Source organism: Janthinobacterium sp. Ant5-2-1 (assembly GCF_001445815.1).
Taxonomy (GTDB): Bacteria; Pseudomonadota; Gammaproteobacteria; order Burkholderiales; family Burkholderiaceae_D; genus Janthinobacterium; species Janthinobacterium lividum_E.
Genome location: NZ_LNCE01000178.1, coordinates 55,914 through 111,186 on the forward strand (window position 1 = coordinate 55,914; position 55,273 = coordinate 111,186).

Annotated in this window: 56 protein-coding genes, 1 tRNA gene and 1 pseudogene (2 of these 58 only partly in view); 44 read left to right on the forward strand and 14 right to left on the reverse strand. The window is 63.2% G+C overall.

What is annotated here, in order from left to right:
- On the forward strand, positions 1 to 89 hold the final stretch of the coding sequence (locus tag ASN89_RS27605; RefSeq protein ID WP_058051441.1) for an NCS2 family permease. It extends 1,210 nt beyond the left edge of the window; the window shows 89 of its 1,299 coding nt (coding positions 1,211-1,299); its start codon lies off the left edge, out of view; its stop codon occupies positions 87 to 89.
- A 75-nt stretch (positions 90 to 164) separates the two neighbouring features.
- On the opposite strand, the gene ASN89_RS27610 is transcribed toward ASN89_RS27605, so the two are convergent.
- Positions 165 to 872: a GntR family transcriptional regulator gene (locus ASN89_RS27610; protein ID WP_058051442.1), complete on the reverse strand. Its 708-nt coding sequence runs from the start codon at positions 870 to 872 to the stop codon at positions 165 to 167.
- Between the two features lie 259 nt (positions 873 to 1,131).
- Between ASN89_RS27610 and ASN89_RS27615 the strand changes: the two genes are divergently transcribed.
- Positions 1,132 to 1,207 (forward strand) — tRNA-Asn (locus ASN89_RS27615).
- A 120-nt stretch (positions 1,208 to 1,327) separates the two neighbouring features.
- On the opposite strand, the gene ASN89_RS27620 is transcribed toward ASN89_RS27615, so the two are convergent.
- A complete protein-coding gene (locus tag ASN89_RS27620) occupies positions 1,328 to 1,711 on the reverse strand; it encodes a hypothetical protein (protein ID WP_235432999.1) in 384 nt (127 codons plus the stop codon).
- 340 nt (positions 1,712 to 2,051) lie between these two features.
- Between ASN89_RS27620 and ASN89_RS27625 the strand changes: the two genes are divergently transcribed.
- Positions 2,052 to 2,843 carry an alpha/beta fold hydrolase gene (locus tag ASN89_RS27625; protein WP_058051443.1) on the forward strand — a complete coding sequence of 264 codons (792 nt, stop codon included), beginning with the start codon at positions 2,052 to 2,054 and terminating at the stop codon, positions 2,841 to 2,843.
- Positions 2,840 to 3,217 carry a VOC family protein gene (locus ASN89_RS27630; RefSeq protein WP_046685678.1) on the forward strand — a complete coding sequence of 126 codons (378 nt, stop codon included), beginning with the start codon at positions 2,840 to 2,842 and terminating at the stop codon, positions 3,215 to 3,217. Before ASN89_RS27625 ends, ASN89_RS27630 begins: the two co-directional genes overlap by 4 nt.
- A 15-nt stretch (positions 3,218 to 3,232) precedes the next feature.
- Here ASN89_RS27630 and ASN89_RS29230 read toward each other — a convergent pair whose 3' ends face one another.
- The gene (locus ASN89_RS29230) at positions 3,233 to 3,898 is read right to left on the reverse strand and encodes a hypothetical protein (RefSeq protein ID WP_058051444.1); all 666 of its coding nucleotides are present in this window, start codon (positions 3,896 to 3,898) and stop codon (positions 3,233 to 3,235) included.
- Between the two features lie 139 nt (positions 3,899 to 4,037).
- Here ASN89_RS29230 and ASN89_RS27640 point away from each other — a divergent pair, with 139 nt between their 5' ends.
- The 4 genes from ASN89_RS27640 (at position 4,038) to ASN89_RS27655 (ending at position 10,683) form a co-directional block, all read left to right on the forward strand.
- A complete protein-coding gene (locus tag ASN89_RS27640) occupies positions 4,038 to 4,877 on the forward strand; it encodes a M15 family metallopeptidase (RefSeq protein ID WP_058051445.1) in 840 nt (279 codons plus the stop codon).
- 215 nt (positions 4,878 to 5,092) lie between these two features.
- Complete coding sequence (gene tssM / locus ASN89_RS27645; RefSeq protein WP_152988722.1) at positions 5,093 to 8,914, forward strand: type VI secretion system membrane subunit TssM; 3,822 nt, start codon at positions 5,093 to 5,095, stop codon at positions 8,912 to 8,914.
- Complete coding sequence (gene tagF / locus ASN89_RS27650) at positions 8,911 to 9,891, forward strand: type VI secretion system-associated protein TagF (RefSeq protein WP_058051446.1); 981 nt, start codon at positions 8,911 to 8,913, stop codon at positions 9,889 to 9,891. Before tssM ends, tagF begins: the two co-directional genes overlap by 4 nt.
- A gap of 9 nt (positions 9,892 to 9,900) precedes the next feature.
- The gene (locus ASN89_RS27655) at positions 9,901 to 10,683 is read left to right on the forward strand and encodes an OmpA family protein (protein ID WP_058051447.1); all 783 of its coding nucleotides are present in this window, start codon (positions 9,901 to 9,903) and stop codon (positions 10,681 to 10,683) included.
- On the opposite strand, the gene icmH is transcribed toward ASN89_RS27655, so the two are convergent.
- From icmH to tssJ, 3 genes are read right to left on the reverse strand one after another with little or no spacing between them, the layout of a single operon-like run.
- The gene (gene icmH / locus ASN89_RS27660) at positions 10,684 to 11,469 is read right to left on the reverse strand and encodes a type IVB secretion system protein IcmH/DotU (protein WP_058051448.1); all 786 of its coding nucleotides are present in this window, start codon (positions 11,467 to 11,469) and stop codon (positions 10,684 to 10,686) included. It abuts the gene before it with no gap.
- Entirely contained in the window at positions 11,466 to 12,836 is a 1,371-nt protein-coding gene (tssK, locus tag ASN89_RS27665) for a type VI secretion system baseplate subunit TssK (RefSeq protein ID WP_058051449.1), read from the reverse strand. The genes icmH and tssK overlap by 4 nt, the downstream gene beginning before the upstream one ends.
- Positions 12,837 to 12,873: 37 nt before the next feature.
- Positions 12,874 to 13,461, reverse strand: coding sequence for a type VI secretion system lipoprotein TssJ (gene tssJ / locus ASN89_RS27670; RefSeq protein WP_046683819.1), 588 nt, complete (start codon positions 13,459 to 13,461; stop codon positions 12,874 to 12,876).
- A gap of 278 nt (positions 13,462 to 13,739) precedes the next feature.
- Between tssJ and ASN89_RS27675 the strand changes: the two genes are divergently transcribed.
- From ASN89_RS27675 to ASN89_RS27730, 12 genes and pseudogenes are all read left to right on the forward strand, one after another.
- Entirely contained in the window at positions 13,740 to 14,330 is a 591-nt protein-coding gene (locus tag ASN89_RS27675; RefSeq protein ID WP_058051450.1) for a hypothetical protein, read from the forward strand.
- A gap of 37 nt (positions 14,331 to 14,367) precedes the next feature.
- Positions 14,368 to 14,877: a type VI secretion system contractile sheath small subunit gene (tssB, locus tag ASN89_RS27680; protein ID WP_058051451.1), complete on the forward strand. Its 510-nt coding sequence runs from the start codon at positions 14,368 to 14,370 to the stop codon at positions 14,875 to 14,877.
- A gap of 1 nt (position 14,878) precedes the next feature.
- On the forward strand, positions 14,879 to 16,378 hold the full coding sequence (tssC, locus tag ASN89_RS27685) for a type VI secretion system contractile sheath large subunit (protein WP_058051452.1): 1,500 nt from the start codon (positions 14,879 to 14,881) through the stop codon (positions 16,376 to 16,378).
- A 31-nt stretch (positions 16,379 to 16,409) separates the two neighbouring features.
- Positions 16,410 to 16,901 carry an Hcp family type VI secretion system effector gene (locus tag ASN89_RS27690; RefSeq protein WP_034750126.1) on the forward strand — a complete coding sequence of 164 codons (492 nt, stop codon included), beginning with the start codon at positions 16,410 to 16,412 and terminating at the stop codon, positions 16,899 to 16,901.
- 66 nt (positions 16,902 to 16,967) lie between these two features.
- A pseudogene (gene tssE / locus ASN89_RS27695) lies at positions 16,968 to 17,444 on the forward strand (type VI secretion system baseplate subunit TssE).
- The gene (gene tssH, locus ASN89_RS27700) at positions 17,441 to 20,083 is read left to right on the forward strand and encodes a type VI secretion system ATPase TssH (protein ID WP_058051453.1); all 2,643 of its coding nucleotides are present in this window, start codon (positions 17,441 to 17,443) and stop codon (positions 20,081 to 20,083) included. Before tssE ends, tssH begins: the two are co-directional and overlap by 4 nt.
- Positions 20,084 to 20,103: 20 nt before the next feature.
- Complete coding sequence (gene tssA, locus ASN89_RS27705) at positions 20,104 to 21,135, forward strand: type VI secretion system protein TssA (RefSeq protein ID WP_058051454.1); 1,032 nt, start codon at positions 20,104 to 20,106, stop codon at positions 21,133 to 21,135.
- 42 nt (positions 21,136 to 21,177) lie between these two features.
- Positions 21,178 to 21,969 carry a substrate-binding periplasmic protein gene (locus tag ASN89_RS27710; RefSeq protein ID WP_235502109.1) on the forward strand — a complete coding sequence of 264 codons (792 nt, stop codon included), beginning with the start codon at positions 21,178 to 21,180 and terminating at the stop codon, positions 21,967 to 21,969.
- A gap of 49 nt (positions 21,970 to 22,018) precedes the next feature.
- Entirely contained in the window at positions 22,019 to 22,531 is a 513-nt protein-coding gene (locus tag ASN89_RS27715) for a lipocalin family protein (RefSeq protein WP_046684558.1), read from the forward strand.
- A 264-nt stretch (positions 22,532 to 22,795) separates the two neighbouring features.
- Positions 22,796 to 24,553: a methyl-accepting chemotaxis protein gene (locus tag ASN89_RS27720; protein ID WP_058051456.1), complete on the forward strand. Its 1,758-nt coding sequence runs from the start codon at positions 22,796 to 22,798 to the stop codon at positions 24,551 to 24,553.
- A 71-nt stretch (positions 24,554 to 24,624) separates the two neighbouring features.
- Positions 24,625 to 25,332, forward strand: a complete 708-nt coding sequence (locus tag ASN89_RS27725; protein WP_082654785.1) for a tRNA-uridine aminocarboxypropyltransferase — start codon at positions 24,625 to 24,627, stop codon at positions 25,330 to 25,332.
- An 80-nt stretch (positions 25,333 to 25,412) separates the two neighbouring features.
- Complete coding sequence (locus ASN89_RS27730; protein ID WP_409929603.1) at positions 25,413 to 26,603, forward strand: PA0069 family radical SAM protein; 1,191 nt, start codon at positions 25,413 to 25,415, stop codon at positions 26,601 to 26,603.
- A gap of 4 nt (positions 26,604 to 26,607) precedes the next feature.
- Here the strand turns inward: ASN89_RS27730 and ASN89_RS27735 are convergent, their stop codons facing one another.
- Together ASN89_RS27735 and ASN89_RS27740 are read right to left on the reverse strand one after the other, a co-directional pair.
- Positions 26,608 to 27,195, reverse strand: coding sequence for a gamma-glutamylcyclotransferase (locus tag ASN89_RS27735; RefSeq protein WP_138829171.1), 588 nt, complete (start codon positions 27,193 to 27,195; stop codon positions 26,608 to 26,610).
- A gap of 61 nt (positions 27,196 to 27,256) precedes the next feature.
- Positions 27,257 to 28,225: a LysR family transcriptional regulator gene (locus ASN89_RS27740; RefSeq protein WP_058051457.1), complete on the reverse strand. Its 969-nt coding sequence runs from the start codon at positions 28,223 to 28,225 to the stop codon at positions 27,257 to 27,259.
- Positions 28,226 to 28,351: 126 nt separating this feature from the next.
- Between ASN89_RS27740 and ASN89_RS27745 the strand changes: the two genes are divergently transcribed.
- The 3 genes from ASN89_RS27745 (at position 28,352) to maiA (ending at position 30,632) form a co-directional block, all read left to right on the forward strand.
- On the forward strand, positions 28,352 to 28,885 hold the full coding sequence (locus ASN89_RS27745) for a VOC family protein (RefSeq protein ID WP_046683828.1): 534 nt from the start codon (positions 28,352 to 28,354) through the stop codon (positions 28,883 to 28,885).
- Positions 28,886 to 28,947: 62 nt separating this feature from the next.
- Positions 28,948 to 29,970, forward strand: a complete 1,023-nt coding sequence (locus tag ASN89_RS27750; protein ID WP_058051458.1) for a fumarylacetoacetate hydrolase family protein — start codon at positions 28,948 to 28,950, stop codon at positions 29,968 to 29,970.
- A gap of 11 nt (positions 29,971 to 29,981) precedes the next feature.
- Positions 29,982 to 30,632 (forward strand): maleylacetoacetate isomerase, encoded by a 651-nt coding sequence (maiA, locus tag ASN89_RS27755; protein ID WP_058051459.1) that lies wholly within the window; start codon positions 29,982 to 29,984, stop codon positions 30,630 to 30,632.
- Positions 30,633 to 30,659: 27 nt separating this feature from the next.
- Here the strand turns inward: maiA and ASN89_RS27760 are convergent, their stop codons facing one another.
- Positions 30,660 to 32,399: a GGDEF domain-containing protein gene (locus tag ASN89_RS27760; RefSeq protein ID WP_235502110.1), complete on the reverse strand. Its 1,740-nt coding sequence runs from the start codon at positions 32,397 to 32,399 to the stop codon at positions 30,660 to 30,662.
- Positions 32,400 to 32,663: 264 nt separating this feature from the next.
- Between ASN89_RS27760 and ASN89_RS27765 the strand changes: the two genes are divergently transcribed.
- From ASN89_RS27765 to ASN89_RS27820, 12 genes are all read left to right on the forward strand, one after another.
- Entirely contained in the window at positions 32,664 to 33,443 is a 780-nt protein-coding gene (locus tag ASN89_RS27765; RefSeq protein ID WP_058051460.1) for a hypothetical protein, read from the forward strand.
- Between the two features lie 37 nt (positions 33,444 to 33,480).
- Entirely contained in the window at positions 33,481 to 34,032 is a 552-nt protein-coding gene (locus ASN89_RS27770) for an NADAR family protein (RefSeq protein WP_046683832.1), read from the forward strand.
- Between the two features lie 347 nt (positions 34,033 to 34,379).
- Positions 34,380 to 34,856 (forward strand): Fe-S cluster assembly transcriptional regulator IscR, encoded by a 477-nt coding sequence (iscR, locus tag ASN89_RS27775; RefSeq protein ID WP_034750086.1) that lies wholly within the window; start codon positions 34,380 to 34,382, stop codon positions 34,854 to 34,856.
- Positions 34,857 to 34,896: 40 nt separating this feature from the next.
- Entirely contained in the window at positions 34,897 to 36,153 is a 1,257-nt protein-coding gene (locus tag ASN89_RS27780) for an IscS subfamily cysteine desulfurase (protein ID WP_046683833.1), read from the forward strand.
- A gap of 55 nt (positions 36,154 to 36,208) precedes the next feature.
- A complete protein-coding gene (gene iscU, locus ASN89_RS27785; RefSeq protein WP_034750082.1) occupies positions 36,209 to 36,595 on the forward strand; it encodes a Fe-S cluster assembly scaffold IscU in 387 nt (128 codons plus the stop codon).
- Between the two features lie 158 nt (positions 36,596 to 36,753).
- The gene (iscA, locus tag ASN89_RS27790; protein WP_034750079.1) at positions 36,754 to 37,074 is read left to right on the forward strand and encodes an iron-sulfur cluster assembly protein IscA; all 321 of its coding nucleotides are present in this window, start codon (positions 36,754 to 36,756) and stop codon (positions 37,072 to 37,074) included.
- Positions 37,075 to 37,140: 66 nt separating this feature from the next.
- Positions 37,141 to 37,656 (forward strand): Fe-S protein assembly co-chaperone HscB, encoded by a 516-nt coding sequence (hscB, locus tag ASN89_RS27795; protein WP_035820574.1) that lies wholly within the window; start codon positions 37,141 to 37,143, stop codon positions 37,654 to 37,656.
- A gap of 107 nt (positions 37,657 to 37,763) precedes the next feature.
- The gene (hscA, locus tag ASN89_RS27800) at positions 37,764 to 39,650 is read left to right on the forward strand and encodes a Fe-S protein assembly chaperone HscA (RefSeq protein WP_058051461.1); all 1,887 of its coding nucleotides are present in this window, start codon (positions 37,764 to 37,766) and stop codon (positions 39,648 to 39,650) included.
- 71 nt (positions 39,651 to 39,721) lie between these two features.
- Positions 39,722 to 40,063, forward strand: coding sequence for an ISC system 2Fe-2S type ferredoxin (fdx, locus tag ASN89_RS27805; RefSeq protein ID WP_035820570.1), 342 nt, complete (start codon positions 39,722 to 39,724; stop codon positions 40,061 to 40,063).
- Between the two features lies 1 nt (position 40,064).
- A complete protein-coding gene (gene iscX / locus ASN89_RS27810; protein WP_034750067.1) occupies positions 40,065 to 40,259 on the forward strand; it encodes a Fe-S cluster assembly protein IscX in 195 nt (64 codons plus the stop codon).
- The gene (locus ASN89_RS27815; protein ID WP_046683835.1) at positions 40,246 to 41,163 is read left to right on the forward strand and encodes a class I SAM-dependent methyltransferase; all 918 of its coding nucleotides are present in this window, start codon (positions 40,246 to 40,248) and stop codon (positions 41,161 to 41,163) included. The genes iscX and ASN89_RS27815 overlap by 14 nt, the downstream gene beginning before the upstream one ends.
- Positions 41,164 to 41,398: 235 nt before the next feature.
- Positions 41,399 to 42,157 carry an rRNA pseudouridine synthase gene (locus ASN89_RS27820; RefSeq protein WP_058051462.1) on the forward strand — a complete coding sequence of 253 codons (759 nt, stop codon included), beginning with the start codon at positions 41,399 to 41,401 and terminating at the stop codon, positions 42,155 to 42,157.
- Here the strand turns inward: ASN89_RS27820 and ASN89_RS27825 are convergent.
- The 5 genes from ASN89_RS27825 to ASN89_RS27845 form a co-directional block, all read right to left on the reverse strand.
- The gene (locus ASN89_RS27825; RefSeq protein WP_046683837.1) at positions 42,154 to 42,582 is read right to left on the reverse strand and encodes a group III truncated hemoglobin; all 429 of its coding nucleotides are present in this window, start codon (positions 42,580 to 42,582) and stop codon (positions 42,154 to 42,156) included. The genes ASN89_RS27820 and ASN89_RS27825 overlap by 4 nt on opposite strands.
- 62 nt (positions 42,583 to 42,644) lie before the next feature.
- Positions 42,645 to 43,181 (reverse strand): RDD family protein, encoded by a 537-nt coding sequence (locus ASN89_RS27830; RefSeq protein WP_058051463.1) that lies wholly within the window; start codon positions 43,179 to 43,181, stop codon positions 42,645 to 42,647.
- Positions 43,171 to 43,932, reverse strand: coding sequence for a DUF3106 domain-containing protein (locus tag ASN89_RS27835; RefSeq protein WP_058051464.1), 762 nt, complete (start codon positions 43,930 to 43,932; stop codon positions 43,171 to 43,173). Before ASN89_RS27835 ends, ASN89_RS27830 begins: the two co-directional genes overlap by 11 nt.
- Positions 43,933 to 44,337, reverse strand: coding sequence for a DUF3619 family protein (locus ASN89_RS27840; protein ID WP_058051465.1), 405 nt, complete (start codon positions 44,335 to 44,337; stop codon positions 43,933 to 43,935). It lies immediately after the preceding gene.
- Positions 44,334 to 44,903 carry an RNA polymerase sigma factor gene (locus ASN89_RS27845; protein ID WP_034750048.1) on the reverse strand — a complete coding sequence of 190 codons (570 nt, stop codon included), beginning with the start codon at positions 44,901 to 44,903 and terminating at the stop codon, positions 44,334 to 44,336. Before ASN89_RS27845 ends, ASN89_RS27840 begins: the two co-directional genes overlap by 4 nt.
- Positions 44,904 to 45,399: 496 nt before the next feature.
- Here ASN89_RS27845 and ASN89_RS27850 point away from each other — a divergent pair, with 496 nt between their 5' ends.
- The 9 genes from ASN89_RS27850 to ASN89_RS27890 form a co-directional block, all read left to right on the forward strand.
- The gene (locus tag ASN89_RS27850) at positions 45,400 to 47,151 is read left to right on the forward strand and encodes an acetolactate synthase 3 catalytic subunit (RefSeq protein WP_082127698.1); all 1,752 of its coding nucleotides are present in this window, start codon (positions 45,400 to 45,402) and stop codon (positions 47,149 to 47,151) included.
- A gap of 2 nt (positions 47,152 to 47,153) precedes the next feature.
- A complete protein-coding gene (ilvN, locus tag ASN89_RS27855) occupies positions 47,154 to 47,645 on the forward strand; it encodes an acetolactate synthase small subunit (protein WP_010399754.1) in 492 nt (163 codons plus the stop codon).
- A gap of 80 nt (positions 47,646 to 47,725) precedes the next feature.
- The gene (gene ilvC, locus ASN89_RS27860) at positions 47,726 to 48,742 is read left to right on the forward strand and encodes a ketol-acid reductoisomerase (protein WP_034750044.1); all 1,017 of its coding nucleotides are present in this window, start codon (positions 47,726 to 47,728) and stop codon (positions 48,740 to 48,742) included.
- 149 nt (positions 48,743 to 48,891) lie between these two features.
- A complete protein-coding gene (locus tag ASN89_RS27865; RefSeq protein WP_058051466.1) occupies positions 48,892 to 49,302 on the forward strand; it encodes a hypothetical protein in 411 nt (136 codons plus the stop codon).
- Between the two features lie 191 nt (positions 49,303 to 49,493).
- Complete coding sequence (locus ASN89_RS27870; RefSeq protein ID WP_058051467.1) at positions 49,494 to 50,732, forward strand: MFS transporter; 1,239 nt, start codon at positions 49,494 to 49,496, stop codon at positions 50,730 to 50,732.
- Positions 50,733 to 51,099: 367 nt separating this feature from the next.
- On the forward strand, positions 51,100 to 51,855 hold the full coding sequence (locus ASN89_RS27875; RefSeq protein ID WP_034750034.1) for an SIMPL domain-containing protein: 756 nt from the start codon (positions 51,100 to 51,102) through the stop codon (positions 51,853 to 51,855).
- Positions 51,856 to 51,955: 100 nt separating this feature from the next.
- Positions 51,956 to 52,714, forward strand: a complete 759-nt coding sequence (locus tag ASN89_RS27880; protein ID WP_046683844.1) for an SIMPL domain-containing protein — start codon at positions 51,956 to 51,958, stop codon at positions 52,712 to 52,714.
- Positions 52,715 to 52,871: 157 nt separating this feature from the next.
- Complete coding sequence (gene pssA, locus ASN89_RS27885; RefSeq protein WP_046683845.1) at positions 52,872 to 53,723, forward strand: CDP-diacylglycerol--serine O-phosphatidyltransferase; 852 nt, start codon at positions 52,872 to 52,874, stop codon at positions 53,721 to 53,723.
- Between the two features lie 48 nt (positions 53,724 to 53,771).
- Positions 53,772 to 55,273, forward strand: the 5' portion of a protein-coding gene (locus ASN89_RS27890; protein WP_058051468.1) for a 2-isopropylmalate synthase. 43 nt of this gene lie beyond the right edge of the window; only the first 1,502 of its 1,545 coding nucleotides appear in the window; it begins with the start codon at positions 53,772 to 53,774; its stop codon lies beyond the right edge, outside the window.

The following is a 55,273-nucleotide window of genomic DNA, read 5'->3' on the forward strand; positions in this document are numbered from 1 at the left end:
TGTTGACGGGCAAGGGCAAGCAGGTGTCGGTGGTGGCCTACATCATTGCCGCCATCTTCCTGTTCAAGTTTATCTATCTGGGCGAATAGCGGTTTTTTCGTCGCATGTGACATGTAAAAGGCCTCCCGTGCATCCGCATCGGCGGCCTTTTTTGATGGCGCGGCTTACATCAGCAGGGCCGCCACCAGGTCTTTTTTTGCCTCGCCGGCGCTGCCGTCGAAGCGCAGGGCCGCTTCCACGTGCGCCAGGTGCTCGACCATCAGGCGCGCCGCCAGGTCCGCGTCGCCGCTGCGCGCCGCCTCGAGAAAGCGGCCGTGCTCGTCGCACGAGCAAGCGGCGGCGTGGCCCGACTGGTACAGCATGGTGATGAGCGAACTGCGGCCCACCAGTTCGCGCACGATATCGCCCAGCACGGCGTTGCCGGCGATATCGGCCAGCAAGACGTGGAAGTCGCCCAGCAGTTGCGAGCGCAGCGGCGTCGCTTGCGCCAGCGCCTGGCGTTCCGCTTTCAGATGCCGCTCCAGCATCCTGTAGTCGGCAGGCTTGGCCCGCGCGACGAATTCGCGCGCCAGGGCTGCTTCGATGATGCGCCGCGCGGCAAAGATGTCGCGCGCCTCCGCTTCAGTCGGCTGGCTGACGAAGGCGCCCTTGTCGGGCACCATGCGGATGAGTTTGCCTTTCGAGAGACTCAGCAGGGCGGCGCGGATCTTGGTGCGGCTGACGCCGTACAGCCGGCACAGCGCTTCTTCGCGCAGCCGCGTGCCGGGCGGCAATTGGCGCGCCATGATGGCGGCCGCGATATGCTCGGCAATTGCCGCCGAGCTGTCGCCGCTGCCGGCTTTGTCCACCAGGGTTGCGCTTGATTCTGTCATGTCGGGTGAGAGCAGTAAGCCAGGGGCAAGGCGAGCCTTGCAAGCGCATGTCCGCGCGGCGGCGTGGTTGACGCTCCGCTGACGGCATGCCGTTGTGCGCCTTGCGTGTCGGCAAGGCCTGGCTATTCTACTATCTTGCGTGGCGCCGCGCAGACGGGCGCAGCCAGCCGGCGAGGCTTGCTCCCTGGCAGCGTGTTTTGCTGACCATGCAGCAACAACTGGACATGGGAAATTTTGACGTATATAATTCGGCCTCCTTTCCCTGATAGCTCAGTTGGTAGAGCGACGGACTGTTAATCCGCAGGTCCCTGGTTCGAGTCCAGGTCGGGGAGCCAGAACAAGCAGCAGCAAAAGGCCACGTGGCAACACGTGGCCTTTTTTGTCATGCGCGCATGGTTTCCATCCACGCTTGTCATCCCGTCAGTGCATCGACGGCATGCGCAGTGTTTCCCGGATCAGGGATCGACAAACACGTCGAAACGCACCTTGAGCGGGCTGCCCCACGAGATATCGACCCAGGCGCGGAAACCGCCGTTATACGGCGCGATGTTGTACACGGCCATGCGGGCTGAGCCGATGAAACGGTCCTGCGGAGTCGCGCCATACTCGCTGATGTTGAGCAATACGCGCGAATTGGCTTTCACGTTGGCATTGGCGAAGTTGACCGAGGGATGCACGCCATTGGCCGTCCACGTGTAGTAGGTGGTGAAGGCGGCGGCGCTCAGGTTCAAGTCCTGTGCGGCCGCGCCTTTTGCGGCCTGGCCTTCCTGTTCCATCGGCGCATCGGTTTCTTCCAGTGCCAGGTTGCTGCCGGTGCGGTGTTCTACTTTCATTTCCATGATGTACTCCTGATCGATAGTTTGGACGCCGCGCCTGTCGTCGTGCGGCAAGACGCCCTATCTGTGTTGCCGTGACGGCCAGTGTCACGTCCTGGCTGATAAGGTAGCCGCCTGCTCCATGCTGTTGGAGTAATTCATTCTAGGCGTACACAGAGTGAGAAAGCGCGCCGGGCGGCCGGAAAAGCGGCGCTCGCTTGTGCTGGCGCAAACACCTTGCGGGCAAGGGGCAAGATCTTTTCCAGCAGGCTATTTTTACGGGGGCGCCACGCATGCCGCGCAGGACAATGGCACAATAGGCCCAGCCGACCTGCCGATACGGAACCCGTTGCGAGCCTAGCCCATGCCGATACTGAACCTGAGTGCCGAAACCGATATCTATTACGAATTGATCGAAGGCGACCCCGCCAAGCCCTGCCTGGTATTCCTGCACGAGGGACTCGGTTGCTGTGCGATGTGGAAAGATTTTCCCGCGCAGCTATGCCAGGCCACGGGCTGTCGCGGCTTGCTGTACGACCGTCACGGCTATGGGCAATCGTCGCCGCTGACGGCGCGCCGCCAGCTCCATTATTTGCACGACTACGCGTTGTGCGAGCTGCCGCAAGTGCTGGCGGCACTGCTGCCGGGACAGGATCATTTTCTCGTCGGCCACTCCGATGGTGGCAGCATCGCCCTGATCTATGCGGCGCAGCAGCCGCCGCGCTTGCGCGGCATCATCACCGAGGCGGCGCACGTGTTTGTCGAAAGCATCACGCTCGATGGCATCCGCGTGGCGGACGCGGCGTTTGGCGCGGGCAAGCTGCGTGCGCTGGCGAAATACCATGGCGACAAGACAGAGAGCATCTTCAAGGCCTGGTCGGACACTTGGCTCAGCTATGGCTTCCAGTTCTGGAACATCGAATACCTGCTGCCCTCCGTCGAATGCCCTGCGCTGGTGGTACAGGGCAGCGAAGACCAGTACGGCAGCGCGGCCCAGGTTGACACCATCGTGGCGCAGGCGCTCAACGCCATGCCCGCCATGGTGGAGCAGTGCGGCCATACGCCGCACCAGGAGCAGCCGCAAGCGTTGCTGGCGCTGATGGAAGGTTTTTTGCAAGGCCGTATGGACGCGGCTACTCACCCGAGAAACACATGATAGACCACCTCGATCACCTGGTATTGACGACCCGCGACAAGGCGGCCTGCATCGATTTTTATACGCGCGTGCTGGGCATGCAGATCGAAACGTTTGGCGCCGGCCGCCACGCCTTCAAGTTTGGCGCGCAAAAAATCAATCTGCATGAGGCCGGCAAGGAATTCCTGCCCAAGGCGGACTTGCCCACGCCCGGCTCGCTGGACCTGTGCTTCATCGCCGCCGTACCGCTGGACGTCTTCATCGCCCACCTGGCGGCGCTGGGGATTGCCATCGAGGAAGGGCCGGTGGCCCGCACGGGCGCCAATTGGCCCATCCGCTCCATCTATCTGCGCGACCCGGACCGCAACCTGATCGAAGTGTCCGAGCGCGCCTGACGTTCACCCAGGCATTCAATGGCAGGCGGGATCACTGTCCCAGCGGCCCGAACAGATGCGCGAACGGCACAGCATGCCTTCGATCAGGCCCAGCTGCTGACAGCGCTGCAACAGTTCCGCCGTTTCCTCTTCCTGTTTGCGCAGCACCACATCGCGTACGGGCTTTGCTGGGCCTTCCTGCCGGTGCGCATGGGCCACCATCGCCGTCAGCAAGGCAACGTCGCTGTCGCCAGGCGCGGCAGCCGGCCTCGTCCCCTGAGGACGCGCCGCCGCCTGGCGCACGGGTGGCGGCCTCTTGGGTGACACGCTCACGGCTGCCACCTCGGGCAAGGGCGGTCCTGCCGTATTGACGATGGTGGCGGCCTGCTCCGTGTGCGGCAGCAGCGTTGGCGCCGGCATTGCGGGCGGCGCCATGGCCTTGGCGGGTACCGGCGGCAGGGGCAAGACGTCCGTGTCGTAAGCGAGCACGGTCGTGAGCAGCACCGCCAGTCCCAGCGCGCCAGCGGCCCCGTGCCGCCAGCCGGGGCGCCAGCGCAGGGCCGGCTTGGCCGCAGGCGCGGCGACGCCGTGTTCGAGCTGCGACAGGATGCCTTGGCCATCGATGCACGCGCCAGCCGCGCCGGCCTTGCCCAGCAGGTCAGGACCGCGCGCCTGGCCATCCCCGGTTTTCAGTAAAGACAAAATATCACCTCCGCAGTGGATCAAACTCGACTGACCTTGATGTAAACCGCGCTCATGCGGGCCGCGGACGCCTACGATCTAGCGATACCGCCGAGCAATGGATTGCCCGGCCCCGCCGATTCCCGTCACGGAGCGCCCCATGTTCGTTGCCCTGGTCCTGATGTATTTCCTGCTGGCCTGTCTTGCCTGCTGGCTGCTGCTGTTTCCCGGCGGCCGCGCCATCGTGCTGCACACGCTCGTCAACCTGGGCTGGCGCATGCAGCGGCGCGCGCAAGGGCTGCAGCGGGGTGGCGGCGCGCAGTGGCAGCGCATGCAACGGCACACGGGCTCGGGCATGGCGCGCGCCTGGCAACTGCTGTGGCTGCATCGCTGGCTGAGCCTGGCAGGCAGCGTGCTGGTCATCGTGCCGCCGCTGCTGGCCTGGCTGTCCAGCGACCGCATCGCCCTGCGCGGCTATGCCGATCAGCAACACGTCATCAATGACCAGGTCAGCGACTTGCTGAAAGGCGAGCAGCTGGTGCCGCCTTTGACCCTGCCGCCGCTGCTGTTTTCCACGGCGGAAGTAACGCAGCTGCGCCCGCTGCTGGGCGGCGCCAGCCGCAACTGGCAATTGCTCGACCACGATTTCGCGCAGCGTTTGCTGCTGGTCTTCAAGATCATGAAAGACGTGCATGGCTACGACATGGTTTTGCTGGAAGGCTACCGCAGTCCCGCGCGCCAGGATCAATTGGCGGCGGCCGGCCCGAACGTGACGAACGCGAGGGCGTTTCAAAGCTATCACCAGTATGGCCTGGCGGCCGATTGCGCATTCATGCATGAAGGAAAGCTCATCATTTCTGAAAAAAATGCCTGGGCCATGCGCGGCTACCGTTTATATGGCGTGACGGCCGAATCGGTGGGCCTGCGCTGGGGCGGGCGCTGGACCATGATGGATTTCGGCCACACGGAATTGCCGCAACCGCGCGTGCTGGGCAAGTAAGCCGCGCCAGCCATTCTAGCGCCGGGCATCGGCCCGAATTTCACAGCTGCAAGTTTGCTTGCGTAGCATCAATGGCCTGCCGGGGCCTGCCGCACTGGCGCCCGGTACTTGTCGTATGTCAACAAAGGCGCGCCGCATTGCTGTCAGCATGGGCCGAATCCGCCTCGCTGCGCGGCGGCGTTCCTCCTGCTGTGCGACCTCACCCTGGGCTTATCATGCTGCGACGAATCTGGCATTTCCTCACCGACAGCCGCCAACTGACCATCTTCGGCTTCGTGGCGCTGGCCGTATTCCTGTACCTGGGCGCCGAGGTGCTGGAAGTGGCGCTGGTCTGGGCCCTGGCCTTGCTGCTGCTGGCCTTGGTCAGCTGGCTGGGCCTGTGGCTGTGGCGTCGGCGCCGCGCGCGGCGCGATGCGCAGGCGCTGGGCCAGGCCATCCTCAACGAGGCCGAGATCGCCGCCGCGCAGGCCGCTTCGTCGTCCACGCCCAGCAACACGCAGCAGGGCGAACTCGACGCCGTACGCTCGGGCATGTTGGCCGCCATCGAGACCATCAAGACGTCCAAGCTGGGCCTCAAATCGGGCGCCGCCGCCCTGTACGAATTGCCGTGGTACATGATTATCGGCAACCCAGCCGCCGGCAAGAGCAGCGCCATCCTGCATTCGGGCCTGCAATTTCCTTTCGCCGACGGCAAGGTCGTGCAAGGCGTGGGCGGCACGCGCAACTGCGACTGGTTTTTCACGACGGACGGCATCGTGCTCGACACGGCAGGGCGCTACTCCGTCGTCGACGAGCACCGCGGCGAATGGTTCGGCTTTCTCGACCTGCTGAAAAAATACCGGCGCAAGGCGCCCATCAACGGCATTCTCATCGCCGTCAGCATCGCCGAATTGAAAGGCGACCCTGACGTGGGCATGCAACTGGCGCGCAGCCTGCGCAAGCGCGTGCAGGACGTCATCGAACGCCTGGAAGTGTTCGCGCCCCTGTACATCGTGTTTACCAAGGCGGACTTGATCGCCGGCTTCACGGAGTTTTTCGCGGACGCCGAGCGCGGCGAGCGCGAGCGCGTCTGGGGCGCCACCATGCCTTACCAGCGCAAGCTGCCCACGGTCGACTTGCTGGCGTTTTTCGACCAGAGTTTTGATGAATTGCACGATGGCTTGACGGAGCTGAGCCTGGCCAACATGGCGCACCGGCAACGCAAGACGATGGCGCCCGGCATATTCACTTTTCCGCTGGAATTTGCCGCCATCAAGCCGGCCTTGCGCGCCTTCATCGCCACCCTGTTCGAGGAAAATCCGTTCCAATTCCAGCCCGTGTTCCGCGGCTTTTATTTCACCAGCGCGCTGCAGGAGGGCGAGCCCGTCAGCGCGTCTTCGCAGCAGGTGGCGCGCCGCTTCGACCTGGCCTTCGCGCCGGCCCCGGCCGTGGCGCCCTCAGGCGCGCGCCAGCATGGCTATTTCCTGCTGGAGCTGTTCCGCAAGGTGATTTTTGCCGACAAGCACCTAGTGGCCAACTATGCCAACCGCGCCAAGCTGCGCTTCAAATATGCCGTGTTCTTTGCCGCCACGGTGTCGCTGGGCGTCTGCCTGGGCGGCTGGAGCTGGTCCTACCTGGGCAACCGGCAACTGGTGGCCAACGTCGAGGCCGACCTCAATAAAGTGGTGAAACTGCAGGAGCGGCGTCTGGACCTGCAGTCGCGCCTCGAAGCGCTCGAGATTTTGCAGGACCGCATCGAGCAGCTGGAAGCGTACCGCACGCAACGGCCGTGGTCCTTGCGCCTGGGCCTGTACCAGGGCGAACTGCTCGAACGCAAGCTGCGCGAGGAATATTTTGCGGGCGCGCGCCAGGTCATGCTCACCCCAGTGGCGGGCGCGCTGGAAGCCTTGCTGTTCGAGATGAACGCCAGCGCTGACCAGCTGCAGCCCACGGCGCGCACGCCGCAGACGCCGGCCGCCGCGCCCGCAACGCCTTCCGCACCGCGCAGCGTGCAGTACCAGGCGGCCAGCGCGACGAATGTGGAAGATGCCTACAATGCGCTGAAAACCTATCTGATGCTGGCCGATAAAACGCATGCGGAAAGCAGCCACCTGAATGACCAGATGACGCGCTTCTGGCGCGGCTGGCTAGAGGGCAACCGGGGCGCCATGCCGCGCGAGCAGATGATACGCAGCGCCGAGCGGCTGCTGACGTTTTACCTGGCGCAGATGGGCGATCCGTCCTGGCCGCGCGTCGAACAGAAGCTGGCGCTGGTCGACCAGGCGCGCGAAAACCTGCGCCGCGTCGTGCGCGGCATGCCGGCGCGCGAACGCGTGTATGCCGACGTCAAGGCGCGCGCCTCGACGCGTTTTCCCGGCATGACGGTGGCGCGCATCGTCGGCGAGCAGGATCAGGCCCTGCTGGCGGGCAGTTATGCCGTCTCCGGCGCCTTTACGCGCCAGGCCTGGGAAAAGTTCGTCGAAGGCGCGTTTCGCGAGGCCGCCAACCGCGAGTTGCAAAGCGCCGACTGGGTGCTGAAAAGCGCCTCCACCGACGACCTGACACTGGAAGGCAGTCCGGAGCAGATTGAGAAAAACCTCGTGGCCATGTACAAGGCCGACTACGCGGGCGAGTGGCAAAAGTTCGTGCAGGGCGTGGCCGTCGCCGACCTGAAAGGCTTTGACGGCGCCGTGCAGGCGATGAACCGCCTGGGCGACCCACAGGCGTCGCCGATCGCCAAGCTGCTGACGACGATTTACGAGGAAACCTCGTGGGACAATCCGGCGCTGCAAAATGCGCAACTGCGCAAGGCCGAGCGGGGCATCATCGCCTGGTTCAAGGAAACCGTGCTGCGCCGCGCGCCATCGCAGCTGACGGCCAATCCCGGTCTCAATGCGCAGATCGACCCGGCCCGCCTGGACAAACCGATGGGTCCCGTGGGGCGCGAATTTGCGGGCGTGGGCAAGCTGGTGGCGGCCAGGGACAACAATGCCTCGCTGATGCGCGCCTACCTGGAAGCGCTGTCGAAACTGCGCAGCCGTTTGAACCAGTTGAAGAACCAGGGCGACGCGGGACCGGGCGCGCGCCAGTTCATGCAGCAGACCCTGGCGGGCAGCGGCTCCGAGCTGGCCGACGCCCTGAAGCTGGTCGACGAGCAGGTGCTCACGGGGATGAGCGACGCGCAAAAACAGGCGATACGCCCCATCCTCGTGCGCCCGCTGATGCAGACCTTTGCCGTCATCGTCGCGCCGGCCGAACTCGATATCAACAAGACCTGGGCGGCGCAGGTGTACGAACCGTTCCAGAAATCGCTGGCCAACAAATATCCATTCGCGCCCGCGGCGCGCATCGAGGCGAGCAACCTGGAGATCGGCCAGTTCTTCGGCCCCGAAGGCCTGGTGGCGAAATTCGTCACGACGTCCATGGGCCCCTTGGTGGTGCGGCGCGGCGACGTGCTGGCGCCGCGCACCTGGGCCGACATGGGCATCAGCCTGGCGCCGCAGGTGGTGGCGCGCTTCCCCGGCTGGATCGCGCCGCTGGGCGCGGGCGGCGTGGCGGCCACCTCGACGGCGGCGCAGACCGTGTTCCAGATCCAGCCGTCGCCCGCGCCCGGCACCCTGGAATACACGGTGGAAATCGACGGCCAGCAGCTGCGTTATCGCAATACGCCGGCGCAGTGGACGAACATGGTGCATCCGGGGCCGCAGGGCGCGGCGGGCCAGCAAGGCGCGCGCATCACGGCAGTCACCTTCGACGGGCGCACGGTGGAACTGTTCAACGAGCCGGGGCAGTTCGGCCTGAAGCGCATGATCGACGCGGCGGCCAAGAAGCGCAAGGAGGGCGGCGTGTTCGAACTGCGCTGGACGCGCGGCGAGGTGGCCGTGGCGGTCGACCTGAAAATCACCAGCAGCGCGGAAACCTCGGGCGCGGGATCCGCCACCACCGTGCAGGAGCAGGGCTTTCGCGGCATGCAGCTGCCCGAGACGATCGTTGGTGCTCCAGCATCCGCGCTGGCCATCGCCGCCGTTGCTGTAGCGCCAGCGGGAGTGTCGCCATGATGCGCGCGGCGCAGCAGGTGCGCCTCGGCTATTTTGGCAAGATCCCCGCGCGCGGCGACTTCATCAAGGCTTGCGACAATCACGCGCTGGTGCAGCTGCTCGACGACTGGCTGGCGCAGGTCATGACTGCCCTGACGGTGGAACCGCGCTGGAAGCTCAATTACGACGCCTTGCCGCCGCTGCGCTTTGCCTTCGTCGGCACGCGCAGCCGGCGCGCCATCGCCGGGCGCCTGGAAGCGAGCAACGACCAGTCGCTGCGGCGCTTTCCCTTCATGGCCATGGGCGCGCTGGAAGTCGATGACGCCGACGTCTTTGTCGCTTGCAGCCCGCTGGCGCTGGCGCCGCTGTGGCAGCGCGTGGAGCAGCTGTCGCAAGGCATCGTGGCCAGCGCCGAACCGGGGCCGGCCCTGCTGGCGCTGGCCGGCAACGTGGTCGAAGTCGAACCGGCCGCACCTGATCACGCGGCGCGGCTGTCCGCCTTTTTGCAGGCGCAGACCGTGCATGGCCTGCAAACGATGCTCGCTTCGCCCGCGTTCCCCGTGACGGTGCGCGAATTGCTGCTGGGCCTGGGCCTGCTGCTGCGGCCGGTGCGCCAGAGCGGCTTGCCGCGCCTGGAGAAAAGCCTGGTGCTGCCGCTGCCGCAAGACGTGCAGCTGCGCGAACTGGTGGCCAGCTTCTGGCTGCACCTGATCGCGCCTTTCCTGCACCAGGCCGATTTCGAACTGGCGCTGTTCTTTTCCCACGTCGACGAGGCGCCCGTGCTGGTGATCGGTTTTTGCGGCGCCGACCCGCATGGCTTGCGCGCGCTGATCGACCCGCAGGCCGGCTGCGAACGGCTGATCGTCTTCGACCAGCTGGACTGGGTCGAGGAGCAGCTGGGACACGATGCGGCGCTGCGCCAGTTTTCCGCCTGCCTACAGCAGGAGCAGCTGTCGCTGCGCTCGGCCTGCGCCATGTTTGCCGACACCTTTGCCTGAAGGATCGCGATGAAATCTCCCGTCATTTTTCTGCTATTGCTTGCCGCCGCCATTCCCTGCCACTCCCAGGCGCAAGCGCCCCAGATGCCGATGCCGGGGCAGATCCTCGTCACGGGCACTCTGGCCGACGAGGCGGGCAAGGCGGCCGTGTTGGCCCGCCTGCGTGAACTGTACGGCGCCGAGCGTGTGGTCGACCAGATCGCCATCGGGAACGTGGCCGTGCCGGCCAACTGGAACGCTTACGTGCACAAGCTGATCGCGCCGAACCTGAAGCTCATTTCACGGGGCCAGATCACCGTCGACGGCAATAACGTCAGCGTGCGCGGCGAAGTGGCGAACGAGGCGCAGCGCCAGCAGATCGCCAGCGACATCGCCACCAGCCTCAATCCTACCTACATCGTCAACAACGGCTTGCGGGTCAGGGCGGCCGAGGCCGAGCAGGGCTTGCTCGATGCGGCGCTGGATAAACGCATCATCGAATTTGACAGCGGCAAGGCCACCATCACGCCGGCCGGCCTGGTGATCCTCGACGAGATGGCGGCCGTCATGCTCAAGCTGCGTGGACGCAAGGTGGAGGTGATCGGCCACACGGACGACACGGGCCTGCGCGCTAGCAATGTGGCCCTGAGCCAGGCGCGCGCCGAAGCCGTGCGCGCCTATCTGGTCAACAAGGGCGTCGTGGCCGATTCCGTGCTGGTGTCGGGCCAGGGGCCGGACCGTCCCTTGGCCAGCAACGCCACGGCCGATGGCCGGGCGAGAAACCGGCGCATCGAGTTCAGGATCGCACAGTGATCAGGGGAGTGTGATGGTCAGGTGCGCCGGCCGTGGCGCCAGCTTGACCAGGTCCGTATACGCGGCCAGGGTCGTTTGCGTGCCGCGCGTCAGATGCGTTTTCAGTCCCAGGTAGGCGCAGATGGCCAGCAGGGCGAAAATGCTCGACAGCGCCCACAGCGGCACGTCGCTGCCGCGTTTGTTGACCACCTGGTCGGGGCGTTCCGCGCGCGGCGCGAAGCCACGGCTCTTGCCCTTGATGTGGGCGATCTCGTCGCCCAGGCGCGCCGTCAGGTAGCTGAGTTTTTCGCCGCCGTCGATCGCATACTTGCCCTGGAATCCCAACAATAAACACATGTGGAAGACCTGCAGCGCCTGCACGCGCATGGCGCCCTTGCCGCGCAAGGCGTCGAGGCGGTCGAAGAAGTGTTCGCCGGCCAGCTGGTCGCCAAAGATCAGCAGTTGCAGCGGGCGCCTTTCCCACTGCTTGCGCAGGGCGAAAGGCGAGGCCAGGATGATTTCATCGACGGCCGCGCAGAACGCATACTTGGCCGCCTCGATATCGTCGCCATCGGCGCGGATCTTTTTCGCCTCGCGTTCGAAGTCGTCGAGGAAGGCCGTGATGCGGTCCATGAAGCTTTGCTCGTCGCCGGGCGCCGAACCGTGCTTCAGCATGAACAGCATGTAAAAGCCTTCGTGCATCAGGTCCAGCAGGGCGCTGCCGGCGTGCCGGCTGCTGCCTGCAGGGGCGGAACCGCGTTGTCCCAGCAGGGAAGGCGCCGCGCGCCGTTCGATGAGCTGGCTCATGCCGTCACCGCGATCAGTTCGAGCTGCAGGTCGCGTATGCCGGCCGGCACGTAGACGGAAATCGACTGCGCCTTGAGCATCTGCTCATACAGCGCGCCACGGTTTTCAATCGCAAAATAATAGGTGTCGGGGCGCACGGGAATGGCGGCCGGCACTTGCGGCGCATGCGACAGTTTCAGGCCGGGCATGGCCGTGAGCACGCATTTCTCCACGTCGTCGGGCGCGCCCACTTTCACGCGCAGCGGCACCACGTCGACCAGTTCGATGGCGGGCATGGCGGCGCGAATCGCCAGGTACAAGGTGGTGTGCTGGTCGATCTTGCCCGAATCGAGCTTGCCCAGGTAGTACGAGGGCTTGTCCTCGAGCAGGGCGATGGAAAAATACTTCGACGAGATGACGGTGTCGAGCAGTTCGCGGATGATGGCGTCGAGGGCGTCAAAGCAGGCGCCCGGCTGTGCGTGGTCGTAGGCGGGCAGGCTGGCCAGGGTGTAATGCTTGGAGTAGCTGAGCAGGCCGCCGGCCAGGCCCAGCAGCGCTTCGTACAGCCGCTCCGGATGCAGGGCCGGATGGCGCACATAGTGCATCAGGGCGGCGGCGGCCGTGCTGACCGTGTGCAGCAGCCAGAACGAGGACACGTCGCCCGAGCGGAACTCGATCACATTGCGGCTCGGTTCGCGGTGGTGGCCGTGCAGCGCGCTCACTTTCGCCTGCAAGGCGTCGAGCAGGTGTTCCAGCACGCCCTGCAGGCGCGGCGCGCCGGCGATCGCCAGGCTGGGCGCCATGAACGAGGGCACGGGTTCGAAGCCGCCCGACACCGTGCGCCGCAGGGCGATCAGCGGCAGGCAATCGTAGGAGCCGCGCGCTTCGCTGTCGGGAATCAGGCGCACGGTTTTCTTCAGGTAAGCCACGTCGGCCACGGCGGACTCCGTAAACAGGTCGGGCGTGGCGCGCATGGCATGCGCAAAGCGCGTGGCCGCCGGCGTACCTGCGTTTGACCCCTGCGCCGTGTAATTCATGCCTTCGCAGTTGAGGATGGGCAGCGCCGCGTAATACGTCACTTCCTGCACCGCCGGCGGCAGCGCTTCCAGGTCCACCGGCGGGGGCAGGGTATCGCTGCCCGGCGCGCCGTCGCCCAGCGATTCAAACACTTCGCCGTCGCGGAAGATCGCCGACAGGGCTTGCAGGCGCAAGGTGCCCGTCTTCAGTGCCGCCAGGTCCCATTCCATGTGCGCCACGCCCCACAGGTAGGGATGCAGCGCGCTGGCCGTATGATGCAGGCGCGCTTCGTGATATTGATCCTGGCGCTGGAAATGCTGCGGCCGCAGGAACAGGCCTTCTCCCCACAAGATTTTCGCTGCCATGCCCATCTCGATTCTCCTTGAATGTGTGGCGTGTCTGTTCGTGTTACTGGCAGCGTGGGGCCGACAGCGCGGGCATGCCGCTGACGCTCAGCGCGCAGGCATGCAGACCGACGGTGATGCCGCCCCGTTCCGCGTCGGCGGCGGCAATGGTGGCGCGCCAGCGCTGCGCCGCGGGTGCTCGGAACAGGGCCACGACGCCGATGAAATAGGCTTCCTTGCTGACTTTTTCCTGCACTTCGTAGCGCTGGCCCGGCACCAGCAGCACTTCCTTCACTTCCATCAGGTCGGCGCCCAGCGCTGCCTTTTCGCGCTGCGCGTCGAGGAAGCTGTCGTAGGGCGCCTGTTCGAAGGCAGCGCTCTGGCGCAGCTTGTAGATACGCGCCACCAGCGCCAGCGGCCGGCCGTCGGTATCCGTGTTGAGGCGCTGCGCCGCATGCAGGCGGATGCTGACGTTGCGCGGCGGCTTTTGCGCGTCGGGCAGTTCCGGCGGCGGCTTGGCCACGCCCGCCATCTGCAGCGCAGCGTTGGCGAGGTTGCCGATGGCGCCGCCCGCACAGCCGGCCAATAGCAAGGCCATCATCAGTAGCGCGGTGGCGCGGGCCGGGTGATGGAGCGGGGCGTCAGGTGGCATGGGCGACCTTTGCGAATTGAAGGGTGGAAATAAAAGTGTTGCAGTCATTTAAACGCATGCACTGGCGGCCTGCTTGCGTTGGCGCAAGATCGGTCTGCGATCAAGACAATTACTGCGCCAGATCAGGATTCCTGTCGCTGCACGCGGCTGTGGAGTGGAACTTCTTCTTTGCTGATTAATCTCAATTTGGCAAAAAAGTTGCCGGTCAATAATAGTCTCCACCAAGGCGCCGCCCATTGTTCCCAGCGGTAGCGTCCTCCACGTGAAGGAGTACCCCGATGAAGCCAGCCACCATGTTGCCCCGTATTGCCTGCCTTGCCAGCGCCTTGCTGCTCACCGCCTGCGCCACGCCAGAGCAGCCGGCGCCCCAAAAACCTGCCGCGCCGACCTTGGCGCAAGTGATGAGCGAGGCCGATGCGGCCGCGCGCGCCGGCCAGTTCGAGCGCGCCATGACCCTGCTCAAGGTCGGCGGCGGCAGCTACCCGGCCGACAAGGCGCCGTGGCTGCAAATGGCGCAGATGAAGTTCGACCGCGGCCAGTACGGCGACGCCATCGGCCATGCGCTCGAAGCGCTGGAACGCGACCCCGACGACAAGGTGGCCAACAGCATCGTCGCCGTCAGCGGCTTGCGCCTGTCCGGCAAGGCGCTGGCCGACCTGTCGCGGCAAAACAATCTGAATGGCTCGCTGCGCTCGGAAGCGCAGGATCTGGCCAAGCTGCTGCGCGCGAGCATCGGCGAAGAGGTGCTGCTGCCGCCGGCCAAGCGCCCGCCGGCAGCCGGCAAGCGGGCGGCCGGTTCCGGCACGCCGGCGGCGAAGGGCGCGGCGGCGCCAGGCAGCGCGGCCGATCCCTTCAGCGGCCTGAAATAAGCGAGCATCCCCACCATCCCCTTGCAAAGGAAGCGACATGTCCAAGTCCGACAGCGTGCAAAAGCGCCTGCAGAAGATACGCGCGCCGCGCGTGCAAATGACCTACGACGTCGAGATAGGCGACGCGATTGAAAACAAGGAGCTGCCCTTCGTGGTCGGCGTGCTGGGCGACTTTGGCGGCAATCCGGACAGCGAAAAAAAGCGCCTGAAGGACCGCAAGTTCGTCGCCATCGACGGCGCCAATTTCGACGAAGTGCTGGCCGGCGTGGAACCGGTGGCCCGCTTCGCCGTACCGAACCGCCTCAGCGAGGCGGGCGGCACCTTCGCCGTCGATCTGCATTTCCGCTCGATGGATGACTTCCGCCCGGAATCGGTGGTGCGCCAGGTCGACCCCTTGCGCAAGCTGCTCGAAGCGCGCACCAAGCTGGCCGACCTGCGCAACAAGCTGGCCGGCAACGACAAGCTGGAAGACTTGCTGACGGAAGTGCTGAACAACACGGACAGCCTGGCCACCCTGAAACCGCAGTTCCCAGCGCAGGAGGATTGAGATGAGCGCCCAGGCAGAAGCCCCAGAAGCCCTTGCTGTATCCACGCCCGCTGCGCCGGCCGCCACCGATTTGCTCGACCAGATCGTCGAGCAAAGCCGCGTCGCCAAGTCCGGCGCCGAACATGCGCGGGCACGCGACCTGATCTCGGAACTGGTGGCGCAGGTGCTCGACGGCACGGTGCTGATGTCCAGCAGCCTGTCGGCGACCTTGGACGCGCGCGTGGCGGAAATCGACCGCCTGATCTCCGCCCAGCTCAGCGAAATTATGCACGCGGCGTCGTTCCAGCAGCTCGAGCAAAGCTGGACGGGGCTGCGCTACCTGGTCGGCAATTCCGATACGGGCACGCGCCTGCAGATTCGCATGTTCAACGCCACCAAGCGCGAACTGGTGAAGGATTTCCAGGCCGCGCTGGAGTTCGACCAGAGCAGCATGTTTAAGAAGGTGTATGAAGAGGAATTCGGCACCTTCGGCGGCGCGCCGTTCGCCGCGCTGCTAGGAGACTTCGCCATTTCGCGCCAGCCGGAAGACATGTATTTCGTCGAGCAGATGTCGCATATCGCCGCCGCCGCGCACGCACCGTTCATCGCCTCGGCCGCGCCGGAACTGTTTGGCCTGGAAAGCTATGGCGACCTGGGCAAGCCACGCGACCTGGCCAAGGTGTTCGACACCATCGAGTACGCGAAATGGAAGGCCTTCCGCGAATCGGAAGACGCGCGCTACGTTGGCCTGACCTTGCCCCGCTTCCTGGGCCGGTTGCCGTTCAATCCCGTCGACGGCACCACGGTCGAAGGTTTTAACTTCGTCGAGGAAGTCGATGGCAGTGACCATCACAAATACCTGTGGTGTAACGCCGCGTATGCGTTTGGCAGCAAGCTGACGCGCGCCTTTGCCGACTATGGCTGGTGCGCCGCCATCCGCGGCGTGGAGGGCGGCGGCCTGGTGGACGACCTGCCGACCCACACCTTCAAGACGGACGAGGGCGACGTGGCCTTGAAATGCCCGGCCGAAGTGGCGATCACCGACCGGCGCGAAAAGGAATTGTCGGACCTGGGCTTCATCTCGCTGGTGCATTGCAAGAACACGGCGTATGCGGCGTTTTTCGGCGCCCAGTCGGCGCAGAAAAGCCGCAAGTACAACAGCGACGCGGCCAATGCGAACGCGGTGCTGTCGTCGCAGCTGCAGTACATCTTCGCCGTCTCGCGCATCGCCCATTACATGAAGGCCATGATGCGCGACAAGATCGGCAGCTTTGCCGCCGCCTCCAACGTGGAAGATTTTTTGAACCGCTGGCTGATGCAGTACGTGCTGCTCGACGATAACGCCAGCCAGGAACAGAAGGCGCAGTTCCCCCTGCGCGAGGCGTCCGTGCAGGTGCATGAAGTGCCGGGCCGGCCCGGCGTGTACCGCGCCGTGTCGTTCCTGCGGCCGCACTTCCAGCTCGATGAATTATCCGTTTCGCTCCGACTGGTCGCGGAGTTGCCGAAGTCGACCAATTCCTGATTCATCCATCTTTCAACCACAGGAGCACACCATGGCAATCGATGTATATCTGCAGATAGACGGCATCAAGGGCGAGTCCACCGATGACAAGCACAAGGACTGGATCGAGTGCAAATCGGTCAGCTGGAGCGTCGAACAGCCAAAGTCCGCCACCGCGTCGACGGGCGGCGGCCACACGGCCGAACGCTGCGAGCACAAGGACATCGTCATTTCCAAGCTGGCCGACCTGGCCTCGCCGGTGCTGCTGCAGACCTGCTCGGCCGGCAAGACCATCCCCAAGGCGCGCTTCGAATTCATGCGCGCCGACGGCCAGGGCGAGCGCGTCAAGTACTTTGAAATCGAAATCGAAAATGTGCTGATCGGCGCCGTGACGCCGAACGTGGAAGAAGGCGACATCCTCGGTGAGCACGTCGGCTTCAAGTTCTCGAAAGTGAAGTGGAAATACACGCAGCAAAAAGTGACGGGCGGCGCCGGCGGCAATACCTCGGGCGGCTGGGACCTGGCCGCGAACCGCGTGGCTTGAACGATGGTGCGCGGCGCGCGGCGGCCACCAACGCCCGCGCGCCGCGCCGACTTTTCAGGAGAGCGCATGGACAGTTATGTACCAGGCCTGTTCGACCGCCTGATGGACGACGGCGGTGCGGCGGCGGGCGGCGTGGCGGTGCACCTGTCGCTGGAGTAATTGAAGGATGCGGTGGCGCGCGACCTGGAAGAGCTGCTCAACACGCGCGTGGCCCTGCCGCCTGGCGCGCTCGACGCCTATCCGGAATGCGCCGCGTCCATCGTCAACTATGGCCTGATCGATTTCGCCGGCATGTGTTTGTCCAGCAGCGATGACCGCGCCCGCATCTGCGCCGCGCTGAAGGCCGCCATCGAACGCCACGAGCCGCGCCTGCGCAATGTGCGCGCCCGCTTGGAGCGCGAAGCGGGTGCCATCAACCGGGTCGGCTTCGTCATCAGCGGCACCCTGGCCGTCAAGGCCGGCGGCGAAACGGTCAATTTCGACGCCGTGCTGCAGCCATCGTCGCTGCGCTATTCGATCAACCGCAAGGGAGCCGCCGCATGAGCAATAACCTGAAAACCCTGATCGCCAAACTCAATGACACGGCGCGCACTGCTGCCACCCGGGCCGCCGCCATCTGCGTTGGCCTGGGCCAGTACGAAGTCGATATCGAACATCTGTTCCTGGCGCTGCTGGAGCAGGAGCGCAGCGACTTCGTCACCATCGCGCGGCGCAGTGAAATCAGCCTGACGGCGCTGGAGGCGGACCTGCGCCGCGAGATCGGCGGCTTCAGGACGGGCAGCGCGCGCACACCCGTGTTTTCGCCCCACTTGCCGCTGCTGTTCGAACACGCGTGGCTGATCGCCTCGCTCGATACGGCGCAGCCAGGGCCCATCCGCAGCCGCCACCTCTTACTGGCGCTGCTGACGGAGCCGGAACTGTCGCAGCTCGCGTACCGCGGCTCGAAGCTGTTCGCCCGCTTCAGCGTGGAGCAATTAAAGCACCATCCGGACAAACTGACGGCCGGCTCCTGTGAAGAGGAAAGCGCGGCCGTGCCGCGGCTTGCCGACACAGGTGATGATCCTGTTGCGGCCCTGGCCAGCAAAACCCCGGCGCTGGACCAGTTCACCACGGACCTGACGCAACTGGCGCGCGACGGCAAGCTCGATCCCGTGATCGGCCGCGAGACGGAGATACGCCAGGCCGTCGACATCCTGCTGCGCCGGCGCCAGAACAATCCGATTCTCACGGGCGAGGCGGGCGTGGGCAAGACGGCCGTGGTGGAAGGCCTGGCCTTGCGCATCGCCGCCGGCGACGTGCCCGACGTGCTGCAGGGCGCGCACATCCACGCGCTCGACATGGGCTTGCTGCAAGCCGGCGCCAGCGTGAAGGGCGAGTTTGAAAGCCGCTTGAAAAATGTTATCGACGAGGTGACGAAAAGCCCGCACCCCATCATCCTCTTCATCGACGAGGCGCACACGATGATCGGCGCCGGTGGCCAGGCGGGGCAGAATGACGCGGCCAATCTGCTGAAACCGGCGCTGGCGCGCGGCGCCCTGCGCACCATCGCGGCCACCACCTGGAGCGAGTACAAAAAGTATTTTGAAAAGGATGCGGCGCTGGCGCGGCGCTTCCAGGTGGTGAAGGTGGAAGAGCCGAGTGAAGAGATCGCCTGCGCCATGCTGCGTGCCATGGCGCCGCTGATGGAGCGCCATTTTGGTATCCGCGTGCGCGATGCCGCCATCGTCGAGGCCGTGCGCCTGTCGCACCGCTACATCAGCGGGCGCCAGCTGCCCGACAAGGCCATCAGCGTGCTCGATACGGCGTGCGCGAAGGTGGCGCTGGGCCAGTGCGCTACGCCGGCGCAGCTGGAAAACGCGCACCGGCGCCAGGAACGTATCGGCGCCGAAATCGACGCCTTGAGCCGCGAGGCTGCCGATGGCGAAGCGCCCGATAAAGCCGGCGCCGCGCGCCTGGTCCAACTGCGGCGCGAACATGACGAAGGGCAGGCGGCGATCGCGGCGCTGGCGCAGCGCTGGGAGCGCGAAAAGGCGCTGGTGGCGCAGATCGGCGACTTGCGCGCGCAGCTGCGCGGCGAGCGGCCGGGCGAAGTCGGCGCGGCGCGCCTGCTGGCGCTGAAGGCGGAACTGGCGGCACTGCAGGGAGAAGCGCCGCTGTCACCGCTGGAAGTCGATGCGCAGGTGGTGGCCGGCATCGTCGCCGGCTGGACCGGCATCCCGCTGGGGAAGATGTTGAAGGACGAAATCCGCACGGTGCTTACCCTCGATGGGGCGCTGCGCGAACGGGTGCTGGGACAGGACCACGTCATCGACGCGGTGGCGCAGCGCGTGCGCACGGCGCGCGCCAGCCTGGACGACCCGAACAAGCCGCAAGCCGTGTTCCTGTTTACGGGGCCGTCCGGCACGGGCAAGACGGAAACGGCGCTGGCGCTGGCCGATCTGCTGTATGGTGGCGAGCGCAAGCTCATTACCATCAACATGAGCGAGTACCAGGAGGCGCACAGCGTGGCCGGCCTGAAAGGCTCGCCGCCCGGCTATGTCGGTTACGGCGAAGGCGGCGTGCTGACGGAAGCCGTGCGGCGCCAGCCCTACAGCGTGGTGCTGCTCGATGAAGCGGAAAAAGCGCACCCTGATGTGCTGGAACTGTTCTTCCAGGTCTTCGACAAGGGCGTGCTCGATGATGCGGAGGGGCGCGAAGTCGATTTTCGCAACACTATCATCATCGCCACCTCGAACCTGGGTTCGGGCGCCATGATGGCCGCCTGCCTGAACCGGGTGGCGCAGGACTTGCCCACGCCGGCCGCGCTGGAAGAGCTGGTGCGCCCGCAATTGGTGGCGCACTTCAAGCCGGCCCTGCTGGGACGCCTGAAGGTGCTGCCGTTCTATCCCCTGAACGACGCGGTGCTGGCCGAGATCATTGGGCTGAAGCTGGCGCGGATAGGCGCGCGCATCGCGCGCAACCACCAGGCGCAGTTCAGCCATGACGCGGGCCTGGTCGACGCCGTGCTGGCGCGCTGCACCGAGGTCGATTCGGGCGCGCGCAATGTCGACCAGATCCTCAACGGCAGCCTGCTGCCGGCGATCGCCGAAGCGGTGCTGGCGCGCATGGCCGAAGGCGAGCCGGTCGCGTCGATACGCGTCAGCGCGAGCAAGCAGGGGCAGTTCAAGTACACGATCCGATAATCCACCTTCCGGAGAGCGCCATGTTCAATCTGGAGCAGTTGCTGCACCCCGTCAGCGCCGTCAGTCCATGCGGCGGCGACATCACCTTCAGCCAGGAGCTCGACGCCATCGCGCGCGCGCGCCAGCACGATGATCCGAGCCTGGACCAGGGCGAGTGGGTGACGGCGCTGAAGGAAGCCGACTGGCCGTTCGTGGCGACGCGCTGCGAACAGCTGATCGCCACGCACAGCAAGGATTTGCGCGTGGCCGTGTGGCTGGCCGAGGCGCATGCGAAAACGCGCCACTTCCGTGGCCTGGGTGATGGCTACGCGCTGCTGGCCGGCCTGTGCGAGCGTTACTGGGATGAACTGTATCCGCCGGCGGAAGAGGGCGACCAGGAACAGCGCATCGGCAATGTCTTCTGGCTGCTGTCACGCACGCCGCAGCTGTTGCGCGAGATCCCGCTGACCGAAGGCGCCGATGGCCTGTACTCGCTGCAGGATTTCGATGCGGCGCGCCAGCGCGCGGCCGCCAGCCTGGCGCAGGGCGCAGCGGATCAGGGCTGGGGCGATGCCCGCCAAGACGAAGGGGCGACCCTGGCGCAGATGGAGGCGGCGAGGCAACGGACCTCGCGCGCATTTTCCGACGGCTTGCTGGCCGATGCACAATACTGCATGCAGTCGCTGCTGGCGTTCGAGCGCAGCGTCGATACGCATTTCGGCGCCGATGGCCCGAGTTTTCGCGCCGCGCGCGAGACGCTGGAAAGCGCCATTCATTTCATTGCGCCGCTGTCACCGGATGCGGACTTTGCCGGCGCGCCGCCCGCCGCCGGCCAGGGCGTCGGCAGCAGCGGGGGCGCCATCGTGCAGCGCCAGCAGGCGCTGGCCCAGTTGCGCCAGGTGGCCGATTTTTTCCGCCGCACGGAGCCGCACAGCCCCGTCGCCTACCTGGCCGACAAGGCCGCCAGCTGGGGCGAGCTGCCGTTGCACCTGTGGCTGCGCGCCGTCGTGAAGGATTCAAGCACCCTGGCGCAGCTCGACGAGATGCTGGGCACGAACAGCGCAAACGGGTGATGGCGCTTGCCCCTTCCATGCTACTCTTCGGGCATGTTCAGAATGCTCATCTTGCCTGCCGCGCTGTGCCTGTTTATCGCGGCCAGCGCGCGGGCCGAGGGGCCAATGCCGCTGGTGATTTATGGCGACGACGATTATCCGCCGTACTCCTACGTCGACAACGGCCAGATGAAAGGTATTTATACGGAGATCGTGCGCGAAGCGGCGCAATCGATGCCGCAGTATGCGGTGCAGCTGCGCCCCGTGCCCTGGAAACGGGGCGTGCTGATGCTGCGGACGGGCGAGGCGTTTGCCTTGTATCCACCGTATTCGTGGCGCAGCGAGCGGCCGTATGTGCGCTATTCCGTGCCGCTGCTGATGGAGCAGCTGGTGGTGCTGTGCAATCAGGACGTGCTGGCCAGGCACAAGCTGAAGCAGTGGCCCGCCGATTACGCCGGTTTGCACATCGGCGTGAACGCGGGTTTTTTGCTGGGCGATGCAAAGCAGACGGCAGCCCTGCAAGCGGCCAACATCGTGTTCGATACGGCCAAGGGCACGCGCACGAATCTGCTCAAGCTGATGCGCGGGCGTATCGATTGCTATGTCAGCGACCGCCTGTCTGCGCAGTGGGAATTGCAGCGCATCCGGCGCGAGGGCGCGCCTGGCACGCCGATGCCGGCGATACAGGAAACGGCGCAGCTGGCCAGCCAGCAGGGCCACTTGGGTTTTACTGCCCGCCGGCCCGCCGCCTACCCGTATCGCGATGATTTTATCGAACAATTCAATGCCGCCATCGTGCGCATGCAGAACAATGGCGCGATCCGCCGCATCGTCGACCGCGCGCTGCAACCTTGATGTTGCTGCTCTGGCGTGACAACCCTGATTCAACCCGATGGAGAAAAACATGAAAAAACTGCTGTTCCTGTGTGTGCTTGTGCTGGCCGGCTGCGTGGGCCGACCCGAGAATATTGTGCCTGTTAGCAACTTCGACACGACCCGCTATCTGGGCAAATGGTATGAGATCGCGCGCCTCGACCACTCCTTTGAGCGGGGCCTGAGCCATGTGACGGCCGATTACAGCCTGCGCCAGGATGGCGGCCTGAAAGTGCTCAACCGCGGCTACAAGGATGCGGACGCTGTCTGGAAGGATGCGGAAGGCAAGGCGTATTTCGTCGACAAGAAAGACGTGGGCTACCTGAAAGTGTCGTTTTTCGGCCCCTTCTATGGTTCCTACATCGTCTTCGATCTGGACCAGCAAAATTACAGCTATTCCATGATTAGCGGTCCCGACAAATCCTACTTCTGGTTGCTGTCGCGCACGCCAACCATGGATCCCGCCCTGCAGCAGCGCCTGATCGAGAAAGCCGCTGGCCTGGGTTTCGATACGTCAAAATTGATCTACGTGAAGCAAAACTGACCCTGCTTGCCTGCCGCCCGTTCGTGGCGGCATACCGCCTTCTGGCTGTTGCTTTCCTGCATGTTATTTCTTGCAATACCACTCTGATTCACTCACAATCTGCTACAAAGTAGTGCGCTGCGGCGCGCTGCCATTCCGGTGGCGCAGTGTCCGTTGCGCCACCACTCGTGATTGCCGCACGGCAGATGCCTGCTATATTGATACGTAGCAGTAAGTCGGTTTCGTGGCGTCTGTGCATCGTTTTCTTCAGATAGGAATCACGCAATGAAAAACCTCAAAATCGGCGTACGTCTCGGGGGCGGTTTTGCCGCAGTCCTGCTCCTGTTGACCAGCCTGACCGTGGTGGGCATCGTGCAGATGCAAAGCGCCAGCAAGGAAACCGATGCGCTCGTCAACGTCAAGGTGCGCAATGAGCGCCTGATCGGCGAGTGGACCAAGGTCATCGAGGTGAACGCGGCACGCACGGCGGCCGCCTGGAAAGTCAGCGATCCCGAACACCAGAAGCAGTTTGAACAGGAAATGGCGGTCTCGTCCGCACGCGCCACGGAAATCCAGAATGACATCGGCAAAAGCGAGCTGAACGCCGAAGAACAATCGCTGTACCAGGAGGTGTTGAGCACGCGCAAGGCTTACACGGAAGTGCGCAAGAACGTGTTCAAGGCCAAGAATGCGGGCGACCTGGAACTGGGCAAGCGCCTGTACGAAGGCGACATGGCCGTCAAGCGCGACATCTACCTGGCGGCGCTGAAGAAGCTGGAATTGCTGGAAGCCAAATTGCTCGATGAAACGGCCGCGCAAATCCGTTCGCGCTACGAAAACGGCCGTCTGCTGCTGATCTCGCTTGGCGTGGTCGCCATCTTGCTGGGCATCGCCTGCGCCTACTGGATCACGCGCTCGATCACGCGTCCCATCACGCGTGCGGTGGAAGTGGCGGAAGCCGTTTCCGCTGGCGACCTGACCAGCCATATCGTCGTGGAAAGCCGCGATGAAACGGGGCAATTGATGCATGCGCTGAAAAACATGAATGATAAGCTGGTCAGTATTGTAGGCCAGGTGCGCGCCGGCACCGAATCGATCAGTACGGCGTCGAGCGAAATCGCCGCCGGCAACCTGGACTTGTCGTCGCGCACGGAAGAGCAGGCCAGTTCGCTGGAAGAGACGGCCTCTTCCATGGAAGAGCTGACTTCCACCGTGAAACTCAACGCCGACAATGCGCGCAGCGCCAACCAGCTGGCCATCGACGCCTCGCAGATCGCCAGCAAGGGCGGTGTGGTCGTGTCGGAAGTGGTCAGCACCATGGGGTCGATCAACGATTCCTCGCGCAAGATCGTCGACATCATCAGCGTCATCGACGCCATCGCCTTCCAGACGAATATCCTGGCCTTGAACGCGGCCGTGGAAGCGGCCAGGGCCGGTGAGCAGGGCCGTGGTTTTGCCGTCGTGGCTTCCGAGGTGCGCAACCTGGCGCAGCGCTCCAGCGCGGCGGCCAAGGAAATCAAGGGCTTGATCGACGATTCCGTGCAAAAGGTCGAGGCCGGTTCACAACTGGTGGACAAGGCGGGCCGCACCATGGACGAGATCGTGCAAAGTATCAGCCATGTGACGCAGATCATGAACCAGATCACCGACGCCAGCGATGAGCAGCGCGCCGGCATCGAGCAAGTCAACCAGGCCATCGGCCAGATGGACCAGGTGACGCAGCAAAATGCGGCGCTGGTGGAAGAAGCGGCCGCAGCGGCGGAATCCATGCAGGAACAGGCGGCCAAGCTGGCCGACGTGGTGGGCCTGTTCAAGCTCGATGCAACGCAGCACTATGTTTCGGCCAGTGCTGGTCCGTCCGCGACGGCGTCTGCGCCAGGAAAATCTGCCATGCGGCCCGCCATCCAGCCTGCCAAGCACCGCGCGCCGGCGCCAGCCGTGGCCGCACCCGCGCCGGGCAAGGCGGCGCAAGCGGACGCCGTGCGTGCACGCGCGCCGAAGGCGCCGGTGGCGTCCGGGGCCGATGAATGGGAAGAGTTTTAAGCGCAGTTTCCCGGTAGTATGGCGCGGGCGCTACAATCGCGGCTTGAAGACAGCCGTGAACGCGCTCCGCCATGACCACCCGCCGTATCCCCAGCCAACCCTCCAGTAATACTTCCAGCCATACCTTCAGCCAACCCGCTGCATCGTTCTCCCCGGCTGAACCCGCAAAACGCGCGCGCTGCCCAGCCTGCCTGCGCGCCGTCTCCAGCTGCATCTGCCGCTGGATCGCCCCCGTTTCCCACACGGTGGAAGTGCTGATCCTGCAGCATCCGCTGGAAGTCCACAATGCCAAGGGCAGCGCCCGCTTGCTACACCTGAGTCTGCCCAACAGCCGCATGCTGACGGGTGAACAGTTTGCTCCCGAAACGCTCGCCGAATTGCTGGCCGGCAAGCACAACGTGCTGCTATATCCCGATACGCCAGGTGACCGTTCGCTGGACATCGCGCCGCCGCCAGCGCTCGACCCCGCCATCTTGCTCGATTCGGCCAGCTTGCAATTGGTGGTGCTGGACGCCACCTGGCGCAAGAGCCGCAAGATGCTATATATGAATCCCCCGTTGCAACAGCTGCCGCGCCTGCCGCTGCGCGATACGCCCGCTTCCCATTACCTGATCCGCAAGGCGCACGCGCCAGATCAGTTATCGACCCTGGAAGCGACGTGCTATGCCTTGATGCAGTTGGAGCAGGACGCGGCCCGCTTCGTTCCCCTGATCACGGCCTTTGACGGTTTTGTCGCGCAGCAGTTGAGTTATGTCATGCCGCAGGGTGAAAAAGCTTGAAATAGCACCATGGCAGCCCTTGATATTGGCCGGACAGCGGCATAGTATACTGTACGTATATACAGTTGATGGGGCCGTTCATGAAAGCAATTATTCCAGAACACGATGACAGCTTTGCCGGGCAAGCCATGTTGCCGCCGCAATCGCTGAAAGCTCACAAAGGCCGTGGGGCCGTCTCGAACCTGCAAGGCCGGTACGAGGTGCATGCGCGCGCCGGCTTCGATGACGGCTGGAGCGTAGGCGGTCTGGATGGGGCGGCTGAGGAAGAGGCGGCACCGGCCTGGAAGACGCAGGTCAGCGACGAGCAGGCGCGCACCATCCTCACGCGCAACGCTTCGCCCGATTTGCCGTTCAACGTTTCGTTGAATCCATATCGCGGCTGCGAGCATGGCTGCATTTATTGCTTTGCTCGTCCCACGCACAGCTATCTGGGCCTGTCACCGGGACTGGACTTCGAAAGCCGCATCTACGCCAAGGTGAATGCCCCCGAACTCTTGCGGCGCGAACTAGCCAAGCCGTCGTATGTGCCTGAACCGATCGCCCTCGGCGTCAATACCGATGCGTATCAGCCATGCGAACGCGAGCGGCAATTGACGCGGCGCGTGCTGGAAGTGCTGCGAGAGTGCGACCACCCCGTGGCGCTGATCACGAAATCGTCGCTGATCGAGCGCGATATCGACATTCTGGCGCCCATGGCGGCCAAGCATCTGGCGGCCGTGGCCGTGACTGTCACCACGCTCGATCCAGCCATCGCGCGCACCCTGGAACCGCGCGCGGCTGCCCCGGCGCGGCGGCTGCGCACCATCCGTACCCTGACGGAGGCGGGCATTCCCGTGGGCGTGAGTATCGCGCCCATCATCCCGTTCGTGACGGAACCGGAAATCGAGCAGCTGCTCGAAGCCGTGCGCGACGCGGGCGCCATCCACGCCCATTACGTGGTGCTGCGCTTGCCGTGGGAAGTGAGTCCATTGTTTCAGCAATGGCTGGAAGCGCACTTCCCGGAACGGGCCCAGCGCGTGATGAATCGGGTGCGCGAAATGCGTGGCGGCAAGGATTACGACAGCGCGTTCGGCGCGCGCATGCGGGGCGAAGGTGTGTGGGCCGACCTCATCCGTCAGCGCTTTGAAAAGGCCGTGCACCGGCTGGGGCTGCACGGCAAGGGCGGCCGCTTCAAGCAGCTCGATTGCACGCAATTCCGGCGCCCGCTCGTGGTGCCGCCGTTGGGAAACAAGGCAAAAGGGGGCAATGCGGGGCAGCTGGATTTGTTTTAAGAAGTTAAACGGCGCTATCCTGAGTCTTTGCCTGGATTTGCGCCAGATGCTGCTCGATGGCGAAGACATGCGGGTCGCTCTTGCCCAGCTCGCGCAGGGCGCTGGCCAGGTGCAGCAGGTATTCGCTGTTCGGGCCGCTGGGGCCGTTTGATCGGGCGATCTGGCGCGCGATATCCAGTTCCGGGGCGGCGCCCAGGAAGGCGGCGTTTTCCTCGTTGGCGATGTACACGAGGCCTTCGACCTTGCCGCCGTCCTCGAAGGTGATGTCGGTGGCCAGGCGCAAATAGCCGTTCTTTTCGCGGTGGTCGAGGTGGGCGAAGACTTCGGGCGTGATCAGGTAAGCCATGCCGTCGCACACGGCGCCCGCCTGCGGCACGATGGTGGCGACCCTGCCCGGCGCCATCGGCGTGCCCCGGTGGTCGTGCGAACCTTGCCAGAAACGCCGCGTCCAGCCGGCGATACTGGCGGGGCGGCGTTCGATGTAGGGAAAATCGGCCTTGTAGATCAGCGAGCCATAGCCGAACAGCCAGACCTGTGCATGGCCGTCGAATTTGTTCATGCGCTGGTTGATGGCGATGGTGGCGGCGTCGATGGCGGACAGGTCGTTCTGGGCAGGCTGGGTCATGGCGTAGGCGGCAAGGGGCGATGCGCCATTATAAAGCGGCGCCAGCCGGGCCGCCTGCGGGCAGGGTGTTGCGTGCCGCACCGCTGGCCGCTCCCACGTTCCACTCGTGCGTCTCGACAAAGCGGAACAGGAAGGCCATGAAGCTTTCGGCGGCCGGCGACAGCGAACGGCCCGTCTTCGTGTAGACGAAAAAGCGTCGCGTCAGTTCCGGCTCGTGCAGGGCGCGCATGTGCAATTGATACAGCTTGACCATCGGTTCCGCATACGGCAGGCAGACCGTGATGCCCAGGTTGGCGCTGACCATGGCCAGCGCCGTCGTCATGAACGTCACTTCGTTATAGGGATTGAGCGACAGTTCGCGAAACGCGCCGTGCATGTCGCGCAGCAGGCGTTCCGTGAACTGGCCCTGCAGCGAAATGAACGGGTAGTCGCCCACGTCGGCCCAGGTGACCCTTTCCTTTTGCTGCAGCGGGTGCTGTTCGGGGAAGACCAGCACGAAGGGCATTTCGAACAGCACTTGCGCGGCGATTTCCGCCGTCGGGTCGCGTTCGGGGCCGATGCCGAAATCGACTTCGCCGCTGAAGACGCGCGCCGATACGTTTTCCACCGGGCAGTCGACGAGGCGCAGCTGCACGTCCGGGTGCGCCTGGCGGTAGGCGGCGATCACTTCCGGCAGCAGGGTGCACGCCATCATCTGCGGTGCGGCGATGCGCACCATGCCCGTTTTTAACGCCTTGCGCTGGGCGATGCCGGCCATGGCGCCATCGAGGTCCTCGATCATCTTTTCAAACAGCGGATACAGCTCGCGGCCGATTTCCGACAACTGCGTCTTGCGCGTGCTGCGCTCGACCACGCGCACGCCCAGCACGCTTTCCAGTTCCTTGATCAAGCCGCTCAAGGCCGATTGCGTCACGTGCAGGTATTCGGCGGCCAGGGTAAAACTGCCGGTCTTGGCCAGCGCCACGAAGGCGCGCATTTGCCGCAGGCTGGGACTCATAAGATAATCCGATAAATCAATGGTTAAAAATTGTTTGTATGATAGCTGTAACTCGATTCTAATGGTGAAAAGCTGAAAAACAGTCCAGCCATCGCGCCCACGGCGCCATCCATTGGAGACAAGCACATGAAGATCAAGCAAATCCACCACGTCGCCTACCGCTGCATCGACGCGAAGAAAACCGTCGAGTGGTACGTCAAGCATTTGAACATGAATTTCGTCCTCGCCATCGCCGAAGACCTGGTGCCGTCGACCAAGGCGCCTGACCCGTACATGCACGTCTTCCTCGACGCGGGCCAGGGCAATGTGCTGGCCTTTTTTGAACTGCCGACGCAGCCGCCGATGGACCGCGACCGCAATACCCCGGCCTGGGTGCAGCACCTGGCGCTGGAAGTGGGCAGCATGGAAGAGCTGCTGGCCGCCAAGGAGCGCCTGGTGGCCGGCGGCGTCGAGGTGCTCGGTCCCGTCAACCACGCCATCTTTCAGTCGATCTATTTCTTCGACCCGAACGGCCACCGCCTGGAGCTGGCGGCCAACGTGGGCACGCCCGACATGATGGCCAAACTGGACGCCGTCAAATGGGAAATGCTGGAAGAATGGTCGCAAACGCGCCGCGCGCCCAAGCACGCCGCCTGGATGCACGCGCCGGCCGACGCCTGAGCGCAGTAGATTGAATGCTGCAGACCGACACTCTCTGAAACATACGCCAAACAAGGAACACCATGAAACTCGCAACCCTGAAAAACGGCAGCCGCGACGGCGCCCTGATCCTCGTCAGCCGCGACCTGCGCCAGTATCAGCGTGTGGCCGCCATCGCGCCCACCTTGCAGGCGGCGCTCGACAACTGGGACGCCGTCGCGCCAAAGCTGGAACAGGCCTACGCCGACCTGAACGCGGGCCAGGCGCCGGACGCGCAGCCGTTTGATGCAAAGCTGTGCCACTCGCCGCTGCCGCGCGCCTACCAGTGGGCCGACGGTTCCGCCTACATCAATCACGTGGAGCTGGTGCGCAAGGCGCGCAACGCGGAAGTGCCGGCCTCGTTCTACACGGACCCGCTGATGTACCAGGGCGGCTCGGACAGCTTTATTGGCCCGCGCGATCCGATCTTTGCCTTGTCCGAAGAGTGGGGCATCGACCTGGAGGCGGAAGTGGCCGTCATCACGGGCGACGTGGCCATGGGCGCCGGCGTGGACGACGCGGCGAAAGCGATCCGCCTCGTCATGCTGGTCAACGATGTCTCCTTGCGCAACCTGATCCCGGGCGAACTGGCCAAGGGTTTCGGCTTCTTCCAGTCGAAGGCGGCCAGCGCGTTTTCGCCTGTTGCCGTCACGCCGGACGAACTGGGTGCCGACTGGGCGGACAGCAAGCTGCATTTGCCGCTGCTGGTGGATTTGAACGACAAGCCCTTCGGCAAACCGAATGCGGGCGAGGACATGACCTTCAATTTTGCCCAGCTGGTGGCGCATGCTGCCAAGACGCGCGAACTGGGCGCCGGCAGCATCGTCGGTTCCGGCACCGTGTCGAACAAGCAGGGCAACCTGTTTGGCTCGAGCATCGAGAACGGCGGCGTCGGTTACTGCTGCCTGGCCGAAGTGCGCATGTATGAAACCATCGAACACGGCGCGCCAAAAACGGCGTATCTGAAGTTCGGCGACACGGTGCGCATCGAGATGCGCGACGCGGCGGGCGCCAGCATCTTCGGCAGCATCGAGCAGACCGTGGCCGTGTACGCCGGCCGCGCCTGAGGAGGGCACCCGTGAAGCTGTACACCTACTTTCGCAGTTCGGCCGCCTACCGCGTACGCATTGCCTTGAATCTCAAAGGCATAGCTTACGACAGCATCCCCGTGCATCTGCTGCAGGATGGCGGACAGCAGCTGCTGCCAGCCTACCGCGCCGTCAACCCGTCGGCCCTGGTGCCGGCGCTCGACGACGACGGCGCCATCCTGACGCAGTCGCTGGCGATGCTCGAGTATCTCGACGAGACGCGGCCAGCCGTGCCGCTGCTGCCGTCGGACGCGCTGGGACGCGCCAGGGTGCGCGCGCTGGCGCTGGCGATCGCCTGCGACGCCCATCCGTTGACGAATCTGCGCGTGTTGAAGTATCTGAAAAACACCCTGGGACTGTCGGACGAGGCCAAGCAGGAGTGGTATCGCCACTGGATGGCCGAGGGCCTGGCGGCCGTCGAAGCGCTGCTGGCGCAGGGCGATCCGGCCGGCACGGGCCTGTTCTGCCATGGCGACAGCCCGACGATGGCCGACTGCTGCCTGGTGCCGCAGGTATTCAATGCGCAGCGCTTCGCCATCGACCTGGCGCCGTATCCGCGCGTGACGCGCATTCATGCCCATTGCGCCGCCTTGCCCGCGTTTGCGGCCGCCCATCCGTCGCAGCAGCCTGACGCGGAATAGGGCGTCCGGTCAATAAGGGAAGCGGGTTCAGCTCCACTCGACCCTGTCCCGTCCGCCATGTTTGGCGCGGTACAGGGCCTGGTCGGCGCGGATCAGCAGATCGGTCAAGTTGTCCGCTTCCCGTCTGGCTGGTGCCGTCGATTGCGGCGTATTGGATGTCACGCCGATGCTGATGGTCAGGCTGACCAGTTGGCCATCGGCGCATTCCACGCGCAAGCCGGCTGCCGCCAGGCGCAGGCGTTCGGCCACGTCCAGCGCCACAGGCAGCGGCGTCTCCGGCATCAGCAGCACGAATTCCTCGCCCCCGAAACGCGCGGCCGTATCCATGCCCCGCGTGACGCTGCGCAGCACTTGTGCGACGGCAGCGATGGCGCGGTCGCCCGCGTCGTGGCCATGGCCGTCATTGATGCGCTTGAAGTGGTCGATATCGATCATCAGCAGCGACAGTGTATGACCGAAGCGCTGGGCGCGCTCAAGCTCCTCTGTCAGCCGCAGGGTCATCATGCGGCGGTTCCCCAGGCCCGTCAGCGGGTCGGTCGTGGCTTGCTGCTCCAGCCGGGAGTTGGCCACCAGCAGTTCCAGGGTGCGCTGCAAGACCCGTTCCTCGAGCATGTCGCGCTCCGCATGCAGGGCCGCCACGCTGGCGCGGCGGCTGCGTTGGGCCAGCAGCAGGGCCGTGATCAGCGCCGCTTGTAGCGCGATCAGCGACAGCCCGGCAATGATCTGCCAGTGGTATTGCGCCCACACTCCCTGTGGCCGGTTCAGGATGCGTGCCTCGCCGGGCAGGTTGCGCAAGCCGAAACGCTGTACCGCGGCATCGTCGAAGATATATGCCTGCATGCCGTCCGGGTCGGGCGTTCTGCCCAGCAGGATGCGCGCGATGGTGCGCCCCACTTTCTCTCCGCTGATGACATAGCCGCCCACCACGCCGGGCAGTATCAGCGACTCCACGCTGGTGAAAATGGGCACGGCGCTGCGCGAGGCCAGGTCGCGCGCCATGACGGGCGGCGTGGTGCGCTGCCCCAGCTCGTCGCGGTAGACGGGCAGCAGGTAGATGGCGCTGCCCTCGCCCAGCGTGCCGGTGCGGCGCCACAACTCTTCCTGGCTCAGGTGATCCCAGAACTCGACCTTGATCCGGTCCTGGTAGGGCGCGATGGCGGCGCGGATGGCGGCGATCCACGCCTGGCCGCGTGCGCTGGCGTCGCCGACGATGGCGATATGGCGCAGTCCAGGCGTCACTTGCAGCATGACGGCGACGGCCTTGCCGAAATCGTGGCGCACGTCGAGATTGACGCCGTCGGCAGGCACCCAGTCCTGCCGCCCCTGGTTCACATAGTAGCGGGGCACGCCGGGAAACAGCGTTGGGTGCTGGCTCAGGAACTGGGCCGCCAGGTAGTTTTCCGTGATGATGGCGTCGAACTGCACCATCCTGTACTTGGTTTGCAGATAGGTTTCCAGTCCGGCCACGGCAGGCTGCTCGCCCACGCGCACGGAATCGAGCCGCTCCTCGTAGATGCCGGGCGCGAGGCGCCAGTTCTCGTTCGCCAGTTCGGCGTTCATGCCCTTGTGGATCAGCGTTTGCCACTGCGAGGAAGCATCGCTGCCCAGCGAATACAGTACCAGCACTTGTCTTGGCGCAAAACGCGGTGCGCTGATCTGCGCCAGGTCTTGCGCATGGGCGGGGGCGTTGCAGCATAGCCATAGCAAAAAGCTCAGGCAGGGCAGGCGTATCGCGGCGCGCAAACGTGTGAGGTAGGGACAGGGCATGGACAGGGCAGTGTGTTGAAAACTTGCCCAGGCGCAATGAGCATTAGTGGATGGAAGAATCCGGTCAGCACTATTTCTTGATGTGGCTCAAGTCCCAGGGAAACCAGTCTAGCATTGCCGGCCTCGATTGGCGCGGATTACGTGCAATTTTTGATACTGTTGTTGCGATATTGGTATCGCGGTGAAATGTGGAGGTGTGTTCGTTCAACAACGCAGGCGTACCGGTGCGCTACAATTTGCGTTTGCCCAAATACTTCACGCCCCATGACCGCAACAACCGTTCCTGCCAGCATCACCGATGCCCTGTCCCTGGCGCATGCCTCCTGGCGTCCCATTTTGCTGCGCGGCTTGCACGCCGTGATGGCGGCCGATCCCGCCTACCTGCCGGCGCTGGCCATCGACGATTACCTGCCCACGCAAGGCCGGCTGTTCGCCGCGTTTGCCCTGCCGCTGGCGCAGGTGCGCCATGTGCTGGTGGGCGAGGGACCGTATCCGCGCGCCGACAGCGCCACGGGCGTGTGCTTCATGGATGGCGCCGTCGGCAGTCTGTGGTCGGCCACGGGCCTGTCGAAGCCCGTCAACCGCGCCACGTCCCTGCGCAACTTCATGAAAATGTTGCTGGTGGCCGATGGCCAGCTGCAGGGCGGCGATACGTCCGGCGCGGCCATGGCGCCTGTGGCGGCGGCCGCGCTGCAAGCCGGCAGCGGCGTCATCCAGACCCTGCCTGACTTGCAGCGCAAGATGACGGAGCAGGGCTTCCTGCTGCTCAACGCGGCGCTGGTGTTCCGTGCCCACGTGCCGCCCGTGCAGGATGCGCGCGGCTGGCTGCCTTTCCTGCAGGTGGTGCTCGAAGCGCTGGCGCAGCAGGGTGGGACGGCCTTGCCGCAACTGGTGTTGTGGGGCAAGATTGCCGAGCTCATCAAACGCCTGCCGGTGGCGGCGTCCTTGCCGCAGGTGACGGCGGAACATCCGTATAATCTGTCCTTTATCGGCAATCGTGACATGCAGGCCTTGTTTGGCCCGATGCAACTATTGCGTGCTTGAGATTGAATTGACGCCATCTGGCGGAAGTGCGGGGAATATGCAAATCAGTAACGTGGAAGAATTGAAGGCGTGGATCGCGGCGGGCGGCGTGCCCGACTATCTGTATTTCTGGGGGCACACGCCGGCGCAGCCGCAGATGCCCGACAAAAGCTGCTTCAGCCAGTGGTTCCCGTCGCCATTCAGCCTGGCCGGCGTGACGTATGCGACGGCCGAGCATTACATGATGGCGCAAAAGGCGGCCCTGTTTGGCGACACAGCCGTCCAGGCGCGCATCGTGGCGGCCGAACGGCCGTCGGAAGTAAAGAAGCTGGGGCGCGAGGTGGCGAACTTCGACGCCAAGGTGTGGGAAGCGGCGCGCGCCGGCATCGTCTTCGATGGCAACTTTGCCAAGTTCTCGCAAAAGGCCGCACTGCGCAAGTTTTTGCTGGGCACGGGCGAGCGCGTCATCGTCGAAGCCAGTCCCGTCGACCGCATCTGGGGCGTGGGCCTGGCGTCGGACAATCCGCGCATCCTGGACCCCGCCAGCTGGGACGGCTTGAACTTGCTCGGTTTCGAGTTGATGAAAGTGAGGAGCGCCCTGCGAGGGTGATAGCGCCTGACCAAACCTGCTGCGCGTCGGTATAGGTAGCCTGCGATGCTCACCGTACTAGAGTACGGTTGCGCTTCTCGGCCACCTCTCCCTTCCGCTCGCGACGGTTTTGTCAGGTGCCGTGAAGCCGGCGATTGTCATATTGTTGTTTGATTGTTGTTTGATTGTTGTTTTCTTGAGGCCGCCATGTCACGCGTGGCCTGTTAAGCCCCTGCCAGCCCTGTGGTCATCGAGGGGCGCTCTGACAAACCCCGCCGAATTTGTTATACTTGACTAAATCATTCAACTACTCAGGGTTTGAGAAGTTGAAAAGCCGCAATATTTTAAACTAGTTGAACCGAGGATGTATGCGTCTGACTACAAAAGGCCGTTTTGCCGTGACTGCGATGATCGATCTTGCCCTGCGCCAGGGTAAAGGTCCGGTCACCTTGTCCGGCATCAGCCAGCGCCAGTCGATTTCCCTGTCCTACCTGGAACAGCTGTTCGGCAAGCTGCGCCGCCATGAGATCGTCGAATCGATCCGCGGTCCCGGCGGCGGCTACAGCCTGGCGCGCCGTGCGGACAAGGTGACGGTGGCCGACATCATCATCGCCGTCGACGAACCGCTGGACGCCACGCAGTGCGGCGGCAAGGAACATTGCCACGGCGCCGACGCGGCTACGGGTGCGCGCTGCATGACACATGAATTGTGGTCCACACTCAACGAAAAAATGGTCGATTATCTGGATTCTGTGTCCTTGCAGGACCTGGTCGACCAGCAGAGACAAAAGATTGCCGAACAAAGCGTGATGGTGATGCATCGTAACCACGCCGCCATCGGTTGAATATTACAAAATACTAAGTTGCTGATTGCAGGAGTTATTGATGAACGCCCCAGAAAAAAACGTAGGCCAAGTGCACTTTGAAACCGCACCGCATTTCCCGATCTACATGGATTACTCGGCCACCACGCCGATCGATCCCCGCGTCGCCGACAAGATGATTCCCTACCTGCGCGAGCAGTTCGGCAATCCGGCATCGCGCAGCCACATGTATGGCTGGACGGCGGAAAAAGCCGTGGAAGAGGCACGCGGCTACGTGGCGGCCCTGGTGAACGCCGATCCGCGCGAAATCATCTGGACCTCTGGCGCGACGGAAAGCAACAACCTGGCCATCAAGGGCGCGGCACAGTTCTACAAGACCAAGGGCAAGCACATCATCACCGTCAAGACCGAGCACAAATCGGTACTCGACACCGTGCGCGAACTGGAACGCATCGGCTTTGAAGCGACCTATCTGGAACCGCAAGACAACGGCCTGATCACCGTCGAGCAGTTGGCCGCGGCCGTGCGCCCGGATACCATCCTCGTGTCGGTCATGCTGGTGAACAACGAAATCGGCGTGATCCAGCCGATCGACGAGATCGGCGTGTTCTGCCGCTCGAAAGGCATCATCTTCCATTGCGACGCCGCACAAGCGACGGGCAAGGTCGTCATCGACCTGCAAAAGACCAAGGTCGACCTGATGACCTTCACCGCGCACAAAACCTACGGCCCGAAAGGCGTGGGCGCTCTGTACGTGTGCCGCAAGCCGCGCGTGCGCCTGGAAGCGCAGATGCACGGTGGCGGCCATGAGCGCGGCCTGCGCTCGGGCACCCTGCCGACGCACCAGATCGTCGGCATGGGCGAAGCATTCCGCATCGCCAAGGAAGAAATGGACAGCGAAATCGGCCGTATCAAGGCCTTGCGCGACCGCCTGGCCAAGGGTCTGCAAGAGATCGAAGAAGTCTACATCAACGGCGACATGGATCACCGCGTGCCGCACAACCTGAACGTGAGCTTCAACTACGTCGAAGGCGAGTCGCTGATCATGGCGATCAAGGATATCGCCGTGTCGTCCGGTTCGGCCTGCACCTCGGCCAGCCTGGAACCATCGTACGTGCTGCGCGCCCTGGGCCGCAGCGACGAACTGGCGCACAGCTCGATCCGCTTCACCATCGGCCGCTTCTCGACCGAGGAAGACATCGACTTCGCCGTGAACCTGCTGAAATCGAAAGTACACAAGCTGCGCGAACTGTCGCCGCTGTGGGACATGTTCAAGGACGGAATCGACATCAATTCGATTCAATGGGCAGCCCACTAACCAACACCGTGGCCCCTGTTGACGGGGCCGGCAAGAATATTAAAGGAGCATCAAAATGGCTTACTCGGACAAAGTACTCGATCACTACGAAAACCCGCGCAACGTGGGCGCTTTCGACAAGGGGGATGAAACCATCGGCACCGGCATGGTCGGCGCGCCTGCCTGCGGCGACGTGATGAAACTGCAGATCAAGGTCGGCGCCGATGGCCTGATCGAAGATGCGAAATTCAAGACCTACGGCTGCGGTTCGGCCATCGCGTCGAGCTCCCTGGTGACGGAATGGGTCAAGGGCAAGACCCTGGACCAGGCACTGGCCATCAAGAACACGCAGATCGCCGAAGAACTGGCCCTGCCGCCAGTGAAGATCCACTGCTCCATCCTGGCGGAAGACGCCATCAAGGCGGCGGTACTGGACTACCAGACCCGTCATCCGGCAGCGTAAGAGCACCTGAGAAAACGCCCATGGCTGCGTTGCATTGCCTTGTCGTACTAGTCGTACTGCCTGCGGCAATGCGCCTTGCCCTGAACGTTTTTCAGGCACTCTAGAATTTGTTGGATTTTGATACCTGTTCCCATGAGGGAACAGGAGCGGAGAAATACATGATCACACTGACCGAAAAAGCGGCGAAACACATCAACCGTTATATCGAACGGCGCGGCAAGGGCATGGGCCTGCGCTTCGGCGTGCGTACCACGGGCTGCTCGGGCCTGGCTTACAAGCTGGAATATGTCGATGAAGCGGCGGCCGAAGACAGCGTCTTCGAATCGCACGGCGTGAAAGTCTTCGTCGACCCGAAAAGCTTGCCTTACATCGACGGCACGGAACTCGATTTCGCGCGCGAAGGCTTGAACGAAGGCTTCAAGTTCCACAATCCGAACGAAAAAGACGCCTGCGGCTGCGGCGAGTCCTTCAGGATTTAAACAGCTGGCAAGACCCCGGTCGGTGCGCTGTACCCATCGATTGCGGTACAGCGACCACTGACCATTATGCAAAACCACTTCGAATTATTCCAGTTGCCGGCGCAGTTCTCGCTCGACATGAGCGCGCTCGACGCGGCCTACCGCGACGTGCAGGGCAAGGTCCACCCGGACCGCTTCATCAACGCCAGCAGCGCTGAAAAGCGCGTGGCGATGCAATGGGCCACGCGCGCCAATGAAGCCTACCAAACCCTGAAAAGCCCGCAAAAACGCGCGCAATACCTGTGCGAACTCAATGGCGTCGACTTGCAGACGGAGTCGAACACGGCCATGCCCGTCAGCTTCCTGATGCAGCAGATGGAATGGCGCGAAGAACTGGGCGACGCCCGCGCCGGCAAGGATGCCGACGCGCTCGACGCCCTGGACCGCCAGCTGCGGGGCGAACGCAAGGCCTTGCTGGCCCAGGTGGCGGCCCAGCTCGACGCGGCCGACTATGTGAATGCCGCGCAAAGCGTGCGCGCCCTGATGTTCCTCGACAAATTCGGCGAGGAAGTCCGTTTTGCCTATGAGGCGATTGAAGTTTGATCTCCGGATAGCTTGACCGGCGTGCCAAGCGCCAGTCTGGCGCGCGTCTTATAATGCGCGACAGGCATCAACCGCATCACGCAAAAATTAATCGAGGCACGAATACAATGGCACTTCTGCAAATCTCCGAACCAGGCATGTCGACCGCGCCGCACCAGCACCGCCTGGCCGTCGGCATCGATCTGGGCACCACCAATTCCCTGGTCGCCACTGTCCGCAACAGCATTCCCGAGGTGCTCAACGACGAGGAAGGGCACTCCCTGCTGCCGTCCGTCGTGCGCTACCTGCCGAATGGCCACGCGAACATCGGCTACAAGGCCCTGTCCGCGCAAACGACCGACCCGAAGAACACCATCGTGTCCGTGAAACGCTTCATGGGCCGCGGCCTGGCCGACATTGCCTACGCGGAAAACCTGCCCTACGATTTCCAGGACACGCCTGGCATGGTGCAGCTGAAAACCGTCGCCGGCGTGAAAAGCCCCGTCGAAGTGTCGGCGCAAATCCTCGCCACCCTGCGCCAGCGCGCGGAAGATTCGCTCGGCGACGACCTGGTCGGCGCCGTCATCACCGTGCCCGCCTACTTTGACGACGCGCAGCGCCAGGCAACGAAAGATGCGGCGCAGCTGGCCGGCATCAACGTGCTGCGCCTGCTGAGCGAGCCGACGGCGGCCGCCATCGCGTATGGCCTCGACAACGCGTCCGAAGGCGTGTACGCCGTGTACGACCTCGGCGGCGGTACCTTCGACATCTCGATCCTGAAACTGAGCAAGGGCGTCTTCGAAGTGCTGTCCACGGGCGGCGATTCGGCCCTCGGTGGCGACGATTTCGACCGCCGCCTGTTCTGCTGGATCAGTGAGCAGGCCAAGCTGGCGCCCCTGTCGGACGAAGACACGGCCATCCTGATGGTGAAAGCGCGCGAGATCAAGGAAACGCTGTCGACCAAGCCGGAAACGATGATCGACGCGGCCCTGAACTCGGGCGAAGAGATCCACCTGCGCATCACGGCGGCCGACTTTGCCGCCATGACGCAGCATTTGGTCGCCAAGACCATGAACGCCATCAAGAAAGCCCTGCGCGACGCGAACGTGGATGCGGACGACGTCGACGGCGTGGTGATGGTGGGCGGCGCCACGCGCATGCCGCACGTGCAGCGCGCCGTGAGCGAATTTTTCCACACGACGCCGCACGCGAATATCGACCCGGATAAAGTCGTGGCACTGGGTGCCGCCATCCAGGCGAACTTGCTGGCAGGCAACCGCGCCGCCGGCGACGACTGGCTGCTGCTCGACGTGATTCCGCTGTCGCTCGGTATCGAGACCATGGGCGGCCTGGTAGAAAAAATCATCCCCCGTAATTCGACGATCCCGTGCGCCCGTGCGCAGGAATTCACGACCTTCAAGGATGGCCAGACGGCCCTGGCCGTGCACGTGCTGCAGGGCGAGCGCGAACTGGTGAGCGACTGCCGCTCTCTGGCGCGCTTCGAGCTGCGCGGCATTCCGCCGATGGTGGCGGGCGCCGCGCGCATCCGCATCACGTATCAGGTCGATGCGGATGGCTTGCTGTCCGTCTCGGCGCGCGAATTGCGTTCGGGCGTGGAAGCGTCGATCAGCGTCAAGCCGGCGTATGGCCTGGGTGACGACGACATCGCCCGCATGCTGCAGGATTCGTACACGTCGGCCGACGTCGACATGGTGGCGCGCGCGCTGCGCGAAGAGCAGGTGGAAGCGGAACGCATCCTGCTGGCCACGCAGTCGGCGCTCGATGAAGACGGCGGCTTGCTCGATGACGCCGAGCGCGTCACCGTCGATGGCTTGATGAACCGGGTGCGCGACGCCATCGTGCAATCGCAAAGCGGCGCCATCGACCATCAGGCCTTGAAGCTGGCGATCGAAGCACTGGCCGACGGCACCGAGGATTTCGCCTCGCGCCGCATGGACCGCAGCGTGCGCACTGCCTTGACGGGTAAATCCCTGGACCAGGTCGTACAAGACTAATTGAACAGCGCGCCGCCGCGAGCATAGCCTGCGGCGGCCGCGCTCCGAATGACAGACTGAAAGAAGAAACCATGCCACAAATCGTTATCCTGCCGCACGCCAAGCTTTGCCCGGACGGCGCCGTCATCGAAGCACCTGCCGGCAAGTCCATCTGCGACATCCTGCTGGAAAACGACATCGACATCGAGCACGCCTGCGAAAAATCGTGCGCCTGCACCACCTGCCACGTGCTGGTGCGCGAAGGCATCGAGTCCCTGAACGAAGCAACGGAACTGGAAGAAGACATGCTGGACAAGGCCTGGGGCCTGGAAGCCGTGTCGCGCCTGTCGTGCCAGTCCATCGTGGCCGACGCCGACCTCGTCGTCGAAATCCCGAAATACACGATCAACCAGGTCAGCGAAGGCAGCCACTAACATGAAATGGTCCGACATCACCGCGATCGCCGAAGCCTTGTTCGACACGCATCCGGACATCGATCCCCTGACCGTGCGTTTCACCGACCTGCATAACTGGGTGGTGGAACTGGACGGTTTCGATGATGACCATACGCGCGGCGGCGAAAAAGTGCTCGAAGCGATACAGATGGCGTGGATCGATGAAGCGCGCTAAGGGCGCGGCAGCCGCCGCCACCGCAGTCGCTGCGCCGAAAGACGTCATCACGGCCGCCAGCAACATGCCCGAGATCAAGGATGGCCAGTCGGTCGCCTTGCTGCAGGAATTGCACATCCTGACGCGCGACGGCAAGATGAACCAGGACAGCCGCCGCAAGCTCAAGCAGGTGTACCACCTGACGCAGTTCATCGAGCCGCTGCTGCGCGAAGTGCAGCTCGATCACCCTGGCGTCTCGCTGGTCGACCATGGCGCAGGCAAGTCGTACCTGGGCTTCATCCTGTACGACCTGTTCTTCAAGAACGGCAACGACGGTTCGCACATCTACGGCATCGAGACGCGCGAAGAGCTGGTGCAGCGCTCGCAGGAACTGGCGAAGAAATTCAAGTTCCCCGGCATGTCGTTCCTGCCGCTGTCCGTGGCCGAATCGACGGAATCGAACTTGCTGCCGCAGCAGATCGACATCGTCACGGCCTTGCACGCGTGCAACACGGCCACTGATGACGCGATCCATTTCGCCCTGAAGAAAAAGGCGAAATTCATGGTGCTGGTGCCATGTTGCCAGGCGGAAGTGGCGTCCGTGTTGAAAAAGAACAAGGGCAAGAGCCTGGGCAAGAACGTCTTGACGGAACTGTGGCGCCACCCGCTGCACACGCGCGAGTTCGGCAGCCAGATCACCAACGTGCTTCGCTGTCTGCAGCTGGAAGCGCACGGCTACCAGGTCAGCGTGACGGAACTGGTGGGATGGGAACATTCGATGAAGAATGAACTGATCATCGCCAGCTACAAGAACCTGCCGCGCCAGCGTCCGACGGAACGCCTGCAGGAAGTGCTGCAGACCCTGGGCCTGGAAGAGATGGGACACCGTTTCTTTGCCGAGGAATTGGCCAAGGCGCAGGCCTGATTGCTGGATTACGCGGCAAGCTGCTAATCCAACCTACGAAACTGATTGTTGGATTACGCGTTCCGCTAATCCAACCTACCAAACCCGCCACCGCCGCGCAGGTTGGGTAGGTCGGATTAGCGCGCAAGCGCGTAATCCGACAATCACCGGGCAATCAGCAACAACGGCAACAAGAGGGGAGGAGCGGGTCGGTTACAATACCGGCTTTCTCCTCCCTTGCTTTTTGCACCTCCCCATGACCACACCAATCGAAATGCCCACCGTCCGCCTGGCCAAGCGCCTGTCTGAAGACGTGCCCTGTTCGCGCCGCGAGGCCGAGCTGTATATCGAGGGCGGCTGGGTCACTGTGGATGGCGTGCTGGTGGAAGAGTCGGGCGCGCGCGTTGCCGACAATCAAACGGTGGTGCTGCTGCCGAACGCGACCCTGGAAGAAATGCCGCCCGTGACGATTCTGCTGCACAAGCCGGCAGGGATCAACGGCGGCGTGGGCAGCGAAGGCAAGCCAGCATTGAGTTGTTTGCGTCCCGAAGAGATTTTCACGCCGGAAAATGTGGCGCCCAGCTCCGTCACGCGCTTCCTCAAGCGTCATCTGATCGGTTTGACCATCACCAATCCGCTCGACACCATGGCGTCCGGCCTGCTGGTGTTCACGCAGGATTTCCGCGTCGCCCGCAAACTGGTCGACGAAGCGAAAACGGTGGAGCAGGAATTCATCGTGGAAGTGTCGGGCGCCATTGCCGAAAACGGTCTGGCGCTGCTCAATCACGGCTTGCCCTTCAATGGCAAGCCTTTGCCGCCGATCAAGGTCAGCTGGCAAAATGAAACGCGCTTGCGCTTTGCCCTGAAAAACGTGCAGCCGGGCCAGATCGCGCACATGTGCAAGATGGTGGGACTGGAGGTCGTCGCCATGAAGCGCTTGCGCATCGGCCGCATCCCGATGGGCGCCATGCCATCAGGCCAGTGGCGCTATCTGCAAGGCTACGAGCGCTTCTAAAGCTGCGGCGCCGTGATGGAATGGCTTTCCGCAAAGCTTTTCCATAGCCGTTCGGCAATATTCAAGGCGATGGTGTCGGCCTTTTCTTGCAGGGCCGCATTGCCCATGCTTTCCGTCGTGGCAAAGAACAGGGTCAGCCAGCGGCGGAACATGCAGGGCGTGAGGTTTTCCATTTGCGCGTGCTGGGCCAGCGGCTTGCCGTGGTAGCGCATGGTGCCGCGCAGCAAGCCTGACCAGAAATCGATCAATGTTGCCAGATGAGCATCCCAATCCTTGACCTCGGCGGCAAAGATGGGGCCCAGCATGGCGTCGTCGCGCGCGGCCGCATAAAAGGTGTGGACGAGATGCTTGACTTCGTCTTCGCTGCAGACTTCCTCGCGGTAGGGAGCGAAGCGTGTGTGGGGGAGGGGGGCGGTATTCTTCATGGCATGCCATGATCGCAGAGCCCCCGTGGCGCTTCAATGACCCAGGTCAAGCCACGTAAAACTCAGGCGGCGACTTTCTTCGCCTTCTTCGCAGGGGCTGGCAATTGCACGATCTGGGTGCCCGCCAGCTTGTCGTGCAGGAATTGCCCATTGCCCGTGAACAGGGCCGTGCTGGACCAGGCCAGGATGCCCACGCCGATGGCGCCCAGGGCCGTCCAGTGTTGCAAGTCCAGCAGATACGATACGAGCAGGGCCGGCAGCAGCCACATCCATGACAGAACATAGCGGTAGGCGGCCACGCGCAGCGGCACGTGGGCGTGGCCCGGTAGCACCAGTTGCAAGCGCCACGTCTTCATGGCCAGGGTTTGTCCTTCGCGGCTCCACTGATGGATGAAATACGCGCCCATGACGAGGAAGGCCAGGCATTGGCGCATGTGTTCCGTCAACGGCGTATGCGCGCCTTGCACGGCCAGTTCAAACAGCAGGAACGGCAAAAACAGCACGGCCAGGGCCAGCAGCGACTCGTACACCATGGAAATCAGGCGGCGCTTGATCGTGGGATGGGAGGTGATGCTGGCGGCAGGCGTGCTATTTGACATTGGTTGGCAGTGGGGCAGGCGTGGCAGGTGGCGTGACGGGCACGGCGGCGGGTGGCGTGGTGGCGGCAGGATCGCCTGCCGGCACGGTCGTCGCTGCGGGAGCGGGCGGCGGGACAGGTGCGGCGGCAGGCGCTGCCGGCGTGGCAGGCGCCTTAAGTACGGGCGGCTTGGTCGTCGTCGAGTTGATCGCAGGCACCTTGCCCAGCGGTTTTTTCGGCACGAGTTCCGTCGCCAGCTTTTTCTTTTGATCTTCCGGCAATTGCTGGTATTGCTCCCATTGCGCGGTTTTTTGGCCCGGATCAATCTTCTTCGTGCGGGTATAGTTCTCGCGCACGAGGCGGCGCTGTTCCGGCGTCAGCTTGACCCATTCGCGCATGCGGTCATGCACGCGGGTTTGCTCGTCCGGCGTCATGGAGGCGAAACGGCTGGCGATATCGAGCCATTTCTGCTTGCGCAGCGGTTCCAGCTTGTTCCATTCGCCCGCCAGCGGCTGCAGGGCTTCCTGCTGCGCGCGCGACAGCTTGTTCCACGATGGATTCTCGCCAGCCTTCGGCGTGCCGCCCTTGCCGCCCGTGCGGGGCGAGCCGGGCTTGACGGCCGGGGCCGGCGCCGCCACGGGCGCGGCCGCCACGGGAAGAGGGGGCGGCGCGGCATGTTGCTGCGCGCCTACCCAGGCAGCGCCCGCCAGGGCGCAAGCACCCAGGCCGATGCCGCCAGCCAGCCAGCCTTTGCGTACGCTCGTGCGTGCCATTTATTGCTCGCGTTTCGTCAGGTAGGCGTTGAAGCCATGGTCCATATAGGCGGAGAGCGGCAATTCGTCCGACAGGACGGCGGCGTCGATTTCTGCCAGTTCGGCAATATGTTGTTCCTGCTCAAACTGATAGATGCCCACCAGGCCGCCGACCAGCAGCAGCAGGGGGATGACGACGCTCATGCGGCCCAGCCACGACAGCGGTTCGACAAACAGGCTGCTGGCGATGCCGGCGAAGACGTCCTTGCGCACGGTGACGGCGGCGGGCGCGTCCGTCTTCTTGCGCGACAGGGCCAGCTTGCGTGCCGCTGCCAGGCGATCGGTGGCCGATGCGGGCAGGTCGTCGAGTTTTTCGTTCAGTGCATGGCGCACTTTGTAAGCGAAATTGAGATCGTCGGTGTTCATAATTTAATTCCCTTGGCTTTCAGCGATTCGGCGAGCGTGTGGGTAGCTCTAGAGCAATGTGTTTTCACGCTACCTTCGGAGCAACCCATCGCTTCCGCTGTTTCAGCCACATCCATGTCCTGCCAGTAACGCATGAGGAAGGCTTCGCGTTGACGTGAGGGCAGTTTTTGTACCTCTGCATCAATCAAATCAAGCATTTGCGCGCGTTCGACCTGGTCGGCTGACGATTCGGCGGCACTCGAGCCCTGTTCCGATTCATAAGTATCAAGTATATCAAAATCTTCATGCTCGTCGCCCGAGGGCTTCATGCCGGAAAACAGGCTGACCCAGGTGTTGCGAACTTTTTCGCGGCGGAAATAGTCGAGTATGGTGTTCTGCAAGATGCGCTGGAACAACATCGGCAGCTCGGCGGCCGGCTTGTCGCCGTATTTCTCGGCCAGCTTGATCATGGCGTCCTGCACGATGTCGAGTGCCGATTCTTCCTTGCGGACCGCGTAGGCGGCCTGCTTGAAAGCGCGCCGCTCGACATTTTCTAGAAAGTCGGATAATTCTTTGTCTGTTGCCATGCGGTATGGGGATTTTAGCGGCTGCGGGGTGCGGTGGGCGAAATGGGGGCGGGTATGCTTTTTGCAACCCCGTGCATGCTAGCAAAAAATGTGCGTTTCCGCAGGGTTTTTGCACGACGTGCGGGCGAATTGGCCTTTCGGCCGACATTTTCCTTGACCATAATGGTGCAACGCGATAACGTATGGGACGCTTTGAACACCCCAAAGCCCTATGGTCAGGTCGCGACCGGCACACAAGGCCATCCGCGGCAAGACGCGCTTTCATTTGTAGGCAGTTTGTTCTAACCCGCGCCACAAGCGCGAGCGGTTCGTACAGGCGCCACAGAAACTCCGGCCAAACGAGTTGCGTTAAGCGTTGTTTTGTAAGGTATCTATGGGTGCCCAAAGAAATGTCGTGACCGCATGAAAAGGGAAGCAGGAGCACTGTCGCGCACGGCGAACTTCGTCAGGAAAGAACATCCGATCAATCTCCAATGGACCTTGAAAGGAATGTTTCATGAATACCGAAGCAAAGGGACCTGCAACAGGTTCCACAACAGGACCGATCACGGGCGCAGAAATTGTCGTGCGCTGTCTGGCTGAAGAGGGCGTCGAGCACGTCTTTGGATATCCGGGCGGAGCCGTACTCTACATCTACGACGCCATCTTCCAGCAAAACAAATTCCAGCATATCCTGGTACGCCACGAGCAGGCCGCGATCCACGCCGCCGATGCCTATTCGCGCAGCTCGAACAAAGTCGGTGTCGCCATCGTCACGTCCGGTCCGGGCGTCACGAATGCCGTCACGGGCCTGTCGACCGCGTACATGGACTCGATTCCCATGGTGGTGATTTCCGGCCAGGTGCCGAGCCACGCCATCGGTCAGGATGCGTTCCAGGAATGCGACACGGTCGGCATCACGCGCCCCGTCGTCAAGCACAACTTCCTCGTCAAGGACGTCAAGGACCTGGCAGCGACGATCAAGAAAGCCTTCTTTATCGCCCGTACCGGCCGTCCGGGACCCGTGCTGGTCGATATCCCCAAGGATATCAGCATGCACAAATGCAATTTCGACTATCCGAAGGAAGTCGAGATGCGTTCCTACCGTCCCGTCGACAAGGGCCACTCGGGTCAGATCCGCAAGGCCGTGCAGCTGTTGCTGCAAGCCGAACGCCCGATGATCTACACGGGCGGCGGCGTCATCCTCGCGCATGCGGCTCCCGAGCTGAACAAGCTGGTCGACCGCCTGGGTTTCCCTTGCACCAACACCTTGATGGGCCTGGGCGGCTACCGCGCCTCGAGCGAGCAATATGTCGGCATGCCCGGCATGCACGGCACCTATGAAGCGAACATGGCGATGCAGAACTGCGACGTCCTGATCGCCATCGGCGCCCGTTTCGATGACCGCGTGATCGGCAACCCGAAACATTTCGCCTCGCATCCGCGCAAGATCATCCACGTGGACATCGATCCATCGTCGATTTCCAAGCGCGTCAAGGTCGATATCCCCATCGTCGGCAACGTCAAGGACGTGCTGATCGAGTTCCTCGCGCAACTGGACGCGGCTGAAGCCAAGCCGAACGTCAATGCCTTGAGCAACTGGTGGAAGCAGATCGCCGAATGGCGTGGCCGCGAATGCCTGAAATATCCGACCTCCGACCTGGTGATCAAGCCGCAATCGGTGGTGGAAAAGGTGTTCCAGATCACCAAGGGCGACGCCTTCATCACGTCCGACGTGGGCCAGCACCAGATGTGGGCGGCGCAATACTATGGCTTCGACAAGCCGCGCCGCTGGATCAATTCGGGCGGCCTGGGCACCATGGGTGTCGGTTTGCCGTACGCCATGGGCGTGCAGATGGCCAATCCGGACGCAACCGTTGCCTGCATCACGGGTGAAGGTTCGATCCAGATGTGCATCCAGGAACTCGCCACGTGCAAGCAGTACCACCTGACGCCGAAGATCATCATGCTCAACAACCGCTTCCTCGGCATGGTGCGCCAGTGGCAGGAAATCGATTACGGTTCGCGCTATTCCGAGTCGTACATGGATTCGTTGCCCGACTTCGAGAAGCTGGCCGAAGCGTATGGCCACGTGGGCATGAAAATTGAAAAACCGGGCGACGTCGACGGCGCCCTGAAAGAGGCGTTTGGCATGAAAGACAGGCTGGTATTCATGAACTTCATTACCGACCAGTCCGAAAACGTGTGGCCAATGGTGAAAGCCGGCAAGGGCCTGTCCGAAATGATGCTCGGTTCGGAGGATCTCTAATCATGCGCCATATTATTTCTGTCTTGCTGGAAAACGAAGCGGGCGCCCTGTCGCGCGTGGTGGGCCTGTTCTCGGCACGCGGCTACAACATCGAAACATTGACGGTGGCGCCGACGGAAGACTCGACCCTGTCGCGCATGACCATCGTCACCAGCGGTTCGGACGACATCATCGAGCAGATCACCAAGCACTTGAACCGCCTCATCGAGGTGGTCAAGGTGGTGGACCTGACCGAAGGCCAGCATATCGAACGCGAGTTGATGCTGATCAAGGTTCGGGCCGTGGGCAAGGAACGCGAGGAAATGAAGCGCACCGCCGATATCTTCCGTGGCCGCATCATCGATGTCACCGAAAAGACGTACACGATCGAACTGACCGGCAACAAGGTCAAGCTCGACGCGTTCATCGATTCGATCGACCGCGCCGCCATTCTGGAAACCGTCCGCACGGGTGGTTCCGGCATCGGCCGCGGCGAACGCATCCTCAAAGTATAAAAATACAAGCAGCACTGCACTACGCGGCCCTGGCGCCGCATTTAAAACAACAACGCATCATCAAATATATAGGAAATACCATGAAAGTTTTTTACGACAAAGACGCTGACCTCTCCTTGATCAAAGGCAAAAACGTTGCCATCATCGGCTACGGTTCGCAAGGCCATGCACACGCGCAAAACCTGAACGATTCGGGCGTCAACGTCACCGTCGGCCTGCGCAAGGGCGGCGCTTCGTGGACCAAGGTCGAGCAAGCCGGCCTGAAAGTGGCGGAAGTCAACGACGCCGTGAAAGCGGCCGACGTCATCATGATCTTGCTGCCAGATGAAAACATCGCCCAGGTCTACAACGAAAACATCGCGCCGTTCGCCAAGCAAGGCGCCGTGCTGGCCTTCGCCCATGGCTTCAACGTGCATTATGGCCAAGTCGTGCCACGCGCCGACCTGGACGTGATCATGGTCGCGCCGAAAGCCCCGGGCCACACCGTGCGCGCCACCTACACCCAGGGTGGCGGCGTGCCCCACCTGATCGCCGTGTACCAGGACAAATCGGGCATCGCCCGCGATATCGCCCTGTCGTACGCTTCGGCCAACGGCGGCGGCCGTGCCGGCATCATCGAAACGAACTTCCGCGAAGAAACCGAAACGGACTTGTTCGGCGAACAGGCCGTGCTGTGCGGCGGTGCCGTGGAACTGATCAAGGCCGGCTTCGAAACCCTGACGGAAGCGGGCTATGCTCCTGAAATGGCGTACTTCGAGTGCTTGCACGAACTGAAGCTGATCGTCGACCTGATCTATGAAGGCGGCATCGCCAACATGAACTACTCGATCTCGAACAACGCCGAATACGGCGAATACGTGACCGGTCCTAAAGTCGTGACGTCGGCCACCAAGGATGCAATGCGTCAATGCCTGAAAGACATTCAAACGGGCGAATACGCGAAGAGCTTCATCCTGGAAAACAAGGCTGGCGCACCGACCCTGATCTCGCGCCGCCGTTTGACGTCCGAGCATCAGATCGAAGAAGTGGGCGCGAAACTGCGCGCCATGATGCCTTGGATCGCCAAGAACAAGATGGTTGACCAGTCGAAGAACTAAGCAGTTGTAGTGCATCACAAGAAGCCGGCGCAAGCCGGCTTTTTTTATGCGCATCGTTTGGCAGGCAACATCCGTTACAATCAGGTCCATTCAACAATACCGTGCGCACCATGCTTGTTTTTTCTAAAGTTTTTGTCGGGAATCTTCATGTGCTCAAGCGCCCCTTCCTGGTGACCATCAGCTGCTGGTTTCTGGTCCTCGGCTCGCTGTCAGCGCTGGTGTCGTCCTACCTCGGTCGCAACGATCCCGCCATGCTGGCGGGAATGGGGCACAGCGTGATTCCCGCCGAGGTGCAATACGCGATTTTGATGTTTAGCATGGGCATTAACCTGGTGGCGGCGCTGGCCATGCTGCAAAGGCGGCGTGGCGCGCGCACCGTGTATCTGGCGTGGGGCGTGGTCGACATTGCGTTCTGTCTGGCGACCCTGCCGCTCAAGATGAACGTCCTGCCTGGCGCGCTCACGTTCACCGTCATCTGCGCCTTCCTGTACAGCCCGAAATCGAATGCCTGGTTTTCGCCACGCAAGGCGGCCAATGATGCCTGCATGACGCCAGCTTGAGCACGGCTGCTTTCGTTCGCACGTTTTTCGCCCGCCTCCTTTTTTATATTCCTATATAATCCCGCCCTTCCTTTGCAGTTTCATACTTGACTGCATCTGTTTCGGTATCTGCCGACCGCAACGCGCATCACCGCTTTCGTAGCACGCCAGGCGCCGGTTTACCAGCTGCTTGCGCAACCAGAAGGACCCCTATGACCGACCGCACTACCGCCACAGTACCCATGCCGGGCACTGCCGAATCTTCCATTTCCGAACGCCTTCCCGTCCTGGCCTTGCTGGCCCTGGCCATGACGGCGTTTCTCGCCCTCCTGTCGGAAACCTTGCCGGCCGGCTTGCTGCCGCAGATTGCCCGTGACCTGAATATTTCCGAAGTCATGACGGGCCAGCTGGTGACCGTCTACGCCATCGGTTCCATCCTGACGGCGATTCCCCTGACGGCGCTGACGAGCGGCTGGCGCCGGCGCAATGTCTTGCTGCTGGCCATCATCGGCTTTTTGATCTTCAATACGGCGACGGCCCTGTCGCCCAATTATATTGTCGCTCTGGCCTCGCGCTTCGTCACGGGCATGGCCGCCGGGCTGGCCTGGGGTTTGATGGCCGGTTATGCGCGCCGCATGGTGAGCGTGGAACAGCAGGGCAGGGCGATGGCCATTGCCATGATCGGCACGCCGCTGGCCCTGTCCCTGGGCGTGCCGCTGGGCACCCTGATGGGCGGCGTGCTGGGCTGGCGCAGCATCTTCGGCATCATGTCCGGCCTGGCCGTGGTGCTGGTCGCGTGGGTGCTGCTGGTCGTGCCCGACTATCCGGGGCAAAAGAATGGCGAGCGCCTGTCGATCCGCCAGGTATTCATGACGCCGGGCGTGCGGCCGATTCTGGCGGTGATCGTCGCCTGGATGCTGGCGCATAACATTCTGTATACCTACATCGCGCCGTTCCTGGCGCCGTCCGGCTTGCGCCCCCGCGTCGACCTGGTGCTGCTCGTGTATGGCATTGGGTCTCTGGCCGGCATCTGGCTGGTCAGCCAACTGATCGACCGCTGGCTGCGCCCGCTCGTGCTGGGCTGCATCGCCGCCTTTGCCCTCGTGATGGTGGCGCTGGGGCTGGCGATGGACTCCCCCATCGTGATCTATGTCAGCATGGCCATCTGGGGCATCACCTTTGGCGGCGCCGGCACCTTGCTGCAGACGGCGTCGGCGGATGCGGCCGGCGACGGCATGGACGTGGCGCAAGCCATGGTGGCGACCATCTGGAACGTGGCCATCGCCGGTGGCGGCCTGGCGGGCGGCATGCTGCTCGACGGCTATGGCGCGGCATCGTTCCCATGGGCCATGCTGGCCTTGCTGCTGGTGGCGTTGACCATCGCCTGGTACGCCCACCGCTACAGTTTCAAGCCGGGCCGGCGCAGCGGTGGCGCAGTCGTAGGCCACTAAGAGCCCATCCCAGCAGATGAATACATCCCCTGCTGGCGCCCCTCAGAAGCGGGGACTGCGTTGATCGTCGTTGCGTGGCTCGCCACGCGTCCTCCTCACGCCTTGTCCGCGCTCCTGATGCGCTGCCAGCAGAAGACGCTCCCTACTGGGATAGGCTCCAATAACATTGTTATTTATGATGGCAGTGCGTTGAAATGTGAGCAGATGTGACTGGCAAGCGCATTTTGTGACGATTTGTTAATTTGCGCCACGGGAATGAATGAGGCGTTAGAATCTACACAGTTTGACAAGTTTCTCAAGCGAAAGGGGCGGCAAAACTGCTCCCTTCGCTGGCTGTCAGCCACATTAACTACCTAGGAGTACCCCCATGACCGTGATGAAATCCGTCCTTGTTGCCGCCGCAGCCACCGTTGCCCTGAGCGCACAAGCTCAATCCCTGCCGACTTCCGGCACCCTGGTGGTCGTTCCCGCGTTTGGCGAAGTCAAGCATGTCAATGACCAGGTGGTCGCTACCCTGGCCGTCGAAGAACAGGACAAGGACAAAGCCGCGGCCGCGTCGCGTGTCAACCAGAAGATGAACAAGGGCATCGCCATCGTCAAGCAGGCCGACCCGTCGGCGGCATTGAAATCGTATGGCTACTACACCTATCCCGTATATCCGGAAGAGCGCCCATTGCCGGCTGGCGCCGTTGCCAAGCCGCGCCTGCCAACGGCCTGGCGCGTGGGCCAGTACCTGGAAGTGACGACGGCCAACTTGGCGTCCCTGCCCAAAACCGTGTCGGCGGCGCAAGGCGTGCTGACCCTGAATGGCTTGAATTTCGGTCTGAAGCCGGAAACCATCCGTTTGCTGGACGACCAGCGCATCGCCGCCACCTATAAAAACCTGAATGAGCGCGTGGCCGCCATCGCCAAGGCCATGGGCCGCAACGTTTCCGACGCCGTGCTCGATACGGTGGACTTCGAAGGTTCGGGCAATTACGTCACGGAAAACCGCTCTGCCGCCGCACCGATGATGATGCGCAGCGCCAAGATGAGCGAAGACAGTGCCGTCGCCGAACCGAGCTTCGAGCCGGGCGAAACGACGCTCGACATGCGTGTCGTCGGCAAGGTCAAGTTCAAGTAAGCTTATCAACGGGAAATATTTCCGCGTTAGACTGTTTTAAAAATCATGGGGCTGTTGGCCCCATGGTCGTTTTTGCCCCCATATTTTCCAGGAGAACACCATGACCGTCATGAAATCACTGCTGGCTGCCGCCGCCGCTACCGTTGCCTTGGGCGCACAAGCCCAGGCCTTGCCCACCTCCGGCACCCTCGTGGTGGTGCCCGCCAACGGCGAAGTGGTGCATGCGAACGACCAGGTGACCGTCACCCTGGCCGTCGAAGAGCAGGACAAGGACAAGGCCGCCGCCGCCTCGCGCGTGAACCAGAAGATGAACCAGGGCGCGGCCATCGTCAAGAAAGCCGATCCGCAAGCCGTGCTGAAAACCCAGGGCTATTACACGTATGCCGTGTATCCTGAAACGGCGCCATTGCCGCCTGGTGTCGCCGCCAAACCCAGAGTGCCGACCGGCTGGCGAGTGGGCCAGTATCTGCAGGTAACGACGACGAATCTGGCCGCCTTGCCGAAAACCGTGTCGGCTGCGCAAGGCGTGCTGACCCTGAACCGCCTGAACTTCGGCTTGGCGCCCGCCACCATCCGCAAGCTCGACGACCAGCGCATCGCCGCCGCCTACAAGAACCTCAACGAGCGCGTGGCCGCCATCGCCGGCGCCATGGGCCGCACTGTCAATGACGCCGTGATCGACACCATCGATTTCGAAGGCTCGGGCAACTATGCGCAGCGCGCCAACGTGGCCGGCGCGCGCGCCAGCATGAGCGCCGACTCCATGGGCTATGGCGGCAACCAGGTGGCCGAACCGAGCTTCGAACCAGGCGAAACGACCCTGAACATGGGTCTGGTAGCCAAGGTCAAGTTCAAATAAGGCTTGAGCAGGGATCAATATTGTCAGCTTGACGCCGCCGCGCTTTTCTTTGGCGGTGGCTCCTCTATAATGACAACATCGGCGGGCGCATGCCGTGACAGTCATGCGCCTGCCATCTGGCACCGATTCCCCCGCAGTACACAAGATATGGAACAACATGGCAAACTTCCCCCGTCGTAGAGGCAAGAACGGCACCCCCGCAGTCTCCAAAGCGTCCCGCTTCAGCAAATTCGCGCGCCAGCCGGTGACCGATGGCACTGGCAAGAAAACCTTGCGCCGCCGCGGCATCTACCTGTTGCCGAACGCCTTCACGACGGCAGCCCTGTTTTGCGGTTTCTACGCCATCGTCATGGCCATGAACCAGAAATTCGAGCACGCGGCCTGGGCCATCTTCATCGCCATGATCCTCGACGGCCTCGATGGCCGCATCGCCCGCCTGACAAATACGCAGAGCGAATTCGGCGCCCAGTACGACAGCCTGTCGGACATGGTGTCGTTTGGCGCCGCGCCGGCGCTGGTGATCTACGAATGGTCGCTGCGCGGCATGGGCAAGCTGGGCTGGCTGGCCGCCTTCGTGTATTGCGCTGGCGCCGCCTTGCGCCTGGCCCGCTTCAACACGAATATCGCCGTGGTCGACAAGCGCTTCTTCCAGGGCTTGCCCAGCCCGGCGGCGGCGGCCATGGTGGCCGGCTTCATCCTGCTGATGAACGACCTGGAATTTGCCGGTAACCAGCTGGCCTGGGTATCGTGGACGATCGCCCTGTTTTCCGGCCTGACCATGGTCACCAACGTGCCGTTCTACAGTTTCAAGGATGTGAATTTCCGCAAGTCCGTGCCTTTTATCGTGGTATTCCTGCTGGCATTGTTCTTCGCGCTCATTTCCATCGATCCGCCGAAGGTGCTGTTCCCGATTTTTGTCGTGTATGGCCTGTCCGGCTACGCCGTGTTTTTCTGGCGCATGGCGAAGGGCAAGCCCGTCAGCATCATCCAGACCGACCCCGAGCATTAATGCGGTGAGTCGGTAGCGTCGCCAGTCTTCAGCCAGCCAGGAGCAGCCATGACCACCAGCAACCGACTCATCATTTTTGACACCACCCTGCGCGACGGCGAGCAATCGCCGGGCGCCTCCATGACGCGCGAGGAAAAGCTGCGCATCGCCAAGCAGCTCGAGCGCATGAAGGTCGACGTGATCGAGGCGGGCTTCGCCGCCGCCTCGCAGGGCGACTTCGAATCGATACGGGCCATTGCCGGCGCCGTGCGCGAGTCCACCATCTGCTCGCTGTCGCGCGCCAACGACCGCGACATCGCCCGCGCCGCCGAGGCGCTGGCGCCTGCCGAGCGCAAGCGCATCCATACTTTTATCGCCACGTCGCCGCTGCACATGCAGATGAAGTTGCGCATGACGCCAGAGCAAGTGCTGACGCAGGCGCAAAACGCCGTGCGCTTTGCGCGCCAGTTCACGGACGACATCGAATTCAGCCCCGAAGACGGCAGCCGCTCCGACGAGGATTTTTTGTGCCGCGTACTCGAGGGCGTGATCGCCGAGGGCGCCACCACCATCAATTTCCCCGACACGGTCGGCTACGCCGTGCCCGAAATCTTCGGCGCGACCATCAAGCGCTTGCGCGAACGCATCCCGAACTCCGATAAAGCCATCTGGTCCGTCCATTGCCATAACGACCTGGGCCTGGCTGTCGCCAATTCGCTGGCCGGCGTCATGATAGGTGGCGCGCGGCAGATCGAATGCACGGTCAATGGCTTGGGCGAGCGGGCCGGCAACACGGCGCTGGAAGAAGTGGTGATGGCGCTGCGCACGCGCGCCGCCTACTACAATCTGACGGTGGGCATCGACACGACGCAGATCGTGGCGGCGTCCAAAATGGTGTCGCAGGTCACGGGCTTTGCCGTGCAGCCGAATAAGGCCGTCGTCGGCGCGAACGCTTTTGCGCACGCGTCCGGCATCCACCAGGACGGCATCTTGAAAGCGCGCGAGACGTATGAAATCATGCGCGCCGAAGACGTGGGCTGGACGGCCAACAAGATCGTGTTGGGAAAACTGTCGGGGCGCAATGCCTTCAAGCAGCGGCTGCAGGAGCTGGGTATTTCTCTGGAATCCGAGGCGGAAGTCAACGCGGCCTTCCTGCGCTTCAAGGAACTGGCGGACCGGAAATCCGAGATTTTCGATGAAGACATCATGGCCCTCGTCAGCGAGGAGCAGCAGGCGCAGGAGAGTGAGCACTACCGTTTCATTTCTCTGATGCAGCAGTCGACGACGGGCGCCGTGCCCCATGCGCGCGTGGAATTCCTTGTCGGCGGCGAACAGCGCAGCTGCGAAGGGCAGGGCGACGGCCCCGTCGACGCCACCGTCAACGCCATCGAAAGCGCGGTCGCCAGCGGCGCCGAGCTGGTCTTGTTCTCCGTCAATGCCATCAGCACGGGCACGCAGTCGCAGGGTGAAGTGACGATGCGATTGTCGCGCGACGCACGCATCGTCAATGGCGTGGGCGCCGACCCGGATATCATCGTCGCGTCGGCCAAGGCGTATTTGTCGGCCTTGAA

Excerpts from the sequence above, each read along its gene's own strand:
- ASN89_RS27740 (WP_058051457.1), bottom strand. The coding sequence starts at position 28,225 with ATGAGTCCCAGCCTGCGGCAAATGCGCGCCTTCGTGGCGCTGGCCAAG.
- iscU (WP_034750082.1), top strand. The coding sequence starts at position 36,209 with ATGGCTTACTCGGACAAAGTACTCGATCACTACGAAAACCCGCGCAAC.
- ASN89_RS27835 (WP_058051464.1), bottom strand. The coding sequence starts at position 43,932 with ATGGCACGCACGAGCGTACGCAAAGGCTGGCTGGCTGGCGGCATCGGC.
- ASN89_RS27820 (WP_058051462.1), top strand. The coding sequence starts at position 41,399 with ATGACCACACCAATCGAAATGCCCACCGTCCGCCTGGCCAAGCGCCTG.
- tssK (WP_058051449.1), bottom strand. The coding sequence starts at position 12,836 with ATGGGCATGGCAGCGAAAATCTTGTGGGGAGAAGGCCTGTTCCTGCGG.
- pssA (WP_046683845.1), top strand. The coding sequence starts at position 52,872 with ATGGCAAACTTCCCCCGTCGTAGAGGCAAGAACGGCACCCCCGCAGTC.
- ASN89_RS27630 (WP_046685678.1), top strand. The coding sequence starts at position 2,840 with ATGATAGACCACCTCGATCACCTGGTATTGACGACCCGCGACAAGGCG.
- hscB (WP_035820574.1), top strand. The coding sequence starts at position 37,141 with ATGCAAAACCACTTCGAATTATTCCAGTTGCCGGCGCAGTTCTCGCTC.
- ASN89_RS27720 (WP_058051456.1), top strand. The coding sequence starts at position 22,796 with ATGAAAAACCTCAAAATCGGCGTACGTCTCGGGGGCGGTTTTGCCGCA.
- fdx (WP_035820570.1), top strand. The coding sequence starts at position 39,722 with ATGCCACAAATCGTTATCCTGCCGCACGCCAAGCTTTGCCCGGACGGC.
- iscR (WP_034750086.1), top strand. The coding sequence starts at position 34,380 with ATGCGTCTGACTACAAAAGGCCGTTTTGCCGTGACTGCGATGATCGAT.
- tssC (WP_058051452.1), top strand. The coding sequence starts at position 14,879 with ATGAGCGCCCAGGCAGAAGCCCCAGAAGCCCTTGCTGTATCCACGCCC.
- ASN89_RS27610 (WP_058051442.1), bottom strand. The coding sequence starts at position 872 with ATGACAGAATCAAGCGCAACCCTGGTGGACAAAGCCGGCAGCGGCGAC.
- ASN89_RS27750 (WP_058051458.1), top strand. The coding sequence starts at position 28,948 with ATGAAACTCGCAACCCTGAAAAACGGCAGCCGCGACGGCGCCCTGATC.
- tagF (WP_058051446.1), top strand. The coding sequence starts at position 8,911 with ATGATGCGCGCGGCGCAGCAGGTGCGCCTCGGCTATTTTGGCAAGATC.
- ASN89_RS27625 (WP_058051443.1), top strand. The coding sequence starts at position 2,052 with ATGCCGATACTGAACCTGAGTGCCGAAACCGATATCTATTACGAATTG.
- hscA (WP_058051461.1), top strand. The coding sequence starts at position 37,764 with ATGGCACTTCTGCAAATCTCCGAACCAGGCATGTCGACCGCGCCGCAC.
- ASN89_RS27655 (WP_058051447.1), top strand. The coding sequence starts at position 9,901 with ATGAAATCTCCCGTCATTTTTCTGCTATTGCTTGCCGCCGCCATTCCC.
- ASN89_RS27840 (WP_058051465.1), bottom strand. The coding sequence starts at position 44,337 with ATGAACACCGACGATCTCAATTTCGCTTACAAAGTGCGCCATGCACTG.
- ASN89_RS27710 (WP_235502109.1), top strand. The coding sequence starts at position 21,178 with ATGCTCATCTTGCCTGCCGCGCTGTGCCTGTTTATCGCGGCCAGCGCG.
- ASN89_RS27640 (WP_058051445.1), top strand. The coding sequence starts at position 4,038 with ATGTTCGTTGCCCTGGTCCTGATGTATTTCCTGCTGGCCTGTCTTGCC.
- icmH (WP_058051448.1), bottom strand. The coding sequence starts at position 11,469 with ATGAGCCAGCTCATCGAACGGCGCGCGGCGCCTTCCCTGCTGGGACAA.
- tssB (WP_058051451.1), top strand. The coding sequence starts at position 14,368 with ATGTCCAAGTCCGACAGCGTGCAAAAGCGCCTGCAGAAGATACGCGCG.
- ASN89_RS27715 (WP_046684558.1), top strand. The coding sequence starts at position 22,019 with ATGAAAAAACTGCTGTTCCTGTGTGTGCTTGTGCTGGCCGGCTGCGTG.
- ASN89_RS27815 (WP_046683835.1), top strand. The coding sequence starts at position 40,246 with ATGAAGCGCGCTAAGGGCGCGGCAGCCGCCGCCACCGCAGTCGCTGCG.
- ASN89_RS27770 (WP_046683832.1), top strand. The coding sequence starts at position 33,481 with ATGCAAATCAGTAACGTGGAAGAATTGAAGGCGTGGATCGCGGCGGGC.
- ilvC (WP_034750044.1), top strand. The coding sequence starts at position 47,726 with ATGAAAGTTTTTTACGACAAAGACGCTGACCTCTCCTTGATCAAAGGC.
- ASN89_RS27870 (WP_058051467.1), top strand. The coding sequence starts at position 49,494 with ATGACCGACCGCACTACCGCCACAGTACCCATGCCGGGCACTGCCGAA.
- ASN89_RS27845 (WP_034750048.1), bottom strand. The coding sequence starts at position 44,903 with ATGGCAACAGACAAAGAATTATCCGACTTTCTAGAAAATGTCGAGCGG.
- ASN89_RS27850 (WP_082127698.1), top strand. The coding sequence starts at position 45,400 with ATGAATACCGAAGCAAAGGGACCTGCAACAGGTTCCACAACAGGACCG.
- ilvN (WP_010399754.1), top strand. The coding sequence starts at position 47,154 with ATGCGCCATATTATTTCTGTCTTGCTGGAAAACGAAGCGGGCGCCCTG.
- ASN89_RS27880 (WP_046683844.1), top strand. The coding sequence starts at position 51,956 with ATGACCGTCATGAAATCACTGCTGGCTGCCGCCGCCGCTACCGTTGCC.
- ASN89_RS27830 (WP_058051463.1), bottom strand. The coding sequence starts at position 43,181 with ATGTCAAATAGCACGCCTGCCGCCAGCATCACCTCCCATCCCACGATC.
- ASN89_RS27690 (WP_034750126.1), top strand. The coding sequence starts at position 16,410 with ATGGCAATCGATGTATATCTGCAGATAGACGGCATCAAGGGCGAGTCC.
- ASN89_RS27675 (WP_058051450.1), top strand. The coding sequence starts at position 13,740 with ATGAAGCCAGCCACCATGTTGCCCCGTATTGCCTGCCTTGCCAGCGCC.
- ASN89_RS27730 (WP_409929603.1), top strand. The coding sequence starts at position 25,413 with ATGAAAGCAATTATTCCAGAACACGATGACAGCTTTGCCGGGCAAGCC.
- tssJ (WP_046683819.1), bottom strand. The coding sequence starts at position 13,461 with ATGCCACCTGACGCCCCGCTCCATCACCCGGCCCGCGCCACCGCGCTA.
- ASN89_RS27725 (WP_082654785.1), top strand. The coding sequence starts at position 24,625 with ATGACCACCCGCCGTATCCCCAGCCAACCCTCCAGTAATACTTCCAGC.
- ASN89_RS27780 (WP_046683833.1), top strand. The coding sequence starts at position 34,897 with ATGAACGCCCCAGAAAAAAACGTAGGCCAAGTGCACTTTGAAACCGCA.
- iscA (WP_034750079.1), top strand. The coding sequence starts at position 36,754 with ATGATCACACTGACCGAAAAAGCGGCGAAACACATCAACCGTTATATC.
- iscX (WP_034750067.1), top strand. The coding sequence starts at position 40,065 with ATGAAATGGTCCGACATCACCGCGATCGCCGAAGCCTTGTTCGACACG.
- ASN89_RS27825 (WP_046683837.1), bottom strand. The coding sequence starts at position 42,582 with ATGAAGAATACCGCCCCCCTCCCCCACACACGCTTCGCTCCCTACCGC.
- ASN89_RS27765 (WP_058051460.1), top strand. The coding sequence starts at position 32,664 with ATGACCGCAACAACCGTTCCTGCCAGCATCACCGATGCCCTGTCCCTG.
- ASN89_RS27875 (WP_034750034.1), top strand. The coding sequence starts at position 51,100 with ATGACCGTGATGAAATCCGTCCTTGTTGCCGCCGCAGCCACCGTTGCC.
- tssA (WP_058051454.1), top strand. The coding sequence starts at position 20,104 with ATGTTCAATCTGGAGCAGTTGCTGCACCCCGTCAGCGCCGTCAGTCCA.
- ASN89_RS27620 (WP_235432999.1), bottom strand. The coding sequence starts at position 1,711 with ATGGAAATGAAAGTAGAACACCGCACCGGCAGCAACCTGGCACTGGAA.
- ASN89_RS27760 (WP_235502110.1), bottom strand. The coding sequence starts at position 32,399 with ATGCCCTGTCCCTACCTCACACGTTTGCGCGCCGCGATACGCCTGCCC.
- tssH (WP_058051453.1), top strand. The coding sequence starts at position 17,441 with ATGAGCAATAACCTGAAAACCCTGATCGCCAAACTCAATGACACGGCG.
- tssM (WP_152988722.1), top strand. The coding sequence starts at position 5,093 with ATGCTGCGACGAATCTGGCATTTCCTCACCGACAGCCGCCAACTGACC.
- ASN89_RS27745 (WP_046683828.1), top strand. The coding sequence starts at position 28,352 with ATGAAGATCAAGCAAATCCACCACGTCGCCTACCGCTGCATCGACGCG.